The sequence below is a fragment of the Nocardia sp. NPDC051900 genome (genome assembly GCF_044452545.1).
Taxonomy (GTDB): Bacteria; Actinomycetota; Actinomycetes; order Mycobacteriales; family Mycobacteriaceae; genus Nocardia; species Nocardia sichangensis.
Map to the genome: position 1 here is coordinate 183,279 of NZ_JBITBU010000011.1, position 55,905 is coordinate 239,183.

Sequence of the window (55,905 nt, forward strand, 5' to 3'; positions counted from 1 at the left end):
TTCTTAGTTTAGCCCGGCTCGCCCTCCTTTGTCGTTCTTACCTCCAGCCCCCCCGCGCCGCGGGCCCCCCCCCCCCCCCCCCCCCCCCCCCCCCCCCCCCCACCGCGACACCTGGGGTGAGCGACGGGACTCGAACCCGCGACAGCCAGGATCACAACCTGGTGCTCTACCAACTGAACTACGCTCACCATCGCCGGTGAAGAACCAGCGGGCTAGATATTAGCGTGTCTACCCGCCCACTCCCTAATCGTTATCTGGCGAGCCGTTGACCTGCGCCGATTCGGTCCGCTGTTCGGCGGTTTCGGAGATCTCGGCGGCGACGGCGGCGATTTCGGTGGTGGAGGGACCGGGCGGCGCGACGAACGCGGTCCGCCGGTAGTACTCCAGTTCCCGGATGGACTCCTGGATGTCGGCCAGTGCGCGATGGCTCAGGCCCTTCTCCGGCTGGCCGAAGTAGATGCGCGGGTACCAGCGGCGGCACAGCTCCTTGATCGAGCTCACGTCGACCATCCGGTAGTGCAGGTGGGCATCCAGCAGCGGCATGTCCCTGGCGATGAAACCGCGGTCGGTGGCGATCGAGTTGCCGGCCAGCGGCACGGTGCGCGGGGTAGGGATGTACTGGCGGATGTAGTCGAGCACGCGCTGCTCGGCCTCTTCGAGGGTGACGGTGGAGCGGCGGACCTCGTCGGTCAGCCCGGAGCGCGCGTGCATCTCGGCGACCACGGCAGGCATCGCGGCCAGCGCGTCGTCGTCGGCGTGGATGACGATGTCCACGCCCTCGCCGAGGATGTTGAGATCGCTGTCGGTCACGAGTGCGGCCACCTCGATCAGCTTGTCGCTGTCCAAGCGCAAGCCGGTCATCTCGCAATCCATCCACACCATGTATTTGTCGGACACTCGTGCAACATTAGCCGGGCGAAGGTCCGGTGCCCGCGATACGGCTCGGCAACCCCGAAGCCGCCGATGCGGACAGGAATCCCACCGGTGGCGATACAGTTTCTTCCAGATCGTCACCCGGCGTTTTCGGTGCGGCAGCAAACATTGTGTGGAGCAGCCCGGTCGAGCCAGGACGGAGACGTGCGATGACCACCCCGCAGGAGAAGGCGGCCGCGGCGCGCAAAGCGGCCGACGAGGCGGCGCGGATCGCGGCGGAGGCGTCCGCCGCCGCGGAGGCCGCGGAACGTGAACTGGCCGAGCGGACGGCGGGTGGAGCCGGCGCTGCCGAAGGAAGAGACGAACCGTCCCCGGGCTCGACCGCCGCACAAGAGATCGCCGCGGGCTACGCGTTCGAGGGCGCTGCGCTGGACCTGGGCGCCGTGGTGGTCGACGGGAGGGTGGATTCCGGCGCGCGCGTCCGTATCCCGATGCGGATGATGAACCGGCACGGTCTGGTCGCGGGGGCGACCGGCACGGGGAAGACGAAGACCCTCCAAGGCATCGCGGAGCAACTGTCGAGCGCCGGGGTTCCGGTGGTGCTGGCCGATATCAAAGGCGACCTGTCGGGTTTGGCCGAGCCGGGCCGATCGAGCGAAAGACTCGCCACGCGGATCGCGGAGACCGGCGCCGCGGACTGGGCGGCGACCGGCTTCCCCACCGAGTTCGTGTCGCTGGGCACCACCGGGGCAGGGCTTCCGATCCGCGCCACGATCAGTTCGTTCGGCCCGGTTCTGCTGAGCAAGGTGCTCGGGCTGAACGAGACGCAGGAATCCACCCTCGGCCTGATCTTCCACTGGGCCGACCGCAACGGCCTCGCGCTGCTGGACCTGAAGGACCTGCGCGCCGTGATCACTCATCTGACCAGCTCCGAGGGAAAGGATGACCTGAAAGGCATCGGCGGTGTCTCCGCGGCCACCGCGGGCGTGATCCTGCGCGCCTTGGCGAATCTGGAGGCCGACGGCGGCGACACGTTCTTCGGCGAGCCGGAACTCGACCCGGCCGACCTGGTGCGGGTGGTGGACGGAAAAGGGGTGATCACACTCTTCGAGCTGGGTGCCGAGGCGGCGCGGCCGGTGATGTTCTCCACATTCCTGATGTGGGTGCTGGCCGACCTGTTCCAGACCCTGCCGGAGGTCGGCGACGTGGAGCGGCCCGAGCTGGTCTTCATCTTCGACGAGGCGCACCTCCTGTTCTCCGACGCCTCGAAGGCGTTCTCGGATCAGGTGGAGCAGACCGTCAAACTCATCAGGTCCAAGGGAGTGGGCGTGTTCTTCTGCACACAGCTGCCCACCGATATCCCGAATCCGGTGTTGTCCCAGCTCGGCGCGCGCATCCAGCACGCGCTGCGCGCGTTCACCCCGGACGACCAGAAGGCGTTGGCCAAGACCGTCCGCACCTACCCCAGGACCGGGGTATACGACCTGGAGCAGGCGCTGACCTCCCTCGGCACCGGCGAGGCGATCGTGACGGTGCTCTCCGAGCAGGGCGCGCCGACGCCGGTGGCCTGGACCAGGATGCGGCCGCCCCGGTCGCTGATGGACACCATCGGCGTGGACGCGATCCGGTCGCGGGCGCTGTCCAGCTCGCTGGCCTCGAAGTACGCCCGGACCATCGACCGGGAATCGGCCTACGAACTGCTGGCCGCCAAGGTGGCCGACGCGGCGCGGGAGCCGGAACCGGCACCCGTCCCCGGCCGTAACGTGAACCGCGTGGGAGAGGAGTCCGCCGCCGAGCGGATCATGCGGAATCCCGCGGTCCGCGGCTTCCTGCGCTCGGCCGCCACCGCGGCGGGACGCGAGATCACCCGCAGCCTGTTCGGCACCCGGCGCCGCTGAGCGCGCCGGTCATCCGACCTCGCGGGCGAGCAGGTCCGCCGTCGTCTCCCTGCGGATCAGTTCGCGGGCGCGGCCGTGTCGAACGGCGATGACCGGCGGCCGACCGACAGTGTTGTAGGACGAGGCAAGGCTGTGATGGTAGGCGCCGGTGCACGGCATCGCGAGCACCTCGCCGGGGCGCAGGTCGGCAGGCAGCCGGACGTCGGCGGCGAGGATGTCGCCCGCCTCGCAGAAGCGACCGGCGACCGTCGCGGTCATCTGCGGACCGCACGGGTGGCGGCTGGCGACCACGACCTCGTAGCGCGCGCCGTAGAGCGCGACGCGCGGGTTGTCGCTCATCCCGCCATCCACGGTGACGTAGGTGTGCCCGCCTTCGACGTGCTTGATCGAGAGCACTCGGTACAGCGTCACCCCGGCCCTGGCGACGACGGCGCGGCCGGGTTCCAGCGCGAGGACCGGGCGTGGGAAGTGGTGGCGGGCGCAGGCGGCGTCGAGGGCGTCTTCGAGGATGTCGGCGAGTTCGGCGAGATTCATTTCGGCGTCACCGGCGCGATAGGCCACCGCGTGACCGCCGCCGAGATCCAGTTGGGTCAGCACGACGCCGTGGTCTTGCCGCACCTGCGCCATCGCGGCGACCAAGCGCCGTACCGCCTCGCCGTAGTGATCCGGGTTGTAGAGCTGCGAGCCCAGATGGCAGTGGAAGCCGACCAGGGTGAGGTTCGGTTGGCGCAGCACACGGTCGATCGCCTCGGCGGCCGAATCGCTGCCGAGGGGGAAGCCGAACTTCTGGTCGTGCACACCGGTGCGCACCGCGGGATGACCGTGGACATCGATGCCGGGGGACAGGCGCAGCAGCACCTGCTGTGGCTTCGTGGCCAGGGCGGACAGCAGCGTGATCTCGGTGTGCGAGTCGATCACGATCCGGCCGACCCCGCTGCGCACGGCGGTGGCCAGTTCGTCGAACGACTTTCCGTTGCCGTGCAGGACGATGCGCGCGGGGTCCACACCGGCCGCCAGCGCGACGGCCAGTTCGCCCGCCGAGCACACGTCGACCGAAAGGCCTTCTTGGGTGACCCAATCCAGCACCGACCGGATCATCAGGGCCTTGCCCGCGTAGATGATCTCGGCCTCGGGAAAAGCTTTGCGATAGGCCCGGCAGCGGGACCGTACCTCCTGCTCGTCCAGGACGTAGGTGGGCGTCCCGTACTGATCGGCGACGTCGGCGAGGGCGACGCCGCCGAGGGTGATCCCGCCGTCGCCGTCGTAGTGCGTGTCCCGCGGCCAGACCGCGGCATCCAGGCGCGAAGGTGATCCCGACCGCAATGACGGGAGGATGTCGAGCAGCGTCACGATGTTCTCCTGGGTCGCCCCCGCTTTCTCGAATTGCGGGGCCGATGCCAGGACTACGCCGGGTGCGGGGCCGGTGGGCCGGTCATTTGCGGATCCTTGACCACCGGGCGTCGCTTCTTGACAGCTCGCTGACGCGGCTGGCTCAGCTGCCGAGTTTCTTGTAGAACGCGCCGGCGATGGGAGCGGTGACCGCGCGCGGGCCGTACTGTCCCGCCACACTCATTCCCTTGCTGATCAGGCCGGGGACCACGCGCATCTTGTTGCGGGCGAGCGCGTCGATGGACATCTTCGCGGTGGATTCCGAGGAGACCCACATGAAGTCGGGCACCATCCGGTCGACGATGGAGGCGTCGGCGGGATCCGGGGTCTCGGTGCGGACCGGGCCGGGCGCCAGCAGGGTGACGTGCACCCCGGAGCCTTTCAGCTCGCCGCGCAGCGATTCGGAGAAGGTGTTGGCGAACGCCTTGCTCGCGGCGTAGGTGGCGTTGTTCGGGATCGGCATGTTGCCCGCGGCCGAGCCGCTGATCAGGATGCCGCCGCTGCCGCGGGCGAGCATGCCGGGCAACACGGCCAGCGTCAGGTCGTGCACGGCGACGGCGTTGAGTTCCATCTGCGCGCGCTCGTAGGCCGGGTCGAGTTCGGCGATCGCGCCGAAGGTCGCGATGCCCGCGTTGTTGCACAAGACGGCGATCTCGCGGGTCGCCAGTTCTTTCACCAGTACAGCGCGCTGCTCGCGGTCGGCCAGGTCGACCGCGCGCACCTCGGCGGTGATGCCGTGGGCCAGGGTCAGTCGCTGCGCGAGCTCGGTGAGCAGCTCCTCGCGGCGGGCGACCAGGATCAGCGAGTAGCCGCGGGCGGCGAGTTCGGCGGCGAGCGCGGTGCCGATGCCGGAGGAGGCGCCGGTGACGACCGCGCGGTTCTCGGAAGTGGGGGAGGGCAGGCTCACCCGATGCAGCCTAGGCGACGTGACCCGGTGGTCCGCCGCACGATCCCCGGCGCGGTTCCGTGCCGCGGTGACGGCGGCCGGGCGTCCGGGCCCGGCCGCCGCCCGCTCACAGCCGTGCGGCCAGCCGGGTGCCCTGGTCGATGGCTCGTTTGGCGTCCAGCTCGGCGGCCAGTTCTGCGCCGCCGATGAGGTGCGGGCTCATCCCGGCGGCGCGCAGCGGGGCCTCCAGGTCGCGCACGGATTCCTGGCCCGCGCAGACGATGACGTTGTCGACCGGGATCAATTGCGGCCGTTGTCGCTTCTCTCCGAAGCTGATGTGCAGGCCGTTGTCGTCGATGCGCTCATAGTTCACACCGCCGATCTGCTCGACGCCCTTGGCCTTCAGCGCGGCCCGATGCACCCACCCGGAGGTCTTGCCCAGGTCCTTCCCGAACGGAGTGGTCTTGCGTTGCAACAGAACGACTTCGCGCGCCGCCGGAGCCGGCCTGGGCGTGGCGAGCTGTCCGGGGACCTGCTCGTCGTCGGAGGTGACGCCCCACTCCTCCTTCCACTCCTCCAGCTTGAGAGCGGGATGCCCTTCCACGGTGAGGAATTCGCTGACGTCGTAGCCGATGCCGCCCGCGCCGATCACGGCGACGCGCTTGCCGACCGGCTTCTCCTCCCGCACCAGCTCGGCATAGGACAGCACCATGGGGTGGTCGATACCGGGGATGTCCGGGATCCGCGGCTGTACACCGGTGGCGAGCACGACCTCGTCGTAGCCGCCCGCGATGAGTTCGGCGGCGCCGACCCGCTTGTTCAGGTGCACCGTGACGCCGGTGAGCTCGAGCATCCGGGTGTAGTACCGGATCGACTCACTGAATTCTTCCTTGCCCGGGATGCGGCGGGCGATGTCGAACTGGCCGCCGATCTTGTCGTCGGCCTCGAACAGGTCGACGCGATGGCCGCGTTCGGCGAGGCTCACCGCCGCCGAGAGCCCGGCCGGGCCCGCGCCGACCACGGCGACGCGCTTGCTGCGGCGGGTCGGCAGCAGCTTCAGCTCGGTCTCGTGCCCGGCGCGCGGATTGAGCAGGCAGGACACGGTCTTGTGCTGGAAGGCGTGATCGAGGCACGCCTGGTTGCACGCGATGCAGGTGTTGATCTCGTCGACGCGATCCTGGGCGGCCTTGTTAACCCACTCCGGATCGGTGAGGAAGGGACGGGCCAGCGAAATCAGCTGCGCGTCACCGCGGGTCAAGATCTCCTCGGCCACCTCGGGCATGTTGATCCGGTTCGACGCGCACACCGGGATGGTCACCCGCGCGGTGATCTTCGCGGTGAATTCGACGAAGGCGGCGCGGGGTACCGAGGTGACGATGGTGGGCACCCGCGCTTCGTGCCAGCCGATGTCGGTGTTGAGGACGTTCACCCCGGCGGCTTCGAGTTCCACGGCCAGCGCGACAATCTCGTCGAAGCTCTGTCCCTTCTCCACCAGCTCGGCCATGGACAGCCGGAACACGATGATGAAGTCCGGACCGACCGCGGCGCGGGTGCGGCGCACGATCTCCACCGCGATCCGGCGCCGGTTCTCCGGGGAGCCGCCCCACGCGTCCGTGCGCTTGTTGGTGCGCGGCGCGAGGAACTGGTTGATGAAATATCCTTCACCGCCCATGATCTCGCAGCCGTCGTAGCCCGCGAACTGGGCCAGCTTCGCGCAGCGGGCGTAGTCGTCGATGGTGCGCTCGATGCCTTTGGCCGACAGCGCGCGCGGCCGGAACGGGTTGATGGGCGCCTTGATGGACGACGCCGACACACTGCCCGGCATGTAGGAGTAGCGACCCGCGTGCAGGATCTGGATGGCGATCTTGCCGCCGTGCTCGTGCACCGCTTTGGTGATCGTGCGGTGCCGGTACGCTTCGGTTTTGTTGGTCAGCTTGGCGCCGAAAGGCAGCAGCCAGCCCGCGCGATTCGGCGCGTAGCCGCCGGTGATGATCAGGCCCGCGCCGCCGCGTGCTCGTTCGGCGAAGTAGGCGGCCAGTTTGTTGGTGTCCCAGGCGCGGTCCTCCAGCCCGGTGTGCATCGAACCCATCACCACGCGATTGCGCAGGGTGGTGAAGCCGAGATCGAGCGGCTCGAACAAATGGGGGAAGGAGCTCATGGGGCAGGTCGCCTTTCTCCGTCCGCGTGCGGGGCTGTCGCGCGCGGGTGTAGTGCTTGCAGAACTTCGTCGCACCATTCGACGAATCCGGCCTCCACGCGGATGCCCGCGCGCAGGACGAGGTACTGGTGCAGGGCTGTCCCGGCGAGCCGCTCGGGAGCGGGGAAGTCGTGTTTCTCGATGTGCCGGTACAGCTCGAGCCGCTGGGCGTGCTGGTCGCGGTGGCGGGCCACCTCGGCGCGCAACGCGGTGATGTCGCCGTACGCGGCGGCGCGGATCTTCACGGCGAGTTCGTTGCGCGGAGTGGCGGAATCGCTCGGTTCGGCGATCCAGCGCGCGAGTTCGGCGCGTCCGGTCTCGCTCACCGAGTAGACCTTCTTGTCCGGCCTGCCCTCCTGGATCACCGTCTCGCCGTCGACCCAGCCTGACTCCTCCATGCGCTTGAGGACGCGATAGATCTGCTGGTGGGTCGCGCTCCAGAAGTAGCCGATGGACTTGTCGAAGCGGCGCGCCAGCTCGTACCCCGAGCCGGCGCGCTCGGTCAGCGATACCAGCAACGCGTGCTCGAGTGCCATGCGGTGAGGATAGCCGTGACACTCGGTACTATGCAACTAGGTGCATAAGAATCCTTCGTGGTCGTCGCGGCCGGACCCGATTTCGGCCCGCCTCGAAACCGTCTCGCGCATTAAGCTGCGCGGCATGACCGAGGTGAACGCCCAGGCGACAGTCGGGCAGGCCGCCGGGCGCGGGCAAGTGGTGGCGTGGGGGCTGTGGGATTGGGGATCTTCGGCATTCAACGCCGTGATCCTCACCTTCGTCTTCTCGGTGTATCTCACCGACAAGGTCGGCGACGATCTGCCCGGCGGTGTCTCCGCCAGCGCGTGGCTGGGGTGGGCGCTTGGCATCGCGGGCCTGATCGTGGCGTTGACCGCGCCGGTCAGCGGACAGCGCTTCGACGCGTCCGCGAAACGCAAGGGCTCGCTCGGTGCGCTGACCGCGCTGACCGTCGCGGCGATGACGCTGATGTTCTTCGTGCACGACGACTACCACGACCTGTGGTTCGGCCTGGCGCTGCTGGCGTTCGCGTCGGCCTGCTTCGAACTGGCGGGCGTGCCGTACAACGCGATGCTGCGGCAGGTCTCCACGCCGCAGACCGTCGGCCGGGTCTCCGGATTCGGTTGGGCGATGGGTTATTTCGGCGGCATCCTGCTGCTGCTGATCTGCTATTTCGGCTTCATATCCGGCGAGGGAGACAACCGCGGGCTGCTCGGCGTGCCCACCGATCAGGGACTCAACATCCGGCTGGTCGCCGTGCTGGCCGCCGTCTGGTTCGCCGCCTTCGCGCTGCCGGTGCTGTTCGCGGTCCCCGAACTGCCACGGACGAACGCCGATCCCGGCGCCGCGAGCGCGGGGTTCCTCGGCTCGTACCGGGTGTTGTGGCGTGACCTGCGTGAGCTGTGGCGCGTCGACCGGCGCACGGTCGGCTTCCTGGTGGCCAGCGCCGTCTTCCGGGACGGCCTCGCCGGGGTGTTCACCTTCGGTGCTGTGCTCGCCGTGCGGGTCTACGGGATCGCCGACTCGGATGTGCTGCTGTTCGGCATCGCGGCCAATGTCGTTGCGGCGCTGGGTGCGATCGTCGCGGGGCGCTTCGACGACCGGGCCGGGCCGAAGATCGTCATCGTGGTGTCCCTGGCCGCGATGCTGGTGTGCGGGCTGGCGCTGCTGGTGGTGTCCGGCCCACTGATGTTCTGGATCTTCGGCTTGCTGCTCACCGTCTTCGTCGGCCCGGCACAGGCGGCGGCGCGCTCGTTCCTGACCCGCCTCGCGCCGCCGGGCCGGGAGGGTCAGCTCTTCGGCTTGTATACGACCACCGGGCGCGCGGTGTCCTTCCTCGCCCCGAGCCTGTTCGGCTTGTTCGTCTGGCTGTTCGGTTCGGACCGGGCGGGGATCGCGGGCCTGTTGGTCGTGCTCGCGGCCGGGCTCGCGGTGCTACTGCCGGTGCGATCACCGGATCCGGTCACGGCGCGCGGCGATGTCGAGGAGCCCCGGCCCGCCGAGTGAGTTCGGCGGATTCGGTCGCGGCGGGCGGCGGCGTCGAGGAGCCCCGGCCCGCCGAGTGAGTTCGGCGGATTCGGTCGCGGCGGGCGGCGGCGTCGAGGAGTCATGGCCCGCCGAGTGAGTTCGGCGGCGGATCAGCGCCGCTTCGGTGGCCGCCAGCCGCCCATGCCGAGTGCGATCAAACGCATCTGCTGGACGGTGCGGTCGATGATCGCCTGCTCGTCGCGCGGCGCGGCCGACACGTAGGCGGCGATCCCGTCGGTCACCGTGCTGACCATCAGGTCGGCGGCGATCTCCAGGTCTCGTGGCGTCCAGGAGTCCAGGGCCCGGATGCGGGAGAGGTCGGCGACGAGCTCTCGGACGATCAGTTGGATCTCCCGGGCGATGGCCGTGCGCAAGGCGGCGGACCCGCCGTGGCGCTCCCTGGTGAGGAAGCCGAACAGCTCACGTTTGGGGCCCACTTGCGCGAACACGAAGCGCACCGTGTCCGACAGGCCCGCGTCGGCATTGCGGCGGACTTCGCGCAGCGCCAGCCGCAGCGCGGTGACGCCGTCGTCGACCAGCGTCGCGCCGAGGTCCTCCAGCGACGCGAAGTGCCGGTAGAACGCCGTCGGCACGATGCCGGCCGAGCGGGCGATCTCCCGCAGGCTGAGCGCGGCGAATCCGCGTTCGGCGGCCAGCGCGAGCGTGCCGTCCAGGAGCGCCTGCCTGGTTCGCTCCTTGCGTTCGCCTCGGGTAGCCGCCTGCTCACTCATCTCGGTGAGCATACATCCGTTCACCATTCGACCTATCCCCAGATGTAGTTCGAGTCACATGTTTCGCCGGTTGACACCTAGCCCCGGTCATCGGTCACACTAGTTGAGTGTACAGACGTGCACTGAAATTCCAGCCGCACGTCGTCAGTCCGACAAGAGGTACGGAGAACAAATGGTGGATCTCATCAACTTGGTGCAGACCCTGACCTCGCCGCACCCGCTGGATCGGTACCTCGAGCTGGTCCGCCCCACCCTCACGGTGCGGGACATGCGGGCCGAGATCACTCACGTGCGCCGCTCGGCGCCCGGCTCGGTGACGCTCACGCTGCGCCCCACCCGGCACTGGCAGGGCCATGTTGCCGGACAGTACGTCCAGATCGGCGTGGTGATCGATGGCGTGCGGCACACGCGGTGCTACTCGCCGGTGAACCCGGAAGGCGGTCGGGATCGTCATATCGAGCTGACCGTGAAAGCGCATCCGGACGGTTTGGTGTCGCAGTACCTGTACCGTCACGCCGCCCCCGGTATGGTGGTCGACCTGGCGCCCGCCGACGGCGTGTTCCGGCTGCCCGAGTCGCGGCCGCGGCGCGTCCTGCTGATCAGCGGTGGCAGCGGCATCACGCCGGTGCTGTCCATGCTGCGCACGCTCGCCGCGGAGGACCATTCGGGCGAGGTCGTCTTCCTGCACTACGCCAAGTCGCCCGCTGTGCTGCCGCACCGAGCGGAACTGGACGCGATCGCTGCACGGCATCCGAACTTCCGCATCGAGCTGCGCTATCCGCATCGCATGCCGGATCTGGCGCCGCGGGCGGATTCCGGTGCGCCGTGGGTGGATCTCGCCCGGCCGAAGGGCAGCGGGTACTTCGACTACGACGAGCTGGAGCGCGTCGCGCCTTGGTTCGCCGACGCGCAGACCTTCGTCTGCGGTCCGCCGTCGCTGATGGACGCGGTGCGCACGATCTATCAGGCCGAGCAACTCGAGGACCGGCTGCACTCCGAGGAGTTCACGCTGTCGGTCGCGCCGGTGGACGCCGCCGACGCACACGGCACCGTCAGTTTCTCGGCCAGCGGCGTGAGCGCCGACAACACCGGCGCCACGTTGCTCGAGCAAGCCGAATCCGCCGGTCTCACGCCCGAGTACGGCTGCCGCATGGGGATCTGCTTCTCCTGCACAGCGGTGCGCCGCTCCGGCTGCACGCGCAATCTGCGCACCGGCGAGACCGACACCGACCCCGACCAGCCGATCCAGCTGTGCATCAGCGCGCCGGTCGGCGACGTCGACATCGACATCTGATTCACGAAGGGGAGACAACCATGACCATCCTGACCGAAACCGAGAACGGACCGCTGGTCCTGAGCCCGGACCAGATCGAGGAACTCGGCCGTGAACTCGACGAGCTGCGCGCGGCCATCGTCGCCGACCTCGGCGAGCGCGACCGGGAATACCTGTACTCGATCATCAAGGCGCAGCGGGGATTCGAGATCGCCGGGCGCGGCCTGATGTATCTCGGCTTCCTTCCGCCCTTCTGGCTGGCCGCCGTGGCGGCGCTGAGTGTGTCGAAGATCCTGGACAACATGGAGATCGGCCACAACGTCATGCACGGCCAGTACGACTGGATGCGCGAGCCCGGCCTGAATTCCCGCGTGTTCGAATGGGACACGGTCTGCCCGGCCGACCAGTGGAAGCACTCGCACAACTACCTGCACCACACCTACACCAACATTCACAACAAGGACCGCGACATCGGCTACTCCATCCTGCGCATGGACGAGGCGCAGGAGTGGAACGTGCTCCGGCTCGGCCAGCCGCTGTACGCCTTCGTGCTCATGATGCTGTTCGAGTGGGGTGTGATGGGCCACGACCTCGAGGTCGAGAACATCCTGGCGGGTAAGAAGAAGTGGCCGGAGGTCAAGAACCTGATCCTCGGTCAGTGGCGCAAGGCGGGCAAGCAGGTGCTCAAGGACTACCTGGTGTTCCCCGCGCTGACCGGACCGCTGTTCTTCCACACGCTGGCGGGTAACGTCACCGCCAACCTGGTGCGCAACGTGTGGGCCTTCGCCATCATCTTCTGCGGTCACTTCCCGGCCGGCGTACAGACGTTCACCGAGGAGGAGACCGCGGACGAGACCCGCGGCGAGTGGTACATCCGGCAGATGCTCGGCTCGGCCAACATCACCGGCAGCAAGCTGTTCCACATCATGTCCGGGAATTTGTCGCATCAGATCGAACACCATCTGTTTCCCGATCTGCCCGCGAGCCGTTATCCGGAGATGGCGCCTACGGTCCGCGCATTGTGTGAAAAGTACGGTTTGCCGTACAACACCGGCTCGCTCGGTAAGCAGATCGGCTCGGTGTGGAAGAAAATTTTCAAGCTGGCACTTCCGCCGCGCTGGGTCGAGAGCGAACCGTCCCCCGGTGTTATCGTGATGCGTCAGCGAAAGGCGAGCGAAGCGGGCGTGTGAATGATCGGGAAATTCGAGAGCAACAAGGATCTCATTCAGGAATTGACGTCTTCCGGTGCCAGGCACGTCGGCAATATCGCCAACATCATCACGGGGACGGTCGCCGAGGTCACCAGGGAGATCGGTGAGTGGATCACCGACGCCATCGAGATGAACGAGGCGGCGGCCGCGGCGCGCCGGGACGCGGAGGCACAGCGGGATCTCGATCGTGACCTCGACACCGAGACCGAGGTCACGGTCACGAAACCGCGGGCGGACGCGACGGAGGCGTTCCTCGACGCCGAGGTCGTCGAGCCGGGCGTCGACGAGCCGCGCTGATCACCAGACCGGCAGCCTGCGCCGATGCTCGATGACGTCGGTGATCAGATCCTGATAGCCGTCGACCAGCTCGGCCAGCCTGGACCACTGCAGGTGGGCCTCACCGCCCGCCTGCCCCGGGTGCGGCCCGGTCGTGATCTCGTCGTCCAAAGAGTGTCGGGCCGAAACCCATTTGGCCGCGATTCGGTCGATGACCGCGCCGAGTGTCTCGGTATGCAGCGAGGCGCCCTCTCGGTGCTGCACGTTCTCCGCCACCCATGCGTCGATCCGTCCGATCCATTCCGCGCGGCAGCCGTCGATGTCCTCCACTTGCTGGGTGCAGGCGGCGACGCGGGTGCTGGATGCCTCCGGGGCGTGTGCTCGCTCGAGTGTCCGCTGCCGTCGCTCGTGGCAGTCGACGAGCTTCCGCGCGGCGTGCAGCACGCTGTGCCGGTGCTGGTTCTCGCCGGGTTCGCGAATCGCGCGAAGCAGTGCGGCGGGCGGCGGCAGCTCTTGGGCTCCGAAACTGCGCTGAGCGTATTCGGTGGGCATGACATACCTCTGCGACACGACGAATCCTGGATGCGCCAGGGCCGAGGGGGATTTCGGGGAGGGGCGCCCCTCGGCTCCGGCGCAGTCCCGCACCCGGATGCCATCCCGAGTTCCACCAGCACGGCAGAGAAACCGGGAAATCCGCGACGATGCGGGAGAAGACGGTCCGAGAAATCAGGACACTTTCAGGAAAGCGCGGTAACCGAAGCCGCGCAATACTCTGGTCCGTGAATCCGAAAGCTGCCGGGAAATCGTTATATTCCGTTACGGATCGGTCACCCGGACCGGCGCTCGGCGGTGCGTTCTCGAAATTGTCGAGCGTATGAGCAGCAACCGATTCGGTGCGTGCGCTGCGCGCCGCCGCCGCATGGGCTAGCCTCGGTATTCGTGCCCGCCTACGTGTCATCGCCGGAGCTGACATTCGGCTTCATGTTCGCGCTGGAAGACCCTGAGCGAATCGCGGAGGTCGTGCGTGATCTGATCGTCCGCAAGACCGTGTCGGTCTTCCGTCTCGCCCGGCTGTCCGACGACGACGGCCCGCCGGAGCGCTACGTGGTCAACTGGGCGGTCATCCCGCAGATCTCGATCACCACCGCCGCGCCGGACGAGGAGGAGCTGCGCACCACCCGCACCATGCTGGTCAACGCTTTTCTCAGTGAGGGTGGCGAGGTCAGCCTGTATTCGGCGCAGTCGAGCGGACCGGCCTGAGGCGGACCGTCCCGGAGGCGCACATCCAGGACGGTCCGATCGATCACCCAACCGGTAGCGGTGCGTCGAGCCGTCCGGAGCGGGCGAGCGCCAACAGCCCCGCCGCCGCGGCTGCTCCCACGGCGACGAGCGCGGCCCACGCCAGTGCGCTCATCCCGGCCTCGCGCGTGCGGTCCAGCAGCGTTCCGATGCCCAGATTCCCGAGCAGGATGCCGATACCGACGATGGTGTTGTAGAGGCCGTAGTGCGTCGCCACCAGGCGGTTGCCCGACAACGCGACCACGGTGTCCATTTCGAACGGAAAGACCGCTGCCGCACCGATTCCCAGCGCGACCGCGGTCAGCAGCAGTGCGCCGATCGCGGGCCACACACCGAAGCCGGTGCCAGGGATCGCCATCAGCGGCACGAACGCCGACGCGAGTATCGCCATGCCGAATGCCAGGCTGTGCGCGCGGCCCCACCGCTGCCCGAACCAGCGGGTGATGCGCAGTTGCCCGGCGATCGCGATCAACCCGGACAGCACGAACACCGCCGTCATCAGCACGGTGGCCGAGTCGCCCGCGATCCGTGCGGCGTGCACCGGCAACGCCAGGTAGACCTGGAAGGCCAGGACCGAGGAACTGATCATCGCCGCGGCGAACAGCAGGAACGGGCGGTTGGCCAGCACCACACGCCAATCGTCCAGCACCGAAGTGGTTTTCGGCTCGGCGCGGTGCTGCGGCAGCGCGCGTAACTGGGCCAGCGTCAGCACGCCGAACACCACCGCGGCGCCCGTGGCGGTCGCGCGGAAGTCGACGGCCATCAGCGCGAGCCCGGCGATCGGGCCGAACAGTATGCCCGCCTGGTAGAAGACGTTGAACACGGCGAACGCCTCCACCCGGCGCTCGCCCGAGTCGACCGCCAGATACGCGCGGACCGCCGGGTTGAACAACGCGCCCGCGAAGCCGGTCGCGGCCGAGGCCACCAGCAGCGCGGGCAGCGTGTCCGCGACCGCGAGCAGCGCGAAACCGCCGGTGCGCAGCAGGCATCCGGTCACGATGAGCGGCTTGTAGCCGAGTCGATCGGCCAGCGTGCCGCCGACGAGGAACATGCCCTGCTGGGAGAAGTTGCGGATACCGAGGACGAGCCCGACCGCCCACGCGGCCAGCCCGAGCGGACCGGCCAGGTAACCGGCCAGGTAGGGCATCAGCATGTAGAAGCCGGTGTTGATGGCGAACTGATTGACCATCAGCATGCGGCTGGGGCGGTTGAAGCTGCGGAAGGTGGCGATCAGGTCGGTCATCGCGTCCGCTCCTTCCTGGCGTCACGGGGATCGACGACCGTCGTGCACCGGGTCCACGAGAGCGCGACGGCGTCGGCCGGATGCGCGATGCGTAGCGGTGCGGTGGGTGGTGCGATGTAGAGCAAGCCGTGCTCGCGGCAGTAGTCGTCGTTGTACACAGTGTCGAAGTAGCGCAGCGGTCCGTCGGGAAAGACCGCGGCGATCCGCGTGGCCGGATCGCCGGTGCGGGCGAGCCAGCCCGCGACCAGGGCGACCGCGCCGACGCTCCAGCCGCCGCTGGCGTGATGTGTCGCGGCGAGTCGACGGCACGCCCAGACCGCCTCCGCGGGCGCGACCCAGTGCACCTCGTCGAACGCCGAATAGTCGACGTTGTCCGGATGGATACTCGAACCCAGCCCGCGCATCAGCCGTGGCCCCGCGGGCTGTCCGAAGATCGTGGACGCCACGGTGTCGACGCCGACCAGACGCAGGTGCGGAAAGTACCGGCGCAGCGTGCGCGTGATGCCCGCGGAATGGCCGCCGGTGCCGACCGAGCAGACCAGGACGTCGATCCTGCCCAGCTGGGCGACCAACTCGAGCGCCAGGGTCTCGTAGGCGTCCTGGTTGTCGGGGTTGCGGTACTGGTCCGGGCACCAAGCCCGCGGATCGCGCGCCAGCAGTTCGGCGACGCGGTCGCGCCGCGCCTGCTGCCAGCCGCCGGTGGGGTGCGGCTCGGTGACCAGTTCCACCCGCGCGCCGTAGGCCGCGAGCATGCGGCGCATGAGCGGTTCCAAGTCGGGGTCGGTGACCAGCGTGACCGGGTGGCGATACGCCATTCCCGCCAGCGCCAGGCCCAGACCGAGCGTGCCGCTGGTGGATTCGATGATCGGAGCGCCAGGTGCGAGCGCACCGCGCGCGATGGCGCGCTCGACCATGTGCAGCGCGGGCCGGTCCTTCATGCCGCCCGGATTGGCGCCCTCGAGTTTGGCCCAGAAGCCGCGGCCGTCCGGTTTCGTTGTGCCGTCGAGCGGTTCGGTGATCCAGAGCACGGGCGTGTTGCCCACCATGGTCGCCGGACGCGGACAGCGCTGGGCCGCCGTGAGCAGACTCGCCGGGCTCGCGAGGGCAGGCTCCGGTTCGCGGGGAGCCGGATCGGGCACAGCCGGGTTCTGCAGCGCAGAAGTCATGAGGAATCGTCGATTCTGTGCGGTCGCTGTGGCAGCGACGGTGTGAGTGCGGACTTCGCACGAACACCGGCCGGGCCCCGGCAGGCTCCGGCCTGACGCTGACCGATCAGTTCCGATCGATGCCGAATCGAGTGAGTCTGTCTCTGCCCGGATACACCGGCAGGGTCGCGACCGGGGGTGCGCGCACGCCGCCCGCGCGGGCGGACGCGGGCGCCGCAAGCAGCACCGACACGGACGCGAGCAGTAGCAACAGCAGCAGCGTGACTTCGCGCGGCAGGGCGGCGAGCACCCCGTCGGCGGGCACGTGCCGGTCCGGTTCGGCGGCGTGCTGATGCCGGTCGGCGAGGATCGCCGGGGAGACGATGGAGGCCACGACGGGGCCGGACGCCTCGATGTGGGCGTGTGCCGCGACGGCGTGGTCGAAGACGTGGCACTGGGGCACCGCCATGGCGACCACCCAGACGGTGTACGCGAGAGCCACGATCACCCGGATCACCGGTAACCGCTGCGCGCCGAACGTCACGCTTTCCGATGGTACAAGCCCGTTCGCACGACGATTCGCGGGTGGGAATCGGTATGGGTGCGCGCTCCGGGTGATTTCGGCTGCGGCGCAACGCTCCTCGTTCGCCGAATGCGACCGTGCACCCCGATTCGTTGGCGTGTCGGTATCGAATGGTGCCGTTCACAGGTGGCCGGATACGCGACAATCAGGACACCTACTGGTTGTGGCATGGATCACAGCAACCGTAAGGAGCGTTGCTCATGGAACTCGAGAAGCCGGCCGCGCCGCCCAGCCCGATTCGGGTACGAGGCGATCTGGACCCCGCACTGTCCCGGTGGCTGTGGCTGGTCAAGTGGCTACTGGCGATTCCGCACTACGTCGTGCTGTTCTTCCTACACATCGCGTACGCCGTGCTCACGGTGGTGGCCTTCTTCGCCATTTTGATCACCGGCAAGTACCCGCGAGGACTGTTCGACTTCAACGTCGGCGTCATGCGCTGGGGATGGCGGGTGACTTTCTACGCGCTCTCGGTACTGGGCACCGACAAGTACCCGCCGTTCAGCCTGCAACCGAACGCGGACTACCCGGCCGACCTGGAGATCGACTATCCGGAGACCTTGCACCGCGGCCTGGTGCTGGTGAAGTGGTGGCTGCTCGCCATTCCGCACTATCTGATCGTCGGCGCGGTGCTCAGTGGCGGCATCGCGATCGCGGGGAGCGACGGTGACGACTGGGGCGGCGGCTCGATCTCTTTGCTGAGCATCCTGCTGATCGTCGCGTTGATCGGGTTGCTGTTCACGGCGCGCTACCCGCAAGGCATCTACGACTTCGTGATGGGCGTCAATCGCTGGATCATCCGCGTGCAGGCCTATGCCGGTTTGATGCGGGACGAGTACCCGCCCTTCCGGCTCGACCAGGGCGCCCGCGAATCCGACTGAACCGGTACCGAATCCGCCCGCCTGTTCAGCGGGCGGATTCGTATATCCGCCGGACGACGTCCTCGATCTCGGGCTCCTCGATCGACAGGTCCCGCACTTCGGCGCGCTCCGACACCGCGGCCAGCAATTGCGCGGCCGTGATCTGCTCGGGATCGAAGGCCAGCCGCTGCCGCATACCGTCGCCTTCGGTGCCGAGCAGCTGGGCGCAGCGTAGATCGTCGAGGTCGGGCGTCGGTTCGGCCAAGTCGACCACCAGTACCCGGCGCGCGCCGACGGTGGCCGCCAATCCGGTGAGCGATCCGTCGTACACCAAGCGGCCGTGGTCGACGACGAGCACACGCTCGCAAAGCCTTTCGATGTCGCCCATGTCGTGGGTGGTGAGCAGCAGGGTCGTGCCGCGCTCGGCGCGCTCGGCTCGGAGGAACTCGCGCAGCCGCTGCTTGGACAGCACGTCGAGGCCGATGGTCGGCTCGTCCAGGATCACCAGTTCGGGCGAATGCAGCAGTGCCGCGGCTACTTCCGCGCGCATGCGCTGGCCCAGCGAGAGCTGGCGCACCGGTGTGTCGAGCGTGTCGGCCATTTCCAGCTGCTCGATCAGCTCGTGCGCGCGCTTGCGCGCGGCGCCCGGCTCCAACCGGTGGATCGCGGCGAGGATCGAGAACGACTCGCGCAGGGGCAGATCCCACCACAGTTGCGAGCGCTGGCCGAACACCACGCCGATCCGCCCGGCCAGTTCGCGCCGCTGCCGCACGGGATCCAGCCCGCAGGTGCGTACAGTGCCCGCGGTGGGGACCAGGATGCCGGTGAGCATTTTGATCGTGGTGGATTTGCCCGCGCCGTTGGCGCCGATATAGCCGACGGCGGCGCCCCGGTCGATCCGGACGGTCATCCCGTCGACGGCGGTGAGCGTCTCGCGGCGCCTGCGCCAGCGGCGGCCGTTTTTGCGATACAGGATGAACTGCCTGGTGAGGCTCTCCATGTCGATGATCGCCTCCGGGCTGCCCGTGCTCATCCGCCGCCTCCCTGGTAATGCCGAGTGCCCGATCGCCACAAACCCAGCGCCAGCAGCCAGACCCACAGCGCCGCCACCGGGGTGAGCCAGGCCAGCCAGGCGGGCAGCAGCGGAGGGCCGGGCAGGCCGAGCAGCGCGAGGGTGGGCAGATAGGCCGTGAACGAGACCGGAATCGCGAACCCGAACAGCAGCCGCATGGGGGTGGGGAACACCGACGCCGGTTGCGTCGCCGCGAACGAGCCGCCGTAAGTGAAACTGTTGGTGAGCTCGGAGCCGTCGATCAGATAGAACTGCAATCCGGCGGCGCAGACGAACACCCCGCCGAACAGCGCGATACCGCCGACCAGCGTGAGTGCGAGCAGCGCGGCCGTGGTCGAACTCCAGGCGATGTCGTTGCGTGCCGCACCGGTCACCAGCGCGACGATCGAGACCGAGGCGCGAGCGAACCGGCGCAGGGAGATGTCGCTGGTGATCAATTGCAGCAGCAATGGTTGCGGCCGCAGGTGGTAGGCGTCGAGCTGGCCCATCCGGATCAGCACCGGCAGCGTGTCGAGGTGGCCGAAAAGCACCTGGGCCAGCGCGAAACTCGTGTTGCTCAACCCGAACAGAAGCAGTGCGCCGTCCAGGTCGAGGCCGCCGAGGACGCGTGCGGTGCGGAAGATGAGCCACACCTCGGCCAATTCGACCAGGCCCACCAGAAATGCGCTCAGAAGCTCACTGGCGAACGACAACCGGTAGCTGCGCTGCGCCCGGATCCTGGAGCGCAACACGGCCACGTAGGGCGTCGACCACGACTCGGTGCGCGGGGCAACGATGTCACCCACCCTGCACCTCCAGCCTGCGTCGGCCCGCGACGAGCAGCACGCGTCCGGCGATCGCGGTGACCACCACCCAGAACACTTGGATCCCGACGACCGAGAGTGCTTCCGCGCCGGTGATCCGTCCCGAGAGCACGTCGATCGGAGATTGCAGAATCGACGGGAAAGGCGTGGCCGCCGCGATGGCGCCCAGCCACGATGGGAACATGTGCACCGGCACGAACAGTCCGGCCAGGAACGTGCCCGCGGCGTAGTACAGCACCCGGATGCCGCGGGTTTCCACGACCCAGAATCCGATCAGCACCACGAGGAACCGGCACAGGAACGAGATGACCACCGCCAGCAGGACACTCACCGCTCCGAGCAGGTAGGGACCGGGCGTGACCGGCATCGCCAGCCCGAAGGTGAGCGTGCCCACCAGCACGCTCGGCACTCCGCGCGGCAGGAAAGTGCACGCCGCGCGCCCGAGATCGTCGGCGAGATAACCGCATTGGATGTCGACCGGGCGCAGGAAATCGATGGCGATATCGCCGTTCTTGACCCGATCGTCCAGCGGTCCCAGCGGTCCCATGAACTGCACCGCGCCGAGCAGCCCCTGGGAGAGCCACACGTAGGCGCCGACGCTGCCCCGGTCGTACCCGCCGAAGTCGCCCGCGGCGTCCACCGCCGCGGCGAGGACGGCCGCGCGGACGAACCCGAACACGCAGTTGGTGAACAGCCCCGCGAACATGGCCATTTTGTATTGCCACTGTCTGCGGAATCCGGCGCCCACGAGGGATGTGTAGAGGGCGACGGCGCTGCGAAATCGTTCCCTGACGGCACGCTGTCCGCCCCCCTCCGGTCTGCCGCGCACAAGGAGTTGACTCTACTGGCCGCGGCGTGGAGCGGGAAAGGCTTCGGCGCGTTTTGAAGAAAAGGCCACATCCGGGCTGCGTCGATGTTAGAAACACTCTCACTTCAGATTGTGGAGCGCTCGCGCACGACGAGTAAGGAACGCCGATGACCGTCGCCGAGATGACTGTTTTCGAGGCACTCGAATCGAACGTGCGCGGGTACTGTCGCTGCTGGCCCGCCGTCTTCGACACCGCCAGCGGAGCGTGGTTGCGCGACGAGAACGGCAAGGAGTACTTGGATTTCTTCGCGGGCGCGGGCTCGCTCAACTACGGCCACAACAACCCTGTACTCAAGCGGGCGCTGCTCGACTACATCGCCGGAGACGGCATCACCCACGGGCTGGACATGTCCACCGTCGCCAAGCGGCGGTTGCTGGAAGTGTTGCGCGACAACGTCCTCGCCCCGCGCGGGCTGGATTGGAAAGTCCAGTTCCCCGGGCCGACCGGAGCCAACGCGGTCGAGGCCGCGTTGAAGCTCGCGCGCAAGGTGACCGGGCGGCAGACCGTGCTGAGCTTCACCAACGCTTTCCACGGGATGTCGCTGGGCGCGCTGGCGGTGACCGGGAACGCCGCGAAGCGGTCGGGTGCAGGGGTGTCGCTCGGGCACGCGATGCCGATGCCATACGACGGGTATCTCGGTGTCGCCGACGATCTGCTGTGGATGCGTAAGGCGCTGGACGATCCGTCATCGGGGTTGGACAAGCCTGCGGCGGTGATCGTGGAGACGGTGCAGGGCGAAGGCGGCATCAATGTGGCCCGGGCGTCGTGGTTGCGTGGACTGGCCGAGTTGTGTTCGGCCCGCGGCATTCTGTTGATCGTCGACGACGTGCAGATGGGTTGCGGCCGTACCGGGCCGTTCTTCTCTTTCGAGGTCGCCGGGATCACGCCCGATATCGTGACGTTGTCGAAGTCGATCGGCGGCTACGGTCTGCCGATGGCGTTGGTGTTGTTCCGGCCGGAGCTCGATCAGTGGGCGCCCGGTGAGCACAATGGCACCTTCCGGGGCAACAACGCGGCGTTCGTGACGGGGCGTGTCGCGCTCGAGCACTATTGGTCGGATTCCGCACTGGAACTCGCGACCGTCGCCAAGGGGGAGCGGATCGCCCGAGCCCTGGGCGAATTCGTCTCGACCTTCCCCGGAGTCTCGACGCGGGGACGGGGTTTGGTGCACGGCGTCGTGTTCGAGGACACGTCTCTCGCGGAAAAGGTCGGCCGGGCCGCTTTCGATCGTGGCTTGCTCGTGGAGACGTCCGGTTCGATGGACGAGGTGATCAAATTGATGCCGCCCCTGACGATCGCCGACGACGAGATCGACCACGGCATCCGGCTATTGGCGGCAGCGATGGAAGCGGTGTGCGGATGAAGGCCTTCCGTACGTGTTGCAAAACTATCTCAGCGATGCCCGCGTGGCGGTGAGGAGCGAGTAATCGCGCTGCGACGAAGGCAAAAGAGTCGCGACACTGTACTAATCCGGACGCAACAGTCCGGTGATGTCCTGGTAGCCATGCGAATGCCCTCCTGGCTCGGGAAGAGCAAGACAACCAGCAGCATCTACGACCAGATCGGCGGTCACGCGGCACTCGAGGTCGTCGTGGAAGATTTCTATACCCGCGTGCTCGCCGACGGTGAACTGGCCGGATTCTTCACCGGCACGAACATGTCGCGCTTGAAGGGAAAACAGGTCGAGTTCTTCGCCGCGGCCCTCGGCGGTCCCATCCCGTACACCGGTGCTCCGATGAAGCAGGTGCACCAGGGCCGGGGTATCACCATGCATCACTTCGGCTTGGTGGCGGGGCATCTGGAGGCGTCGCTCACCGCGGCGGGCGTGCCCGCCGATCTGGTCGCCCAGATCCTGGGCGCCATCGCCCCGCTGGCCGACGACATCGCCTCGTCGACCGCGACGATCTAGCCGCCGGGTCCGGTGGCGTGCCCGCTGCCGGTGGCGGGCACGCGGGCTCGGCGACTGCGGTCCGCGCCGAACGCCGTAGTCGCGGCACTTTTCGGGTCATGGCGGCTGCGCACCGCGGTGTGATTCACGCGCGTTCGAAGGCGTCGACTATGTGGCCGACGAGGCCGGGGAACCGGGCCTCGATATCGTTGCGGCGCAGTGATGTCCAGCGCTTGGTGCCTTCGTCTCGCTGGTGGATCAGGCCGGCTTCGCGTAGGACGCGGAAGTGATGGCTGAGCGTCGAGGGCGCGACATCCACGGGAAAGGTGCCGCAAACCCGCTCCGGCCCGGTCCACAGCGTCCGCACGATCGTCATCCTGGTCCGGTCGGACAGCGCGTGCAGGATGTCGAGGAGGTCCAACTCGGCGACGTCGGGGTGCCGCGGTGGTGCCGTGTTCCGTTGCGATCGGGCCATGTGCGAACTCCTTCCCCCTTGGTGAAACCAGGCTACCGTGCTTATTCTATGTTCGACGAACATCGAACATAGAATAAGGGGTCCTCATGCGGGCAGTGCAGCTGACCGGTCCGGCGCCGGATGCCACCACGACGCGGGTCGTCACGACCGACGAGCCGCGCCCGGGTCCGGGCGAGCTGGCGATCGAGGTCGCCTACGCAGGCATCAACTTCATGGATGTCATGGCGCGACGCGGCGACGCGGGATATGCCTCCGGCTGGCCGTACACGCCCGGGCTGGAGGTGGCGGGCCGGGTGCGCGCGCTCGGCGCGGGGGTCGACCGTTTCGCCGTCGGAGACCGCGTCGCCGCGTTGACCCGCGCGGGCGGGCTGGCCGAGGTCGCACTCGCTTCCGCCGACGTGGTCACCGCGGTACCCGCCGCCGTACCGCTACCGGTCGCGGCCGCCGCGCCGCTGGTGCTGTCGACCGCCACGTTGTTGCTGCGCGACGCCGCCCGGCTGCGGCCCGGCGACTCGGTGCTCATGCACTCGGCCAGCGGGGGAGTCGGCCACGCGGTCGCGCGACTGGCGGCCGCCGAGGGCGCGGGCCCGCGGTTGGGCACGGTGGGCAGGCCGGACAAGATCGCAGACGGGCTCGCGGCGGGGTGGGATGTCGTCACCGCGCGCGGCGAGGATGTCGTCGCCGCGGTGCGGGCCGCGGCCCCGGGCGGGGTGGACGTCATCCTCGATCCGACCGGTACCGCGAATCTCGAGCTCGACCTGGAACTGGCCGCGCCCGGTGCGCGAATCGTGCTGTTCGGCAACGCGGCCGGTGGCGCGCCCACGCCGTTGCCGCCGTTGGCCCGGCTCATCGGCGGCAACGTCGCCCTGATCGGGTTCAGCATCAGCCGGCTGCGGGACACGGTGCCGCACAGAGTCGCCGCGGCCCTCGCCGACGGTCTGGACAAGGTCGGTGACGGCGGACTGGAACTGCCGGTGACGGTGGTCGACTCGCTGGACCGGGTCGCTGAAATACACGATCTGCTTGCCGCTGGACGAGGTTCCGGCAAGTACGTCGTCGCGATCGGCGGCGAGTGAGGCTTCGGTGGCCTCGGCTCGGGACACGGACCTAGACGAAGTGCTCGATGTGCGGGAACCCGGCCCAGCCGGGATCACCGGTGTGCACGAACGCAGCGCAGGCCTGCTGCACTTTCATGGTCAGTCGCCGCAGGTCGGCCGGGTCCGCGCCGGCCAGCATCGGCGCCGTGCGCCAGGCCTCGAGACGGCCGAACACGAAGGGTAGGTCGATGCAGTGGCAGGCTCGGAACAGGCTGCCCGGCGGAGACCAGTCGAACCGGAAGGCGAAGGCCGATCGGGTCGGCAGGCCGTCGAGGCCGAAGAACCGTTCGGTCAGCTCCGCAGGCCCGTCGGGGAAGAACGCGCGGGCTTCGTCGCGGGTCGTGCCGACCAGCATCGGCAGGTCATGGGGCAGTCCGCCCACCAGGTCGGCGGACACCCCACCCGCGGCGACCAGTTGGAACGGCGGTGTCACGTCCAGCGGTACGGCCCGCCGCCGGGCCAGCTCTCCCTGCGCGGACAGCAATCGGCCGATCGACACGGCCCGTAGCCGATCCGCCTTCTCGGGGTGCAGGCCGAGTACCTCTAGGAATTGCCGCCCGATCCCGGCGGCCGCGGCCGGGGCGTACGGCCGCGTCCCTGTCGGCGTGCTCTGCAGGATGACCTGCCGGAACAGTCCTACGCCGGCCGGGTGGCGGAGCAGTGCGAGCGCCGACAGCGCCCCGGCCGACTGACCTGCCAGCGTGACGCGTCTCGGGTCGCCGCCGAACGCCGCGATGTTCTCCCGCACCCAGCGCAACGCCGCGACTTGGTCCAGCAAGCCCACATTGGGCGGGCCGTATTCCGGCGCCAAGTACAGGTATCCCAATGCGCCGAGCCGGTAGTTGACCGTGACGACCACCATCCGCCCACGCTCGGCCAACAGGGAGCCGTCGTACCAGGCTTCGGCGCCCGAACCGCTGGAGAACCCGCCGCCGTGCAGCCAGACCAGCACCGGCAGCCCGGTGCCGCCCGGTGTCCAGACATTCAGCGACAGGCAGTCCTCGCTTCTGTCGAGAGCACTGCCCGGCCCCATCACCCGTTCCAGCCGCGAGCGTGGCTGCGGAGACGCCCGACCCGGCCGCCGAGCATCGCGTACCCCGGTCCAGGCGGCAGCGGGCCCCGGCGCGGCGAACCGCGCGGCCCGGCCGAACGGGATGCCGCGAAACGCGGTCACCGACCCGCTGGTGACACCGCGCAATGCCCCGGCGGGGGCGTGTACCAGTTCGTTCATCGCTCAGGCCGCCAGGAAGGCGACCGCCCCGCCACGGGCCTCGGCAGCCCCGACAAAGAATCCACCGGGCAGCTCGCGCACGGTGAAACCGTTGCCGACCACCAGTTTCCGCGCGGCGTCGAGATCGGCGACGGCGACGGCCTGGCCCGCGAGGTAGGGCAGTGCGGGCACCGGCTCCCCGGGCAGGACCGCCTCGAAGTCGGAGACCGCGACGATCTCCATCCGGCCCACTGTCAGCGGCAGGACCGTCAGCGGCGGCTCGGCCAGCGGCTGGACGTCGAGGATGCGGGCGTAGCGGTCGACGGTCGCCGCCCGTTCCGTGTCGTCCACGACGAGCAGCACGCTGTGCAAGTGGGTGGCGCCGTTGGCATGGTCCAAGTAGCGGGGCTGATGGATCAGTTCGGGCGTCAGATGCCGGGCGATGTGGATCAGTCCCTCGGGGGTCAGCGCGCGGTCGAGGTGCACCGCCTCGAACCGCGCGGTCGCCGGGCCGTCGGGGGTGTCAACGTCGCGTTGCAGCGGCAGCACCCCGGACGAGGACAGATCGGCCGCGCGCAGCCGGCGCTCGACCGCTTCGGCGTCCGCGCAGCCGAACGAGCAGCCGTGCAGACCCTCGTATTGTGCGATCAGGGGCCGGATCTGCCACGGATCGACCGAACCGTCCCCGAACAGCCCGAGCAGTTCCAGGTAGGTCGAGCCGAACAGCGCGCACCGGTTGCCCGCACCCATCGGTTTGCGCTCACCACCGGGCCGATCCGAGCCCATGTGCATGGACAGCGGCGTGAGGGTGAAGCCGAGCGCCTCGTATGTTCCGGCGGTGGCATCCATGTCGGTGGTGTAGAGGACGGAGTGGTCGATGCGATCGATGTCGGTCATGCTCAAAGGCTGAGCCGCCGTGGCGCACCGGTTCCAGTCACCGTCGGTCGATTGCGGGATTTCGACATATTGCCGTCAGTAATGGTGGAATCGCTCACCCGGCCACGCAACGGCTCCCGCCCAGACCGAGCACTGAATAGGGCGGAAGTATGTGTCGCGCTCAGCGGCGTGTTCTGGTCAGGGCTGCGCCGACTCGCTTGCTGTTACGGATGACCGGGGCGCTTTCCACGCCGCGGATGCCCGGCAGGTTGCCGATGCCCTGTTCGAGAAAGTCGTAGAGGGCGTCCACATCGCGGCAGGCGGCGAACAGGAGCAGGTTGGTGGGTCCGGTGGTGGCGGCGGCGAAGGCGACGTCGGGATGCGTGGCGATCGCCTCGGCGGCCTGCCGCACCCGTGCCGGGTCGACGGTCAGCCACAGGATCGCCAGCGTCTCGAATCCCAGCAGTACCGGATCGATATCCACGTCGAAGAACAACGCACCGCACTCGCGTAACTGGGCAAGGCGGCGTTTGGCGGTCATCTCGGACCACCCGGTCGCCCGGGCGATGTCGGAGTAACCGACGCGACCGTCCTGCGCGAGGATGGCGAACAATTCCTCGTCGCCCTCCGCAGGCACTGTCGACGCCTGTTGAGACGGGGCCAGGGCGGCGATCTGCTCGGCGGTGAGCGAGTCGGCCCGGCCGTGCCAGCCGGCCGGACCGCCCGCGAAGACGCGCAGCAGGCAGTGCGCGGTGACGCCGGTGACCCGCGGCGTCTTCGGCAACTGCCCGAGCAGCAGGGCATCGCTCTCCCGAGAACTGCGGGTGCGGGTGACGCAGACGATCTGCGTGCCGCCCGAGGTGAGGCAGACCCACGAGGTATCCGGCCGCCGGGCCAGCGCATCGGCGACAGCCACCGCCGCGTCGGGGGTCACCTGGACCCGGACGAACCACTCCACCCACCCCAGTCGCCGGGCGTTCGGCAGGCCGACCACCCGCAGTTGCCCGGTGGCGCGCAGCCTGCGGTACCGCCGTGCGACCGTCTGATCGGACACGCCGAGCACCGCTGCGATGCGGCTGAACGGTGCGCGCCCGTCGATGTGCAGCGCGTGCACGATCGCGCGATCGATGTGGTCCAGGACCGGAGAACTCACCGGCGACAGCGTACTGCGGCCCTCCGCGACCGAATCCTCATCGTGGGCGCGCTCACCCACGGCGATCTTCCGGGCCACCTTCGGCGTGCCGCCGTACTTCCTGGCCGGCTGCTCCGAAGCGGTGCCGCAACTCGGTCGCGAAGTCGTCGGCGAACTCGGCCGGATCGTCGAAATTACGCTCCGGATAGGAAGCCGACCGGGCAATGTTCTTTGGTGTTTGAGCGACGCGCTCGGTGGGTACTACCCCTGTGACCCGTTGTATGTACAGGTCACAGGGGTTGTTGCGCCCCCGGCAGGAATCGAACCTGCGACCTAGGGATTAGAAGGCCCTTGCTCTATCCAACTGAGCTACGGAGGCAGCGGGTTCTACGATGGCCGACATTGGCCGTGCTGTCCAGCGAGTCGATTATAGCGAGCGTCCAGGTGGCCGGATTCTTAGCGTTAGCAACGTTTCAGCCATCCCGAACAATAGGTGACGCGCCGTGGTGATCGGGGCCAAGGATATCGGTACAAACCCGACCGGGCCACGGAATACTCGCCGAACTACGCTCAGTCGTATGTCCTCCGCCCCCACCTCGTCCGCCGCTCCCCGAGTCGAGGCCGCTCGGTCGGGGGCGACGTTCGGCACGATCACCGCGCTGGCCGGCGCCACCGCGGCCGTGGTCGCGGCGCTGGTGGTGGGGTTGTCGGCGGCGCAGGCACTGAGCCTGCTCGGCATCCCCGACCCGGGTGCGGCGACCACCTACGGACTGCCCGCGGTCCGGGCGCTCGCCGACCTGTCGGCCGCGCTGACAGTCGGCTCGCTGTTGTTCGCGGCCTTCCTGGTGCCGCCGCAGTCGAACGGGCTGCTGGACGTCGGCGGGTATCGCGCGGTGCGCAGGGCGTCGAATTTCGCGGTGGTCTGGGCGTGTTGCGCGGCGCTGCTGGTGCCGCTGACGGTTTCGGACACCACCGGACGGCCGGTGGGGGATGTTCTGCGCCCGCAGGAACTGTGGCAGGCGATCGATCGGGTCGAGTTGGCCGGAGCTTGGCGGACGACCGTCGTTTTCGCCCTGATCGTCGCCGTGGGCTGCCGCCTCGCGTTGCGCTGGGGCTGGACTCCGGTCCTGCTCGGGGCCGCGATCGCCACCATGATGCCGCTGGCGTTGACCGGCCATTCCTCCTCGGGCGGGTCGCACGACGTGGCGACCAACAGCCTGATCCTGCATCTGATCTCGTCCGCCGTCTGGGTCGGCGGCCTGTTCGCGGTGCTCGCGCATGCCCTGCGCGGCGGTGCGCACACCGACGTCGCGGCCCGGCGTTTCTCGTCGACCGCCACAGTCGCCTTCGCCGTGATCGCGGTCAGCGGCGTGATCAACTCCTGGGTCCGCGTGCCGGTGGACGAACTGCTCTCCAGCACCTACGGCAGGCTGGTGCTGGCCAAGGCCGCCGCGCTGGCGGTGCTCGGTGTGTTCGGTTACCTGCAGCGCCGCGCCTCGTTGCCCGCCTTGGCGGCCGATCCCGGCGACCGGTCGGCCCTGGTGCGGTACGCGGGCGTCGAAGTATTGATCTTCGCCGCGACCATCGGCCTCGCGGTCGGGCTCGGCCGTACGCCGCCGCCACCGCCGGATTCCGTTCCGACGCCGGTCGAAGTGGAGCTGGGCTACAACCTGGCCGGGCCGCCCACATTCGCCCGCCTGGTGTTCGACTGGCGGTTCGATCTGATCTTCGGAACGCTGTCCATCGTGCTCGCGGTGCTGTACCTGCTCGGCGTGCGGCGGCTGCGAGCGCGGGGTGACGCGTGGCCGGCCGGGCGGACGTTCGCCTGGCTGTCCGGTTGTGTGGTGCTGCTCGTCGCCACCTCTTCCGGCGTCGGCCGGTACTCCCCCGCGATGTTCAGCGTGCATATGGGAGCCCATATGGCGCTGTCCATGCTCGCGCCGATCCTGTTGGCGCTCGGTGGCGCGGTGACGCTGGCGCTGCGCGCGCTGCCCCCGGCAGGCCGCGGTGGCGTGCCGGGGCCGCGGGAATGGCTACTGGCCGCGGTGCACAACCCGGTCTCGCGTTTCCTGACTCACCCGATCGTGGCGTCGGCGATCTTCGTCGGCGGCTTCTACGCGCTGTACCTGGGCGGCATCTTCGACGCCTACGCCGACTCGCACGCGGCGCACCTGCTGATGAACGTGCACTTCCTGCTCAGCGGTTACCTGTTCTACTGGGTGGTGATCGGCATCGATCCCAAGCCGAGGCAGGTGGAGCCGTTGACCAAGCTCGCCATGGTGTTCGGCTCGCTGCCGTTCCACGCCTTCTTCGGCATCGCGCTGATGAGCATGACCACGGTGCTCGGCGGCTGGTTCTACCACGGCCTCGGTCTCGGCTGGAACGGCGATCTGCTCGGCGACCAGCGCACCGGCGGCAGCCTCGCGTGGGCGAGCGGTGAGGTCCCCCTGGTGGTGGTGATGCTGGCTTTGCTGATCCAATGGTCGCGCAGCGATCAGCGACTCGCGCAGCGCACCGATCGAGCCGCCGAACGCGACAACGACGCCGCACTCGCCGCACACAACGCGATGTTCGCCGAACTGGCCAAGCGAGATGGAGAAGTGCGTAAGTGAGTGAACGCGCCACCACGGTCTCCCCACACAGACCGGCCGGGCGGGTGGAACGGTCGGACGTGCGATCCGCACGCAAGCGGCTGGCGGGGCAGATCCGTAAGACGCCGGTCTTCCACACCTCCATCGCGAGCCCGTCCGGTCCCGTCCCGGTGACGATCAAGCTCGAGCACCTCCAGCACGGCGGGACGTTCAAAGTACGCGGCAGCCTCAACGCGCTGCTCGAGTCGGGCACCGGGGTCGATCAGGTGGTGATCGCCTCCGGCGGCAACGCGGGTATCGCGGCGGCGCTGGCCGCGGCGCGGCTCGGAAAATCCTGCACCGTCGTCGTCCCGGAGACGGCGCCGCACACCAAGGTCGCTGCGATGTGGTCGCACGGCGCGGAGGTGCTCTGGCACGGCACCTGCTACGCCGAGGCCTTGCAGCACGCGACCGAGCTGGCCACCGAACGGGGCGCGCTGCTGCTGCACGGCTACGACCTGCCCGCGGTGGTCGCGGGCATCGGTGTGGTGGGGCTGGAACTCGAGGAGCAGGTACGTGGTCGGCCGCCGGTGCTGGCCGCGGTGGGCGGTGGCGGACTGGTCGCGGGCATCGCGGCCGCGGTCGGGCGGCGTCAGCGGGTGATCGGGGTGGAACCCGACGGCGCCGCGATCCTGCGCGCGGCGTTGGCGGCCGAGCGTCCGGTGGACATTGTCGGGTCCGGGATCACCGTCGACTCGCTGGGGCCGACCCGTATCGGTGACATCGCACTCGACGTCGCCCGCCGCCACGGCGTGCGCTCGGTGCTGGTCAGCGACGACGCGATCAGCGCGGCGCGGGAATATCTGTGGCGCGAGTTCCGCATCCTGGTGGAAGTGTCCGGCGCCACGGCGCTGGCCGCCGTGCACAGCGGCGTCTACGTTCCCGCGCCGGACGAGCGACCGGTGGTGGTCCTCTGCGGCGCCAATACCGACGTGGCGGTGTTCTGACCACGCGGGCGTGAAAGCTCGGTCTTCACATTTCGGGAAGTTGTGCACATTCCTGGATCGGATCGCTCGGGTCCGCGAAATCGGCGCACGCTGGAAGTGCCTCCTGGAGGGGGAGGACATTCCGGGCGGTTCCGGATCCGAATGTGAAGGGGCGTAGCTATGTACGAGGCGAATGCGACCGTGATCGGAACGATCGCCACCCATCCGGTCAAGCGTGATCTGACCAATGGCGAGCAGGTGGTCACCTTCCGGTTGGCGAGCAATTCCCGCCGATTGGACCAGACGTCGGGGCAATGGGTGGACAACGGCACCCTCTATCTCACCGTCAGCTGCTGGCGCAGGCTGGTGGCAGGTGTCGACGCGTCACTGCGGCGCGGCGATCCGATCATCGCCTACGGCCAGCTGCGCTCCCACGAGTACCGGAGCAAGGACGGTGTGGAGCGACGGGATCTGGAGATGCGCGCCACCGCGGTCGGACCGGACCTGTCCCGCTGTGTCGCGCACCTGACGCGGCTGTCCGACCTGCCGCCACGGAATACTTCCGCGATCGCGAACGCTGAAGGTCAGGTGCCGGTGGGCGACGCGCCGGGGGAGAATATCGTTGCCGCCGATTCGGCACCGCCGCGCGGCAGCGCGCCCGAGCCGGTCGACGCTTGATCGCATGGCCGGTTTTCGTCCCGGCGGCAGGTAGCTCTGCTTCGTCCCCCCATCTCTCGCACCGATAGGCTTCACACTTATGGCTGAGTTCATCTACCAAATGAAGAAGGTTCGCAAGGCGCACGGCGACAAAGTCGTGCTCGACGATGTCACCTTGAACTTCCTTCCCGGCGCCAAGATCGGCGTCGTCGGCCCGAACGGCGCGGGTAAATCCAGCGTGCTGAAGATCATGGCCGGACTGGACCAGCCGAACAACGGTGACGCGTTCCTCGCCGCAGGCGCCACCGTCGGGATCCTCCAGCAGGAGCCGCCGCTCAACGAGGAGAAGACCGTCCGCGGCAACGTCGAGGAGGGCATGGGCGAGATCAAGGTGAAGCTGGATCGCTTCAACGAGATCGCCGAGCTGATGGCCACCGACTACTCCGACGAGCTCATGGAGGAGATGGGCAAGCTGCAGGAGGACCTGGATCACGCCGACGCGTGGGACCTGGACTCCCAGCTCGAGCAGGCGATGGACGCGCTGCGCTGCCCGCCGCCGGACGAGCCGGTCACCAACCTCTCCGGTGGTGAGCGCCGCCGCGTGGCGCTGTGCAAGTTGCTGCTGAGCAAGCCCGACCTGCTGCTGCTCGACGAGCCGACCAACCACCTGGACGCCGAGAGCGTGAACTGGCTCGAACAGCACCTGGCGCAGTACCAGGGCGCCGTGCTCGCGGTCACCCACGACCGGTACTTCCTGGACAACGTCGCCCAGTGGATTCTGGAGCTGGACCGCGGCCGCGCCTACCCGTACGAGGGCAACTACTCCACCTACCTCGAGAAGAAGGCCGAGCGGCTCGAGGTGCAGGGCAAGAAGGACCAGAAGCTGCAGAAGCGGCTCAAGGAAGAACTCGCCTGGGTCCGTTCCGGCGCCAAGGCCAGGCAGGCCAAGAACAAGGCTCGCCTCGGCCGGTACGAGGAGATGGCGGCCGAGGCCGAGAAGATGCGGAAGCTCGACTTCGAGGAGATCCAGATTCCCGCGGGCCCGCGCCTGGGCAACGTGGTGGTCGAGGTCGAGCACTTGGACAAGGGCTTCGGCGACCGTCAGCTGATCAAGGACCTGTCGTTCACCCTGCCGCGTAACGGCATCGTCGGCGTGATCGGGCCCAACGGCGTCGGTAAGACCACGTTGTTCAAGACCATCGTCGGGCTCGAGTCGCCGGACAGCGGCGAGGTGAAGGTCGGCGAGACGGTCAAGCTGAGCTACGTCGACCAGAATCGCGCGGGCATCGACCCCAAGAAGACGGTTTGGCAGGTGGTCTCCGACGGCCTCGACTACATCGAGGTCGGCCAGCAGGAGATGCCGTCGCGCGCCTACGTGAGCGCGTTCGGCTTCAAGGGCCCCGACCAGCAGAAGCCCGCGGGCGTTCTGTCCGGCGGTGAACGCAACCGGCTGAACCTGGCGATGACGCTCAAACAGGGCGGCAACCTGATCCTGCTGGACGAGCCGACCAACGACCTCGACGTCGAGACCCTCGGCTCGCTGGAGAACGCGCTGGAGAAGTTCCCCGGCTGCGCCGTGGTCATCTCGCACGACCGCTGGTTCCTGGACCGCACCTGTACCCACATCCTCGCGTGGGAGGGCGACTCCGACAACGAGGCCAAGTGGTTCTGGTTCGAGGGCAACTTCGAAGCGTACGAAGCCAACAAGGTCGAGCGGCTCGGCCCGGAAGCGGCCCGCCCGCACCGGGTTACGCACCGCAAACTCACCCGCGGCTGAGTTCGTCGGCGTAGGGCGGGTGCACGGTGCGGCCGCACCCGCCCTACGTGCCGCACTGCCTGGATGCTGTGGCCGGGCGAGGACGACACCGTCGCGAAAGCCCGGATTTCGGCGGACCCCACGGTTCGGCTTCGGGCGGCGCAGGACCTCGCCTGTGGAAGGCCCCGGTTGGCGGTGGTTGCTAGGAGCGCTGGGGGCCATAGGGGGCAAGACAGGGACATGGGACGCATATGTTCCCGGGGTGGGTCACTCGGACGCAGTTCGCACTGCGCTGCGTAAACCTTGTTCGGCCTGGCCGGTGAGCGGGGAAGGGCTCCGACTGTTCGATATACGTCCGGGGCACTTTCACCGCCGCTGGATCTGGTGTCGGCGAGGTTTCTCCTTGCCAGGGTGCTCGCCTGCCGGGTACGGGCGCGTGCGCGCTGCCTGGCGTTTGCTGGTGTGCCATGCGGGGGCGGTTGAGCCGGAGTTCGGGTCGAGAGCGGGGGGCGACGGCCGCGGTGGGGTGGCGCGAAAAGTCTTTCCGGGGAACGCGGAACAGGAGTGACACCTACCCGCGCGTAGCTCGCTAGGGTGGGAGTCGTGAATGCGCAGGCGCAGTTCGAGCAATCGGTGGCTTCGACCGCCGACGCGGTGGTCGAGCTGACCCGAGGTACCGGTGCGGCGTCGCTGCCGCCACGGATACGACCTGTCGCGCTCACCTGACGTTCGCGGGTCCGACTTCTGTGCTGTGCCCGAGGTTGTCGCGTGTGATCTCGGCACACGAGCGGCGAACTCCGCCGTCGTGGTGAACCACCGGATGTGAAAAGGGAATTCACCCACGCGTCATCGGCGCACAGTTACTCTCGGACCGGCGTCACTTTGTTACGGAACCGATATCCGAGGGAGTTGGCGAAAAATGACCGTCTCGTCCGAATTGTCCAGCGCGGCGTGGGCCGCGGGTTTGCCGCAGTCACTGCGCGGCGAACTCGCGACGCTCGAGGAGGCGTACTTCCGCCACGTCGACGCGGGCGATGTGGACTGTGCGATCACCGGCATCACCCAGATCTTCCGAAGGCACTTGGAGTTGGCGGTGACGCGCCGCCCCGGTCGCGCACTGGTGCGGGTGTACCACCCGGACGACGGCTCCGGAATCGGTGCGGCGGTGCAGATCGTCACCGATGACATGGCGCTGCTGGTCGAGTCGATCAGCTCGTCGCTGAGCCGGATCGGCGTCAGTGTCAGCGAGATCATCCACCCGATCTTCGAGGTCGAGCGGGACGAGGAGGGGCGGCTGACGCACGCCGCCGCGCACGAGGTGGACGGCACCGGCGGGGCGGGACTGCGGGAGTCCTGGATGCACGTGCAATTGCACCCGTCGACCAGTGCGGCGCTGCTGGCCAAGGTCGAATCCGCGGTGCCGGACGTGGTGGACGACGTGCGTCAGGTGATCGGCGATACCGAGGCCATCGAAGACGTGCAGAGCAGACTGGCCGACGATCTCGAATCGGCCGCGCAATCCGGGTCCGCGCCGTTCCAGCCGACCGAACTGACCGACACCGCTCACTTGCTGCGCTGGCTGGCCGGGGGGAACTTCACCCTGCTCGGCTACGCGCGCTACCGACTGAGCACCGACCAGGGCCGCGAGATGTCCACCGTCGTGCCCGACACCTGCCTCGGCGTGCTGCGGCCCGACGTGGGCACCGACTTCCACGTGCCGGTCAACGGCGGTGACCGTCCGCTGCTCACGCTGACCCAGGGGCTGGTCCCCGCCACCGTGCATCGTGCGGTGTATCCCTATTTCGTCGGTGTCGCCGATTTCGACGCCGACGGAACCATCGTCGGTGAACACTTGTTCATCGGCGTCTTCACCGTCACCGCCGTGCACGAGAACGTTCTGGACATCCCGGTGATCGAACGCCGGGTCCGTTCGGCGATCGAGGAGAGCGGATTCGACCTGGACTCGTTCTCCGGTCAGGCCATGCTCGAGGTCATCCAGTCCTTCCCCCGCACCGAGCTGTTCTCCGCCGACAGCGAGACGCTGCGCCGCACCGCCACCGCCGTGCTGAGCGTCGGCCTGCGGCGCCAGGTGCGTCTGTTCCTGCGCGCGGACACCTACGGTCGCTATGTCGCCTGCCTGGTCTACCTGCCGCGGGACCGGTACACCACCAGCGCTCGGCTCGAGATGCAGGAGATCCTGGTCCGCGAACTGGGTGGCGTGTCCATCGACTACTCCGCGCGGGTGGGCGAAAGCGAGTTGGCGCGAGTGTATTTCACCGTGCGCATGCCGGAGGCCGAGCTCGGTGTCCCGCGTCGTACGCCGCCCGGCGCCGATACCTCCGAGCCCACCAGGCTGCGCTTGCAGAACATGCTCGCCGAGGCCACCCGCACCTGGGAGGACCGGCTGAACGACGAGGTGAGCACGTCGACGGTGCTCGATCCCGCGGTGGTGCAGCGATACGCGGAGGCCTTCCCCGAGGGTTACAAACAGGATTTCGCCGCGGCCCGCGCGCTGCGGGACATCGTGCGCCTGGAACATTTGCGAGACGGCGTCATCGATCAATATCTGTACCGGAAGCCGGATTCGGCGCCGGGCTCGTGGCGTTTCACGCTCTACGTCGGTGGTAGCGGCATCTCCTTGAGCCAAGTGCTTCCGCTGTTGCAGAGCCTCGGTGTGGAGGTGGTCGACGAGCGGCCGTACCAGATCGCGCTGGAGGCGGCGGCGGACGGCACCGGCGGTGAGCGGTGGATCTACGACTTCGGCCTGCTGGCCCGCCCGGAGCTGCTGCGCAGTTCGCTCGATCGCGATCTGGACGCCGAACTGCTCGAGTCCTCCAAACGCGCCGACGTGCTGGAGGCGGAGGTGCGCGGGCTGCGGGAACGGTTCGTGGAAGCCTTCGCGGCCATGTGGTACGGCCGCGCGGAGGCGGACGGGATGAACGAGCTCGTGCTGCGTGCCCGGTTGCCCTGGCGGGCCGTGTCGATCCTGCGCACCTACGCGAAGTACTTGCAGCAGGCGGGTTTTCCGTATAGTCAGGCCAACATCTGCCGTGTGCTGCTCACCTATCCGGATATCGCGCGCCTGTTCGTCGACCTGTTCGCCGCGCGCTTCGACCCCGACACCGTCTCCGCCGAGCACGCCGCGGAACTGGAGACCCAGGTGCGCGGGCGGATCGACGAGGTGGTCAGCCTGGACGCGGACCGCATCCTGCGCGCGATCCTCGGCCTGGTCAAAGCGACGCTGCGGACGAACTTCTACGTGACCGACGCGGAAGGCAAACCGCGCGACTTCGTGTCGGTGAAGGTCGAGCCACGGGAGATCGCCGAATTGCCCAAGCCGAAGCCGCAGTTCGAGATCTTCGTGTACTCGCCGCGGGTGGAAGGCGTGCACCTGCGCTTCGGCTCGGTCGCGCGTGGCGGTTTGCGGTGGTCGGATCGTTTGGAGGATTTCCGCACGGAGATCTTGGGCCTGGTGAAGGCGCAGGCGGTGAAGAACGCGGTCATCGTGCCGGTCGGCGCGAAGGGCGGTTTCGTGGTCAAGCAACCGCCCGCGGCCACCGGCGATCCGGTAGCGGACCGGCAGGCGCTGGGCGCCGAGGGCGTGGCTTGCTATCGCACGTTCATCTCGGGCCTGCTGGATGTCACCGACAACGTGGATCGCGCGAGCGGGGAGGTGCTTCCGCCCGCTCGGGTCGTGCGGCGTGACGGTGACGACACCTATCTGGTCGTTGCGGCCGACAAGGGCACCGCGACGTTCTCGGATATCGCCAACGACGTGGCTCAGAGCTACGGCTTTTGGTTGGGTGATGCGTTCGCTTCCGGTGGTTCGGCGGGTTATGACCACAAGGCGATGGGCATCACCGCCAAGGGTGCGTGGGAGAGTGTGAAGCGGCATTTCCGTGAGATGGAGATCGATACCCAGACCCAGGATTTCACGGTGGTCGGTGTCGGTGACATGAGTGGTGATGTGTTCGGCAATGGCATGTTGTTGTCCGAGCACATTCGTCTGGTGGCCGCGTTCGACCACCGCCACATCTTCCTCGACCCCGACCCGGACGCGGCGCGTTCGTACCGGGAGCGGCAGCGGATGTTCGCGTTGCCCAGGTCGTCGTGGGCGGATTACGACACGTCGCTGATCAGTCCCGGTGGCGGTGTGTGGGATCGCACCGTGAAGGCCGTGCCGATCAGCCCGCAGGCCAGGGCGGCTCTCGGCCTGGGCGACGACGTCGTATCGCTGTCGCCGCCGGATCTGGTTCGCGCGATCCTGCTCGCTCCGGTGGATCTGTTGTGGAACGGCGGTATCGGCACCTACATCAAGGCGAGCACCGAGACCAACGCCGAGGTGGGCGACAAGTCCAACGACGCGGTCCGGGTCAACGGGGATCAGTTGCGGGTCAAGGTGATCGGCGAGGGCGGCAATCTCGGCGCCACGGCCCTCGGCCGCATCGAGTTCAACCGCAACGGCGGCAAGATCAACACCGACGCGCTGGACAACTCGGCGGGCGTGGACTGCTCCGACCACGAGGTCAACATCAAGATCCTGCTCGACGCCGTGGTCTCCGGCGGTCAGCTGCCGCCGGACGAGCGCAACCCGCTACTGGCCTCCATGACCGACGAGGTCGCCCAGATGGTTCTGCAGGACAATGTGGCGCAGAACTTCCTCATGGGCATCTCGCGCACCGAGGCGCCGCAGATGCTCAGCGTGCAGACGCGGCTCATCGAGGAACTCGAACAGCGTCGCGGCCTGGACCGCGAACTCGAGGCGCTGCCCTCGGACCAGGAGATGAAGCACAGGCTGGAGGAGAACGCCGCACTGGCCTCGCCCGAGCTGGCCAATCTCATGGCGCACGTGAAGCTCTCGCTCAAGGCCGATCTGCTCGATTCCGACCTGCCCGACAGTCAATACTTCGCCGCGCGGCTGCCGGAGTACTTCCCCACGCCGCTGCGCGACCGGTTCGGAGCGGCGATCAAACGCCACCGGCTGCGCCGGGAGATCGTCACCACCATGATCGTCAACGAGATGGTGGACTACGGCGGCATCACCTACGCGCACCGGTTGAACGAAGAGGTCGGCGCCACCACCACCGACGCGGTGCGCGCCTTCGCCGCGGCGAGCGGAATCTTCGACCTGGACGAACGATGGGCGCGAATCCGCGCCTGTGACGCGCCGACCCCGGTGCGCGACCTGCTCGAACTGGAGACGAAGCGGACCCTCGACCGGGCGTCCCGGTGGCTGCTGAGCAATCGCCCGCAGCCGATCGCGGTGGGCTCCGAGATCAGCCGGTACCGGGCCGACGTGCGGGAACTCGCCCCCAAGGTGCCGGGATGGCTGCGCGGGCACCACGTGTTCTCGCTCACCGACCGGTCCGCCGAGTTGATCGCTCGCGGTGCGCCGACCGACCTCGCCACCGAGGTGTTCGGTCTGCTCCACCTCTTCCCGCTGCTGGACATCGTGGACATCGCCGACATCACCGACCGGGACGGTGACGAGGTCGGGTCGCTGTACTACGCGCTCAACGACCATCTCAAGATCGACTGGCTGCTGCAGGCGGTCAGCCACCTCGAACGCGGCGACCGCTGGCACGCGCTGGCGCGGCTCGCGCTGCGCGACGACATGTACGGGTCGCTGCGCTCGCTCACACTCGACGTGCTCTCCGGCGGCGACCCCGAGGAGACGGCGGACGAGAAGATTGCATACTGGGAGTCGAAGAATCAGTCCCGCCTCGGCAGAGCCAGGGCGGCGCTGTCGGAATTGTTCGAGTCCGGAACCCACGATCTCGCCACGTTGTCGGTTGCAGCGCGGCAAGTGCGGAGCATGGTGAGCGGGGTGGGCGCTCAATCGGAGGTACCACGTTGACGAGTTCGGTGAGCGGCAGCGGGAAGGCCGCGGGCAGCCTGGTGCTGCCCAAGCGGTTCCACGCCAAGGTGGATGTCAGGTGGTCGGACATGGACGTGTTCCAGCACGTCAACCATGCCCGGATGGTGACGCTGCTGGAAGAGGCGCGCATTCCGTGGCTGTTCGAGGACGGCCGCCCGACCGCACCGCTGCGCGAGGGGTGCGTCCTCGCCGATCTGCGTGTCCGCTATCGCGGTCAATTGCGGCACGAGGACACGCCGCTGGACATCGCCATGTGGATCGAGCAGCTGCGCGCGGTCGACTTCACCATCGGCTACGAGGTGCGGGCGGCGGGCGCGCTGCCCGACTCGCCCGCGGCCGTGGTGGCGTCCACGCAGATCGCGGCGTTCGACATGCGGGCGCAGCGGTTGCGCAGGCTCACCGACGCCGAGCGTGATTACCTGTCCGAATGGATGGACTGAGCGACCGCGACTGTGGTGGCGGAGTGCTGACGGCGGAGCGGCCGTGATGGCGGAACAACGAGTGCTGCATGTGCCCGATCCGGCGGAGCGGGAGAATCTCGCGACGTTCCTGACCAGGGCCGTGCGGCTGGACCCCGGGGCGGTGGTGCGCCTGCGCCGCCGCGGGGAGAAATACGTTTCGGCCTGGGTGGCGACGGGTTTCGAAGCGCTGGCGATGCGCACCGTGGTCGCCGAACTCGGCGTCGACGACGTGACGGTCGGCGCCGATCTCGTGCTGGCCGGTTCGGCCGGTGGCGGTCCGATCGACCTCGGATATTCGATGGACTCCGCGTGGCGCGGCGCGCTGCCACCCATCGACGGTTTCGTACACGTCGACGACGTGCCCGCACGCACCCTGGTCGAGCTCGCCGAGCAGGGTGCGCAGCTGGCGAAGGAACACGGCAGCGGCCACGGTCCGCCCGCCTCGTTGCTGGATCAGGCGGTGCTGACCGTGTCCGGCGCGGGCACCCGGGTGCAGGTGCCGATGCGTGTCGTCTTCGCGCTCACGGCGATGGATTTCATCCCGCACTCGGGGGAGAAGGCCGACCCACGCCGTATCCCAGCCGCCGAGATCGTCCGTGTCCGCGCGACCAGAACCTGGCTGCGGCTCGACGCTCGCTACGGCTCGGTCGCGCGTCGGCTCGGCGGTGGAATTCCTCTGCTACCGCGTTGATCGCGTCGTTCGATGGTCGTCGCCGGGTGACGATGACGGCCTACCGGGGGGCGGCATCGAAAATACGCACATCTCTAGTTCTTTCGCTGCCGCTGGATCGATGCCAACGCGGGCTGCGGACTGTAAACCCGAGTAGCACAGGAGCGCTCGGATGCGATCGATGGGACAGGCGGCGCCGTCGGCAGGAGGGGACGGCGCCGCCTCCTGCTGCGGGCACGGTGCCGCTCAAGAGACGCCGATGTAGCGGAGGACTGCCGTTGTCGCGGCTGCGGCGAGAATGACCAGCAGAATGGGGCGTCGGAACCACGCGACCAGTCCACCCGCGAAAACGCCTGCGGGCACGGCGAATCCGAGGTCTGCGGTGCCCAGCGGCAAGGTGGTGACGGCCACGAGCGCGGTGAGCAATACGACGGCGCCGATCTCCAGCAGCCACACCACACGTTCGGGAAGGCGCACTCGGTCGCGGAGTGCGGGTCCGGCCCAGCGGAACGCATAGGTGCCCGCGGCGAGAGCGACGACTCCGGCGGCCAGCATCACGCCGCTCCCCGCGCGGTCGCTGATAGAGGCTTTTGCCGCGCCGCGACCAGCACCCCGGACAGGGCGAGCAGCACCGGCAGCCCCGTGGGCAGGAAAGGAGCGCTGACCAGGGCGATCGCGGTGCCGACACCCACCGCGGCGAGGGTGGTCCGGTCACGCAGCGCGGGCAACACCAGCGCTAGCAGGACCGCGGGGAACACCGCATCGAGTCCGAGCGCTGAGGTGTCGGTGACCACCGATCCGATCAGCGCTCCGACGGCGGCGCCGCCGGGCCAGGCGAGCAGCACCCCAGCGCCGGTGATCCAGTAGGCCGCCCGTCTGCGTGGCGCGTCGGGCTGCGCGATGGTCATCGCGACGGACTCGTCGTTCATCAGATGAACGCCGAGCGAGCGGCGCCAGCCCGTGCCGACCGCGTCGGGAACCGACAGCCCGTACGGAACATGCCGCGCGTTCACCAGCAGTCCCGCCAGCACCGCCGCGATCGGGTTGCCGCCGGCGGCAACGATCCCGAGAAACAGGAACTCCGAGCTCCCCGCCAGCACCACGCACCCGAGTAGCACCGGCAGCCAGACCGGAAAGCCCGCCGCGACCGCGGTCGCCCCGTAGGAAATCCCGATCACACCGACGGCGAGGCACACCGCACCGATCCCGAGCAGCGCATTCCGATCGAGTGTTCGCCATATCGAACGCATGTAGTTTATAGTGAACATAACGCCGCACTTCGTCAACATGGTTTCCCGGCGAGAGCTCCGAAGGACACGCGCTGCGAACATGTCCGCACCGCAACCATCCAGCACTCCAGCGCAACCACAACACCACGACCCCACGGCATAATCGCGGCACACGCGGCGCCGAAGGCGCTGCAAAACAAGCAGAGGTGGGAATGACGCAGCAGGACGCGACGACAACACCACAGGCGGTGATCGCCGCCGCGCTGCGCCGCGAGCGCACCAGGGCCGGACTCTCGCTGAGTGAGGTCGCCGGCCGGGCGGGTATCGCGAAATCCACTCTGTCGCAATTGGAATCGGGAACCGGGAATCCGAGCCTGGAGACTTTGTGGGCGTTGTGCGTCGCCCTGGACATGCCGTTCTCCCGATTGCTCGACCCGCCGCGCCCGAACGTGCACGTCATTCGCGCCGGTGAGGGGCCGGTGGTGGCGGCTGAGCAGTCGGAGTACCGGGCGACGCTGCTGGCGGCCGGGCCCGCCAATTCCCGCCGCGACCTGTTCCGCATCACCGCGGAACCGGGGCATGCGCGGCGATCGGATCCGCATAGCGTCGGTGTGGTCGAGCACGTCCTGCTCGCCGAAGGGCGCGCACTGGTCGGCCCCGTCGACGCGCCCGTCGAACTACACCCGGGCGACTACATCGCGTACCCGGGTGACCAACCGCACGTGTTCGAGGCACTGGCGTCGCCGACCTGGGCGACGCTGGTGGTGGAGTACACCTGATCGGTCAGGCGGCGCCTTCGTCGAGATACTGCAACCACACGGGGTCGAGTTCGGCGGTAGTGGACAGCAGGCGCCAGTGCGGGCCCTTCGGGGAGACCAGCGGGGCACGCAGCGTCCAGCCCAGCTCGCTGAGCAGTTTGTCGGCTTTGCGATGGTTGCACGGCGCGCAGCTGGCGACGCAGTTCTCCCAGGAATGTTCCCCGCCGCGGCTGCGCGGGATGACGTGGTCGATGGTCTCGGCCTTGCCGCCGCAATAGCCGCAGCGGTAGCGATCCCGGTGCATGAGCGCGGCGCGGGTCATCGGCACCCTGGCGCGATACGGAACGTGCACGTAGGTGCGCAGGCGGATCACCGAGGGAATCGCCACCGACGTATCGGCGGAGTGCACTACCGGCCCTTCGTCGTTGTGGTGAACGGCGTCGGCCTTATCGCAGATGAGGAGGACGATCGCGCGGCGCGCGGACAATGCGGTGAGCGGCTCGTAGGTGGCGTTCAACAGCAACACCCTGGTCTTGAGCCAGTTCGTGCCCTCGGCGGGCGGGGCGGTCGGGCGGGGGCCGTGGTCGTGATGGCCACGATGTCCACCCGGATATCGTTCGGACAAGATGTGCAGCGGAGTAGCCCCCGACCCACAATTGTGGACGTCGGCGGGCTGGAGTTGTCGGTGCGCTCGCGCCTCATGTGATCGGGCGCCGTGCCGCTGCTTCATCTCGACCTCGATTTCATGATTGGCAGGATCATGTGGTATCTGCAAAGCAGAGACTGTCCCCCAGTTGACCATGGAATGTCGGGCATTGCACGGTGATTTTCAACAATGTCCGGTTAACTGTGGCTGAAGTGCCATTCCGGCGCGATGTTCCGGTTGCCGATCGGCGGCGCAAGGGCGGTACGGCGGCGGTGCCCGGGCGCGGGCACAATGGACAGCGGCGCATCCGGTGAAGCGAGAGGGTCTATGACTTCGGGCGAGCAAACGGCGACGTCGTTCTACGAGGCGGTCGGTGGGGCGGAGACGTTCCGGCGGCTCGTCGCGACGTTCTATCGCGAGGTGGCCGCCGACGAGGTGCTGCGCCCGCTGTATCCGGAGGAGGATCTCGGTCCGGCGGAGCGTCGTTTGCGGATGTTCCTGGAGCAGTATTGGGGCGGTCCGCGCACTTACTCCGACGAGCGCGGCCATCCTCGCTTGCGCATGCGGCACATGCCGTTCACCATCGGACCGATCGAGCGGGACGCGTGGCTGCGGTGCATGCGTATCGCGGTCGCCGAGATCGAGCCGGAAACGCTCGACGACGAGCACCGTAAGGCGCTGCTCGACTACCTGGAAATGGCTGCCAACTCGTTGGTGAACGCCCCGTTCTGACCACGGCGCAGCACCGCGGCGTTGGTGTGTTTTCTACCGCGTTGTGGTGGCGAAACATTCGCTGGTGAACAGCGGGTGACGTGACGGTTGCGCGCGAGAGGCGGAGCGGAGCAGCCTTTTTCGCCTGTGCGGGTGGCAGTGCTGGGCATTTGCCCGCCATTCGAAACTGTGTGCCGGGAGAAGGCTTTCGCCTCGAAACTTTGGCACTATTGCGGATGTGAGTGATGCACCAGCCTTAACGGCGCCGGTGGATCGCACCACGCAGTCGTGGTGGCGGTCGGCCGTGTTCTACCAGGTTTATCCGAGATCTTTCGCGGACTCGAGCGGAGACGGGGTCGGCGATCTCGGGGGAGTCCGGGACAAACTGGGCTACCTCGAACTGCTCGGCGTCGACGCGCTGTGGATCTGCCCCGTGATGCGTTCGCCGATGGCCGATGGTGGCTACGACGTTGCCGATCCCCGCGACATCGATCAGCTCTTCGGCGGTCTCGCCGCGATGGACGCGCTGATCGCCGAGGCGCATGCCCGCCGGATCAAGGTCACCATGGATTTGGTGCCCAATCACACCAGCGACCAGCATCCGTGGTTCCGCGCGGCGCTGGCGGCGGCTCCCGGCAGCCCGGAGCGCGATCGATACATCTTCCGCGACGGCCGCGGCCCCGGCGGCGCCGAGCCGCCGAACAACTGGCCGAGCATCTTCGGCGGCCCCGCTTGGACCAGGATCACCGAACCCGACGGCACCCCCGGCCAGTGGTACCTGCACATCTTCGCCCGTGAGCAGCCCGACCTGAATTGGGCCGACCCCGAGGTCGCCGCCGATTTCGAGCAGACGCTGCGGTTCTGGCTCGACCGCGGGGTGGACGGATTCCGGATCGACGTCGCACACGGCATGGCCAAACCCGACGGTCTGCCCGACATGCCCGAGCTGTCCGTCTCGGCCCTGCTCGCGCACGACGACAGCGACCCGCGGTTCAACAATCCCGCCGTGCACGACATCCACCGCCGGATCCGCAAGGTGGTCGACGAGTACCCGGACGCGGTCACCATCGGTGAAGTGTGGGTGAACGACAACACCCGCTTCGGCGAGTACGTGCGTGCCGACGAACTGCACCTGGCGTTCAACTTCCGCCTCGCGGAATCGGCGTTCGACGCCGACGCGGTGCGTGACGCGATCGACAACTCGCTGTCCGCCGTCGCACCGGTCTTCGCCGTGCCCACCTGGACGTTGTCGAACCACGACATCGAGCGCGAGGTCACCCGCTACGGCGGCGGTGCGCTCGGCGTCGCGCGGGCGCGGGCGATGATCCTGCTGGAACTGGCGCTGCCGGGCGCGGTGTTCATCTACAACGGCGCCGAGCTGGGGCTGCCCAACGTCGACGACCTGCCGGACGACGTCTTGCAGGATCCGGTGTGGGAGCGCTCCGGCCACACCCAGCGCGGCCGCGACGGCTGCCGAGTGCCGCTGCCCTGGGAGGGTGCCGCGCCGCCGTACGGGTTCACCACCGGGACACCGTGGCTGCCGATTCCGGGCGACTGGGCGTCGCTGACCGTCGAAGCGCAACTCGAGGAGTTGGGGTCGACTTTGTCGCTGTATCGCCTGGCACTCGAACTGCGCGCGCTGCGGCCGGAGTTCGCCGGGGATCGGATCGAGTGGTACGGCAGCCCGGCGGGTTGTCTCGCCTTCCGCAGGCCGGGGGGACTGGTCTGCGTGCTCAACGCCTCGGACGCGCCCATCCAGCTACCGCCGGGAGACGTGCTGCTGGCCAGCGCGCCGACCGACGGAGGCCAGCTGGCGCCGAACGCGACCGCCTGGTTGGTCTGAGGCGCGTCGGAAAGTCCCAGCTCGGAGCCGATGCAATCGACACGGAGGGCGATCCGGCTCGACCGGACGGAGAACTACTACAGAGGATCGTCTACCTTTGATCCGTGAGCATTCTCGAGACAGTGCTGATCTTCGCCGGCATACCGCTGGTGATCTACGGCATCATCGCCGGATTGTCGTTCCTCGGTAAGCCGCTGCCTGGCGAGAAGCCGGTCCACTTCGCCCTCGGCCAGAAGTGGACCGCGTCGCCGGTGCTGTGGAGTGCCACCGAAGAGGTGATCGGCTCGGGTCACCATTTCGCGGAAACGCCGCATGAGCAGCATGCGGCCATCGAGTCCACCGCGGTGGAGCTGATCGGAGGACGGGCAAGTGGCAGGTTCTAAGTGGCCCGCGGTGGTCGAAGCCGATTTGCCGCACGGATACGCGATCACCAGCAGCGGACGCGTCTCCGGCGTGCACGAGGCAGGCGACGTGTTCAAGGAGGCGCCGTTCAACGACGTAGAGCGGCTCACCATGGACAACGTGCTCACCGAGGCGACCCGCGCGACGAAGGTGCGCTTCAACGTCTACATCGGCGATCTGGGCGAGGACCCGGCCGCGTCCGCGGACGCGATCTTCCCTGGCACGCCCGAGGCGGCGCACTCGGTGCTCATCGCCGTCTCGCCCAACGAGAAGGCGATCGAGGTGCGCTCGGGCCGGGCGGTCGCCGACCGTGCGAACGATCGCGTCTGCCAGCTCGGCGTCACCGCCGCGTTGAGCTCGTTCCGGCAGGGCCAGTTGATCGACGGCGTGGTCTCCGCCGTCCGCGTGATGGCCGCCGCCATCGGCAGGTAGCTGTCACATTTGCAGCGCCTGCGGCGCCGCGAACGGCACATGCTCGGTCTCGCTCCGCTCGAAAGACGGGGTGTGCCGCAGTGGTTGCGATAAGTCCGGCGCGTCCACCCGACCAAGGGGTGGACGCGCCGGTTTCGTCTACGGCTGTGCGTCGAAGGCGCGGGCCCGCAGCGAGCGTTCGATCCCCGCCTTGCCCTCGCTGACCAGCCGGCGCAGCGCCGGGGGATGATCGCCGGCCAGGAACTTGTCGGCGACGGCCACAGCGTCCTCGCTGATCGCCCAGTGCGGGTAGAGGCCGACCACCACGGTCTGGGCGACCTCGCTGGAACGACGCTCCCAGACGCCGGGCACCTCGGCGAAATACCGCTCCACGTAGGAGGCGAGCAGCTCACCCTGCCCGGCGGGCGCGAAGCCGCCGACGATCGAGCGGGCGGTGATGTTGGGTACCGAATCGTCGCCCATCACCGTCGCCCACGCCTGCTCCTTCACCTCGGCGATCGGACGCGCCGTCGCTGCGGCGGCCGCCTGCCGCTTGCCCGCGGCTGTGGGGTCGTTGGCCAGCTCCTCATCGATGACCGGAGTGTGCAGCCCCTCGGCATCGATCTCGCCCGCCGCCGCGAGCGCCGACACGATCCGCCAGCGCAGGTCGGTATCGACCACCAGGCCGGGCAACCCGACCTTCGCCGGGTCGCCGTCGCGCAGCTCGCTCAGCACCTCGGTGTGCCAGGCCGACAACTTCGCGCCGGTCAGCGCGTTGACGAAGGCCAGCTGGTGGTCGGAGCCGGGTTCTGCTTCGCGCGCCAGCTCCAGCAGCCTGTTCGCGTATTCCGGCCAGCCGGTGGTCGCGGCCCATTCCGGCTCGGCGTAGCTGCCCAGCGCGGTGTTGGCCTGCATCAACAGCCGTTGCACCACACCGATCTCGCTCTCGGCGCCGACTCCACGCTCGACCAGCGCGACGAAATCACGGGCGCGGAACTCGGCCTGGCGCGTCATCTCCCAGGCCGCCGACCAGGCGAGCGTGCGCGGCAGCGGCTCCGCGATGTCGGCGATGCGGTTGACCAGCACGTCGAGCGAACCGGCGTCGAGGCGGATCGAGCAGTAGGTGAGGTCGTCGTCGTTGACCAGCACGAACTGGCCGCGCGGCACGCCGGCCAGCTCGGGTACCTCGGTGCGTTCGGCGGCGTCGAGGTCGAGCTCGACGCGCTTGGTGCGCACCAGTTTTCCGTTCTGGTCGTCGTAGACGCCGACCGCGAGACGGTGCACGCGCCGCTCGCCCGCGCCCGGCTGTGCCCCCTCCTGCACGACCGCGAACGAGGTGAACCTGCCCTCGGCGTCCACCTCGAAGTCGGGGCGCAGGATGTTCAATCCGGTGGTCTTGAGCCACTGCGCACCCCAGGTGGACAGGTCGCGGCCGGACGACTTCTCCAGCGCCGACAGCAGATCGTCGAAGGTGGCGTTGCCGTAGGCGTGGTCGGCGAAGTACGCGCGCAGGCCCGCCAGGAACGGCTCCAGCCCGACATACGCGACGAGCTGCTTGAGGACGCTGGCGCCCTTGGCGTAGGTGATGCCGTCGAAGTTGACCTCGACCGCGGCGAGATCGGGGATGTCGGCGGCGATCGGGTGGGTGGAGGGCAGCTGGTCCTGCCGGTAGGCCCAGGACTTCTCCACGTTCGCGAAGGTGGTCCAGGCGTTGGTGTACTCGGTGGCCTCGGACTGGCACAGCACCGACGCGAACGTGGCGAACGACTCGTTCAACCACAGGTCGTCCCACCATTTCATGGTGACCAGGTCGCCGAACCACATGTGCGCCATCTCGTGCAGCACGGTCTCGGCGCGACGCTCGTAGGACGCCCGGGTGACCTTGGACCGGAAGACGTAGTCCTCCAGGAAGGTCACCGCGCCCGCGTTCTCCATCGCGCCCGCGTTGAATTCGGGGACGAACAGCTGGTCGTACTTGCCGAACGCGTACGGCACGCCGAAGTTGCGGTGGTAGAAGCCGAAACCTTGCTTGGTCTCGGTGAACAGCCGCTCGGCGTCCATGTGCTCGGCGAGCGAGGCGCGGCAGTAGATGCCGAGGGGGATATCGCCGTGGTCGTCGGTGTAGACGTCGGTCCACTGCGCGTACGGGCCCGCGATGAGCGCGACCAGGTAGGTGCTCATCTTCGGGGTGGTGCGGAAGACGTGCTTGCCCGGCTCCGCCACGAGCGTCTGCACCACGGCCGCGTTGGAGACGACCTGCCAGTCCTCCGGTGCGGTGACGGCGATGTCGAAGGTGGCTTTCAGATCCGGCTGATCGAAGCAGGCGAACATCCGCTTGGCGTCGGCGGTTTCGAACTGCGAGTACAGGTAGACGGCGTCGTCGGCGGGGTCGACGAACCGGTGCAGACCCTCGCCGGTGTGCGAGTACTCGCAGTCGGCCTCGACCACCAGCTCGTTGTGCTCGGCCAGGTCGGTCAGCGTGATCCCGGTCGACTCGTCGTAACCGGAGACGTCCAGCGCGGTCCCGTTGAGCACCGCCGAGCGCACGCCGCGCGCCACGATGTCGACGAATGTGCTCGCGCCCGGTGTCGCGCCGAAGGTCACGGTGCTGCGGGAGAAGAAGGTCTGCTCGCCCGGTTTGCCCGCGCCGTCGGTCAGATCCAGCTCGACGCGGTAGTTCTCGACCGACACCGTCGCGGCGCGTTCGATCGCCTGGTCGCGAGTGAGGTTGGGTGCGGACATAAGGCTCCTTCGTGGTCGAAGAACTGGCACGGGCAAAACCCACAATGCCACCTCGGGGTGGCAGGCCGCGCGGGACTTTCCCGATCAACCCTAATGTTCGCGGCACTTACCCACCGGTCCGCTGTGTGCGGCGGACGGCGCGGCGGCGGTGCTCGGGGGCGGCGGTATTGTGCCTGGTACAGCGCAGGTTCACCCCAGGGATTCGGAGGCTCGACGTTGAAGCATGTGCACGCCGGGAAGGTGCGTGACCTGTACGAGGACGGCGACACGCTGGTGCTGGTCGCGTCCGACCGGGTTTCGGTGTACGACGTGGTGCTGCCGACGCCGATCCCGGACAAGGGCGCCCTGCTCACGCAGTTGTCCAACTGGTGGTTCGAGTACTTCACCGATGTGCCCAACCATGTGGTCTCGGCCACCGACGTGCCCGCCGAGTTCGCCGGTCGCGGCATTCGGGTGAAGCCGCTGAAGATGGTGCAGGTGGAATGCATCGCGCGCGGTTACCTGACCGGGTCCGGGCTGGTGGAATACCGGCAGACGGGCTCGGTGTGCGGGATCGCGCTGCCGCCCGGTCTGCGCGAGGGCGACAAGCTGCCGGAGCCGATCTTCACACCGACCACCAAGGCGTCCGAGGGGCACGACGAGGCGATCACCTTCGCGGACGTGGTGAACCAGGAGGGACGCGAGGTCGCCGAGCGGCTGCGCGAACTCACCTTGCACATCTACGCCAGGGGCGCCGCGCACGCCGCCGAACGCGGTGTCATCGTCGCGGACACCAAGGTCGAATTCGGCTGGGACGGCGATGTGCTCACCCTCGGCGACGAAGTGCTCACCTCCGATTCGTCGCGTTTCTGGCCCGCCGACGAGTGGGAGCCGGGCCGCGCGCAGCGCTCGTTCGACAAGCAGTTCGTCCGCGACTGGTCCACCTCCACGGGCTGGAACAAGGAGGCGCCCGGCCCGGAGATCCCGGCCGATGTCGTCGCGGCGACCCGCCAGAAGTACGTGGAGGCCTACGAACTCATCACCGGCCGGACCTGGGCGGGCGTGCCGCGATAGCGGTCAGTCCGCGAGCAGCTCGGTCAGCCGGTCCAGGCAGGGCCGCTGCCCCGCGACGAGCTTGTCTCGCGCGGTGGGTGCGTCGAACCAGTCCGCGCGGTCGATCTCGGGGAACTCCGCGAGGCGGCCGGAGCGCGGCGGCCATTCGAGCTGGAAGGTTCCCGGTACCACGGCGGCGGGATCGAGGTCGCCTTCGACGGCCCAGACGGTGAGCACCTTCTTGCCGCTGCTGTAACGCACCTCGCCCAACGGCAGCCACGTGCCGTCCGGGACCGGCAGCCCGAGTTCCTCGGCGAACTCCCGGCTCGCCGCGACCTCGGCGTCCTCCGTCTCCGGCTCGTACTCGCCCTTCGGAATCGACCACGCGCCCAGGTCTTTTCGCGCCCAGAACGGCCCGCCCATGTGTCCGAGCAATACCTCGACGGCGCCGTCGGAGTTCCGGCGGAAGAGAAGGACTCCCGCACTGTGTTTGCCTGCCACACCGGGTAGTCTGCCCCGTCGCGATCGGCCGAGTGCCCTCGCATGCCGGTGCCCGGCGCGTCGCCGGAGCGACCGCTTTCGGCCGCCACGCCCGCCGCTCGAAGTGCCACGCAGTGCGAAGGGCTCCACTTGCCGGGTCCGGTGTGGTGCGGCGGCGCCACCCGGCATCCCGAGCGGCCGTGCCGGGTCGAACCACGATCACGTCCGGCGATCCCGGCTGTCGGCGGACGTGCTCGCATTCGCCGATCCGGCGCTGCCACCGCGACCATTCGTGCACCCGCTCAGTCGGGGAGGTTCACTCGTGCCCCGTGGCGCAGCTGTGCCGCACGGATGGTCAGATAGTCGCGCTCGGGGACGCTCGTCGTGCGGGCGGCGGCCTTGGTGTAGCAGGCGATGGCCGCGTCGATCGCACCGGCCATCTCGTGCAGATGGCCGCGCACGGCGTCGAGCCGGTGGGAACCCGACAGGTGTTCGTCGAGGGTCTCGGCCAGCGCGAGACCGGCTTCGGGCCCCGCCACCATCGCCTTCGCCACCGCCCGGTTCAGCGTCACCATCGGATTGTCCGAGAGCCGTTCGAGCCGGTCGTACAGCGCGAGGATCTTGGTCCACTCGGTGTCCTCGGCACGCGGAGCCTGCGCGTGCAGGACCGCGATGGCCGCCTGGATCTGATAGGGCCCGCGCAAGCCGCCGGAGAGCGTGCCGGTGACCAAGGTCGTCCCTTCGGTGATCAGCGCACGATCCCACAGCGCGCGATCCTGTTCGGCCAGTGGGACGAGTTCGCCGTGCGCGCCGGTGCGTGCGGCCCGGCGGGCGTCGGTGAGCAGCATCAACGCGAGCAACCCGGTGACCTCGTTGTCGCCGGGCAGCAGCCGGTGCACCGCCCTGGTGAGCCGGATCGCCTCATCGGACAGGTCCGTTCGCTGCAACGTGTGCCCTGAACTGCTGGTGTGACCTTCGTTGAAGATGAGGTACAACACGTGCAGTACCGCGCCCAGCCGCTCGCGCCACCGCTGATCGCCCGGCTGCGCGAAGGGCCGCTCGACGGTGGCCAGCTTCTTCTTCGCTCGTGTGATCCGTTGCGCCATGGTCGCTTCCGGTAACAGGAAGGCGCGGGCGATCTGTTCGGTGCCGAGTCCGCCCACCGCGCGCAGCGTCAGTGCGATGGCGGCGGCGGGCGTCAGCGCCGGGTGGCAGCACAGGAACAGCATGGTCAGCGTGTCGTCGTGGTCCACCGGGACGGCGTCGGGCACCTCGCGGTCGAAAGCCGTGGTCTCCCTGCGCCGCCGGGCCACCTCCGCGCGCACGGCGTCGGCCATGCGGCGCTGCGCGACCTGGATCAGCCAAGCCCGCGGATTGTCCGGCAGGCCCTCCGTCGGCCACTGGGTCGCGGCCGCGAGCAGCGCTTCCTGCAGCGCGTCCTCTGCGGTGTCGAAATCACCGAAGCGGCGGACGAGCGTTCCGAGGACCTGCGGCGCCAGTGCGCGCAGCAGGTCCTCGGTGCTCGCCGGGAGCGGTGTGTCGTCGGGCACCGCACTCCGGTCGCTCATTGCTCGGTGGCGGGGCGCCCATCACCGCGCGAACTTCGATGTACTCGCCGATCGGTTTGCCGCCGGGGCCGGGGGCGGCGGAGGCCTGCGCCGCGATCTCGTAGGCCCGCTCGGGGCTGTCCACGTCGACGATCCAGTACCCCGCCAAGAACTCTTTGGTCTCCGGGAAAGGCCCGTCCGTGACCACCGGCGCCGACCGGCCGTCCGAACTGACGATCCGCGCCTCCTCCGGCCCGGCCAATCCCTGCGCGTCCACCAACTCGCCCGCCTCGGCCAGTTGCGCACCCAGCGCGCGCTGGAAGTCTATGTGCGCTCGGATCTCTTCCGGGGACCATTCGTTGATCGGTGTGTCGCAGTACTTGGTGGGTGCGTAGGTCTTCAGCAGCATGTATTTCACGGTCGATTTCCTCTCCGGCGTTCGGTCGCTGGGAGCGCTCCGGTGGCGCCCGAGAGGAGGTCGGAGCACGCCGCGCGCGTTCGACACATCTGTGCAGTGATCCACATCACAGCTCGGCCGAGGTGTCGGCCAGCCGATCCGGATCGACCGGTTCGCCCGCCAGGATCAGTTCCTTGATCCGGTCGGTCACGTCCCAGACGTTCACGTTCATCCCGGCGAGCACGCGGTTGTCCCCGTCCAGCCAGAACGCCACGAACTCGCGTGCCGCCGTGTCGCCGCGCACGACGACCCTGGCGTGTTCGCCCGGCGCGGCGTACCCGGTGTACTCCATGCCCAGGTCGTACTGGTCGGTGAAGAAATAGGGCAGCCGGTCGTAGGAAGCCTGCTTGCCGAGCATGGTCGCGGCGGCGACCGCGGGTTGGTTGAGCGCGTTGGCCCAGTGCTCCACCCGGACCCGCCTGCCGAGCACAGGGTGCTGCTGGGCGGCGATGTCACCGACCGCGACGATGTCCGGATCGCTGGTGGCCAGGCGTTCGTCGACCAGCACGCCGTCGTCCACGGCGAGACCGGCGTCGGCGGCCAGTTCCACGTTCGGGCGCGCGCCGACGGCGACCAGCACCGCGTCGGCTTCGATCGTGCTGCCGTCGGCGAGCCGGACGCCGTTGGCGACCGCGGTCGCGATCGCGTCCTCGGTGGTGATCGCCTCGACCTGCGCGCCGAACCGGAAGTCGACGCCGTTGGCCCGGTGCAGATCGGCGAACACCTCGCCCATCTCCGGTCCGAGCACCGCGAGCAGCGGCAGGTCGGCGCGTTCGACGATGGTCACCTCGACGCCCGCCGCCCTGGCCGCGGCGGCGACCTCGAGGCCGATCCAGCCGGCGCCGATGATGACGAGGCGCCGCGTCGCGCTGCCGAACAGCTCGATCAACGTGTCGGAGTCCTCGATGGTGCGCAACGTGTACACGTTCGGCGCGTCGGCGCCGGGAACGGGCAATGTCCGCGGCGTGGAGCCGGTGGCGAGCGCGAGCTTGTCGTAGGACAGTGTGGAACCGTCGGGCAGGGTGACCGTCTTGGCCGCGGGGTCCAGCCCGGTGACGGTGGTGCCGAGGCGGATGTCGATGTGGTGGTCGCGATACCACTGCGCGGGATCGACGATGAATTCCGGCAGCGCCTTCTTCCCGAGCAGATGCTCCTTCGACAGCGGCGGCCGGTCGTAGGGCAGGTGCTCCTCGGCGCCGATCAGTGTCACGCTTCCCTCGAAGTCCTTCTCGCGCAGAGCTTCTGCTGTCTTGGCCGCGCCCAGTCCGCCGCCGACTATGACGAAATGCTGGTCAGAACTCATCGCGGACTCCTTCTCCGAAGGGAACCAAGCACCTGCCGGTCAACCCTACTGGCAGCCGTGCGCGCCGCTCGGGAAAACGGATGCCGCGAGTGGGAACGAATCGCGCGCCGGCGTGGTTGCTCGGTAGGGCGGCGCAGTGCGCGGCCGCCCGTCCGCTTGCGATCGAGAGGAAGCCGCCCGTGACCGACGAAGCCACCAAGGACGTCGCCGATTTCTGGTTCGACCCGCTGTGCCCGTGGTGTTGGATCACGTCCCGCTGGATCCTCGAGGTCGAGCAGGTGCGCGACATCGAAGCCCGGTTCCACGTGATGAGCCTGTCGGTGCTGAACGAGGGCAGAGATGTGCCGCCGCAGTACAAGGAACTGCTCGACACGGGGTGGGGCCCGGTCCGCGTCGCGATCGCCGCGGCGCAGGAGCACGGCGACAAGGTGCTGTCGCCGCTGTACACCGCGATGGGCACGCGCATCCACAACCGGCGGGCCGAGTACGAACGCGAGAGCCGCAAGGAGACCCTCGCCGCGGTGATCGCCGACGCGCTGGCGGAGGTCGGTCTGCCCGCCGAGCTGGCCGCGGCCGCCGAGAGCACCGACTACGACGAGGCGCTGCGCGAGAGCCACCACGCGGGCATGGACAAGGTGGGACCGGACGTCGGCACCCCGACCATCCACATCAACGGGACCGCGTTCTTCGGTCCGGTGCTGTCCCGTATTCCCCGCGGCGAGGAAGCGGGCAAGGTCTGGGACGGCGCGGTGGCACTGGCGTCCTACCCGCACTTCTTCGAGCTGAAGCGCACGCGGACCGAAGATCCGTCGTTCGACTGAGCACCCGCGCCCGGGTGCCGTCGCGCGGCACCCGGCCCGGTCAGAACGCGGACTTCGGCGGGCTCGCGGGCACCTGGCCGTAGGAACTCGCGTACCCGCCTTCGGGCACACCGGCGCCCGCGGGCGGGGCAGGGCGCAGGAACAGCTTCCCGTGCCTGCTGCGATCGCGCAGCGCCCACATCCGCCAGGTGAGCACGGGGTGGCTGGACAGAGCGTTCACCATCCAGACGAAGAAGCCCTTCTCGACGGCCGCCCGGTCGGCCATCTCGTCGAAGCCGACCAGCCGGTTCATGTACTTGCCCGCGGCCAGGGTGCCCATGGCGGCGGACGCGCCGGTGTGCCGATTGCAGAAGCCGTGGTTGTCGGCGGTGTACTCCTGCGCGCGGATCAAGCTGTTGCCGACGACCGGCAGGAACGGCACCAGGAACATGCCCAGCTGCCGCCAGTACGACGTGTGCCCCGCCGCGATGTGACCGACCTCGTGGCCGATGATGAACGCCAGCGCGTCGGGTTCGCGTGCGGCGCCGCCGATCTCGAACAGATCGCTGTAGACCACTACGTAGCGCCGGAACCCGTGCCCGCTGGCGAACGCGTTGATCTGGCCGTTGCCGAGCACCACGTACGCGTCCGGCACCTTCGCCATGCCGAAGCGAGCGGCGGCGTCCACCACCATCTGATAGCCCTCGGGGAACTGGGTCGGCGACATCTTCACGCCGTTCACCCGCTGGCCCGCGTAGTTGATGCCGCGACCGAACCACAGCAGCAGCGGGGCAGCCGCGAACGCGAGGACGTACTGGTCGAAGTTCCCGGTGGCGAGCAGCACCAGCGCGATCAGATACGCGAACACGGTGAACACCACCACGACGACGAGCATCGGTATCTCCCAGCTGTGCCGTGCGGGCATGCCGAACGGCGACAGACCGCGGGGCTGCCGCTGCGGCGGAGCTCCGGGGGGCACCGGGGCGCCGGGGTAGGAGCCATAGGGCGCCGGATACGCAGCCGGGGGCGCGGACGGATAGGAGCCCGAGGTGTACTGCTGGCCGTACGACGCGGCAGGCGTGCTCCGATCCGAGACCCACCCGCCCTGCTGGGCGTACGGGTCGGCCTGTCGGCCCGCCTGGTCGGACGGCTGGGGTTCGAACGGCTGCATGGAATGAACTCTATTCAGTTGCCGGGAACGGGGTCGGCGCGTCGGCCGTGTCATCGGGCACTGTGGCCG

Annotated in this window: 50 protein-coding genes, 2 tRNA genes and 1 pseudogene; 25 read left to right on the forward strand and 28 right to left on the reverse strand. The window is 68.5% G+C overall.

Going from position 1 to position 55,905, the window contains the following annotated elements:
• Positions 1 to 112: 112 nt before the first annotated feature.
• Positions 113 to 188: transfer RNA gene (locus ACIA5H_RS20850), tRNA-His, on the reverse strand.
• A 55-nt stretch (positions 189 to 243) separates the two neighbouring features.
• Positions 244 to 882, reverse strand: a complete 639-nt coding sequence (orn, locus tag ACIA5H_RS20855) for an oligoribonuclease (protein WP_379254320.1) — start codon at positions 880 to 882, stop codon at positions 244 to 246.
• A 200-nt stretch (positions 883 to 1,082) separates the two neighbouring features.
• On the opposite strand from orn, the gene ACIA5H_RS20860 reads away from it, so the two are divergent.
• Entirely contained in the window at positions 1,083 to 2,771 is a 1,689-nt protein-coding gene (locus tag ACIA5H_RS20860; RefSeq protein ID WP_397077104.1) for a helicase HerA-like domain-containing protein, read from the forward strand.
• A gap of 9 nt (positions 2,772 to 2,780) precedes the next feature.
• Here the strand turns inward: ACIA5H_RS20860 and lysA are convergent, their stop codons facing one another.
• The 4 genes from lysA to ACIA5H_RS20880 all read right to left on the reverse strand — a co-directional run bounded on the left by lysA (position 2,781) and on the right by ACIA5H_RS20880 (position 7,779).
• Positions 2,781 to 4,121 carry a diaminopimelate decarboxylase gene (gene lysA, locus ACIA5H_RS20865; protein ID WP_397077105.1) on the reverse strand — a complete coding sequence of 447 codons (1,341 nt, stop codon included), beginning with the start codon at positions 4,119 to 4,121 and terminating at the stop codon, positions 2,781 to 2,783.
• A gap of 142 nt (positions 4,122 to 4,263) precedes the next feature.
• Entirely contained in the window at positions 4,264 to 5,067 is an 804-nt protein-coding gene (gene cmrA / locus ACIA5H_RS20870; RefSeq protein ID WP_379254238.1) for a mycolate reductase, read from the reverse strand.
• A gap of 106 nt (positions 5,068 to 5,173) precedes the next feature.
• Positions 5,174 to 7,204, reverse strand: a complete 2,031-nt coding sequence (locus tag ACIA5H_RS20875; protein ID WP_397077106.1) for an FAD-dependent oxidoreductase — start codon at positions 7,202 to 7,204, stop codon at positions 5,174 to 5,176.
• Positions 7,201 to 7,779 (reverse strand): PadR family transcriptional regulator, encoded by a 579-nt coding sequence (locus ACIA5H_RS20880; protein ID WP_355075869.1) that lies wholly within the window; start codon positions 7,777 to 7,779, stop codon positions 7,201 to 7,203. The genes ACIA5H_RS20875 and ACIA5H_RS20880 overlap by 4 nt, the downstream gene beginning before the upstream one ends.
• Positions 7,780 to 7,903: 124 nt before the next feature.
• On the opposite strand from ACIA5H_RS20880, the gene ACIA5H_RS20885 reads away from it, so the two are divergent.
• Complete coding sequence (locus ACIA5H_RS20885) at positions 7,904 to 9,265, forward strand: MFS transporter (protein ID WP_379254243.1); 1,362 nt, start codon at positions 7,904 to 7,906, stop codon at positions 9,263 to 9,265.
• A 131-nt stretch (positions 9,266 to 9,396) separates the two neighbouring features.
• On the opposite strand, the gene ACIA5H_RS20890 is transcribed toward ACIA5H_RS20885, so the two are convergent.
• Positions 9,397 to 10,017, reverse strand: a complete 621-nt coding sequence (locus tag ACIA5H_RS20890; protein WP_355075873.1) for a TetR family transcriptional regulator — start codon at positions 10,015 to 10,017, stop codon at positions 9,397 to 9,399.
• Positions 10,018 to 10,189: 172 nt separating this feature from the next.
• Between ACIA5H_RS20890 and ACIA5H_RS20895 the strand changes: the two genes are divergently transcribed.
• From ACIA5H_RS20895 to ACIA5H_RS20905, 3 genes are read left to right on the forward strand one after another with little or no spacing between them, the layout of a single operon-like run.
• A complete protein-coding gene (locus ACIA5H_RS20895) occupies positions 10,190 to 11,311 on the forward strand; it encodes a ferredoxin reductase (RefSeq protein WP_379254244.1) in 1,122 nt (373 codons plus the stop codon).
• Positions 11,312 to 11,331: 20 nt separating this feature from the next.
• The gene (locus ACIA5H_RS20900) at positions 11,332 to 12,480 is read left to right on the forward strand and encodes a fatty acid desaturase family protein (protein WP_397077107.1); all 1,149 of its coding nucleotides are present in this window, start codon (positions 11,332 to 11,334) and stop codon (positions 12,478 to 12,480) included.
• Positions 12,481 to 12,798, forward strand: coding sequence for a hypothetical protein (locus ACIA5H_RS20905; protein WP_379254247.1), 318 nt, complete (start codon positions 12,481 to 12,483; stop codon positions 12,796 to 12,798).
• On the opposite strand, the gene ACIA5H_RS20910 is transcribed toward ACIA5H_RS20905, so the two are convergent.
• A complete protein-coding gene (locus ACIA5H_RS20910; RefSeq protein ID WP_397077108.1) occupies positions 12,799 to 13,347 on the reverse strand; it encodes a DUF4254 domain-containing protein in 549 nt (182 codons plus the stop codon).
• A 369-nt stretch (positions 13,348 to 13,716) separates the two neighbouring features.
• On the opposite strand from ACIA5H_RS20910, the gene ACIA5H_RS20915 reads away from it, so the two are divergent.
• Positions 13,717 to 14,037, forward strand: a complete 321-nt coding sequence (locus ACIA5H_RS20915; RefSeq protein WP_355075883.1) for a hypothetical protein — start codon at positions 13,717 to 13,719, stop codon at positions 14,035 to 14,037.
• A gap of 43 nt (positions 14,038 to 14,080) precedes the next feature.
• On the opposite strand, the gene ACIA5H_RS20920 is transcribed toward ACIA5H_RS20915, so the two are convergent.
• The 3 genes from ACIA5H_RS20920 to ACIA5H_RS20930 form a co-directional block, all read right to left on the reverse strand.
• Entirely contained in the window at positions 14,081 to 15,319 is a 1,239-nt protein-coding gene (locus tag ACIA5H_RS20920; protein WP_397077109.1) for an MFS transporter, read from the reverse strand.
• Positions 15,316 to 16,485 (reverse strand): PLP-dependent cysteine synthase family protein, encoded by a 1,170-nt coding sequence (locus ACIA5H_RS20925; RefSeq protein ID WP_397077110.1) that lies wholly within the window; start codon positions 16,483 to 16,485, stop codon positions 15,316 to 15,318. The genes ACIA5H_RS20920 and ACIA5H_RS20925 overlap by 4 nt, the downstream gene beginning before the upstream one ends.
• 106 nt (positions 16,486 to 16,591) lie before the next feature.
• Positions 16,592 to 17,008 (reverse strand): hypothetical protein, encoded by a 417-nt coding sequence (locus ACIA5H_RS20930; RefSeq protein ID WP_397077111.1) that lies wholly within the window; start codon positions 17,006 to 17,008, stop codon positions 16,592 to 16,594.
• A gap of 239 nt (positions 17,009 to 17,247) precedes the next feature.
• Between ACIA5H_RS20930 and ACIA5H_RS20935 the strand changes: the two genes are divergently transcribed.
• Complete coding sequence (locus ACIA5H_RS20935) at positions 17,248 to 17,925, forward strand: DUF4389 domain-containing protein (protein ID WP_379254251.1); 678 nt, start codon at positions 17,248 to 17,250, stop codon at positions 17,923 to 17,925.
• A gap of 25 nt (positions 17,926 to 17,950) precedes the next feature.
• On the opposite strand, the gene ACIA5H_RS20940 is transcribed toward ACIA5H_RS20935, so the two are convergent.
• The 3 genes from ACIA5H_RS20940 to ACIA5H_RS20950 are packed head-to-tail and all read right to left on the reverse strand — an operon-like array spanning position 17,951 to position 20,527.
• Positions 17,951 to 18,937, reverse strand: coding sequence for an ATP-binding cassette domain-containing protein (locus ACIA5H_RS20940; RefSeq protein ID WP_379254253.1), 987 nt, complete (start codon positions 18,935 to 18,937; stop codon positions 17,951 to 17,953).
• Positions 18,934 to 19,761 carry an ABC transporter permease gene (locus tag ACIA5H_RS20945; RefSeq protein WP_379254254.1) on the reverse strand — a complete coding sequence of 276 codons (828 nt, stop codon included), beginning with the start codon at positions 19,759 to 19,761 and terminating at the stop codon, positions 18,934 to 18,936. Before ACIA5H_RS20945 ends, ACIA5H_RS20940 begins: the two co-directional genes overlap by 4 nt.
• Positions 19,754 to 20,527 carry an ABC-2 family transporter protein gene (locus ACIA5H_RS20950; protein WP_355075897.1) on the reverse strand — a complete coding sequence of 258 codons (774 nt, stop codon included), beginning with the start codon at positions 20,525 to 20,527 and terminating at the stop codon, positions 19,754 to 19,756. The genes ACIA5H_RS20945 and ACIA5H_RS20950 overlap by 8 nt, the downstream gene beginning before the upstream one ends.
• Before the next feature lie 227 nt (positions 20,528 to 20,754).
• Between ACIA5H_RS20950 and ectB the strand changes: the two genes are divergently transcribed.
• Together ectB and ACIA5H_RS20960 are read left to right on the forward strand one after the other, a co-directional pair.
• Positions 20,755 to 22,011, forward strand: coding sequence for a diaminobutyrate--2-oxoglutarate transaminase (gene ectB, locus ACIA5H_RS20955; RefSeq protein WP_397077112.1), 1,257 nt, complete (start codon positions 20,755 to 20,757; stop codon positions 22,009 to 22,011).
• A gap of 147 nt (positions 22,012 to 22,158) precedes the next feature.
• A complete protein-coding gene (locus ACIA5H_RS20960; protein WP_397077131.1) occupies positions 22,159 to 22,557 on the forward strand; it encodes a group 1 truncated hemoglobin in 399 nt (132 codons plus the stop codon).
• A gap of 124 nt (positions 22,558 to 22,681) precedes the next feature.
• Here ACIA5H_RS20960 and ACIA5H_RS20965 read toward each other — a convergent pair whose 3' ends face one another.
• Positions 22,682 to 23,011 carry a metalloregulator ArsR/SmtB family transcription factor gene (locus ACIA5H_RS20965; protein WP_356968276.1) on the reverse strand — a complete coding sequence of 110 codons (330 nt, stop codon included), beginning with the start codon at positions 23,009 to 23,011 and terminating at the stop codon, positions 22,682 to 22,684.
• 86 nt (positions 23,012 to 23,097) lie between these two features.
• Between ACIA5H_RS20965 and ACIA5H_RS20970 the strand changes: the two genes are divergently transcribed.
• Entirely contained in the window at positions 23,098 to 24,087 is a 990-nt protein-coding gene (locus tag ACIA5H_RS20970) for a zinc-binding alcohol dehydrogenase family protein (protein WP_397077113.1), read from the forward strand.
• Positions 24,088 to 24,118: 31 nt separating this feature from the next.
• On the opposite strand, the gene ACIA5H_RS20975 is transcribed toward ACIA5H_RS20970, so the two are convergent.
• The 4 genes from ACIA5H_RS20975 to ACIA5H_RS20990 form a co-directional block, all read right to left on the reverse strand.
• On the reverse strand, positions 24,119 to 25,339 hold the full coding sequence (locus ACIA5H_RS20975) for a carboxylesterase family protein (protein ID WP_397077114.1): 1,221 nt from the start codon (positions 25,337 to 25,339) through the stop codon (positions 24,119 to 24,121).
• Between the two features lie 3 nt (positions 25,340 to 25,342).
• A complete protein-coding gene (locus ACIA5H_RS20980) occupies positions 25,343 to 26,215 on the reverse strand; it encodes a VOC family protein (RefSeq protein ID WP_379254261.1) in 873 nt (290 codons plus the stop codon).
• Positions 26,216 to 26,375: 160 nt separating this feature from the next.
• Positions 26,376 to 27,347, reverse strand: coding sequence for an Lrp/AsnC family transcriptional regulator (locus ACIA5H_RS20985; RefSeq protein ID WP_397077115.1), 972 nt, complete (start codon positions 27,345 to 27,347; stop codon positions 26,376 to 26,378).
• A 284-nt stretch (positions 27,348 to 27,631) separates the two neighbouring features.
• Positions 27,632 to 27,705, reverse strand: a tRNA-Arg gene (locus tag ACIA5H_RS20990).
• Positions 27,706 to 27,904: 199 nt separating this feature from the next.
• On the opposite strand from ACIA5H_RS20990, the gene ACIA5H_RS20995 reads away from it, so the two are divergent.
• From ACIA5H_RS20995 to ACIA5H_RS21030, 8 genes are all read left to right on the forward strand, one after another.
• Positions 27,905 to 29,938, forward strand: coding sequence for a cytochrome c oxidase assembly protein (locus tag ACIA5H_RS20995; RefSeq protein WP_397077116.1), 2,034 nt, complete (start codon positions 27,905 to 27,907; stop codon positions 29,936 to 29,938).
• The gene (locus ACIA5H_RS21000) at positions 29,935 to 30,903 is read left to right on the forward strand and encodes a serine/threonine dehydratase (protein WP_379254267.1); all 969 of its coding nucleotides are present in this window, start codon (positions 29,935 to 29,937) and stop codon (positions 30,901 to 30,903) included. Before ACIA5H_RS20995 ends, ACIA5H_RS21000 begins: the two co-directional genes overlap by 4 nt.
• Before the next feature lie 159 nt (positions 30,904 to 31,062).
• Entirely contained in the window at positions 31,063 to 31,560 is a 498-nt protein-coding gene (locus ACIA5H_RS21005; RefSeq protein ID WP_379254269.1) for a single-stranded DNA-binding protein, read from the forward strand.
• Between the two features lie 79 nt (positions 31,561 to 31,639).
• Positions 31,640 to 33,316 (forward strand): energy-dependent translational throttle protein EttA, encoded by a 1,677-nt coding sequence (gene ettA, locus ACIA5H_RS21010; protein WP_039796561.1) that lies wholly within the window; start codon positions 31,640 to 31,642, stop codon positions 33,314 to 33,316.
• A gap of 582 nt (positions 33,317 to 33,898) precedes the next feature.
• Positions 33,899 to 34,021, forward strand: a complete 123-nt coding sequence (locus ACIA5H_RS21015) for a hypothetical protein (RefSeq protein ID WP_379254271.1) — start codon at positions 33,899 to 33,901, stop codon at positions 34,019 to 34,021.
• A gap of 193 nt (positions 34,022 to 34,214) precedes the next feature.
• Positions 34,215 to 39,152 (forward strand): NAD-glutamate dehydrogenase, encoded by a 4,938-nt coding sequence (locus ACIA5H_RS21020; RefSeq protein WP_397077117.1) that lies wholly within the window; start codon positions 34,215 to 34,217, stop codon positions 39,150 to 39,152.
• An 89-nt stretch (positions 39,153 to 39,241) separates the two neighbouring features.
• Positions 39,242 to 39,613 carry an acyl-CoA thioesterase gene (locus ACIA5H_RS21025; protein ID WP_379254323.1) on the forward strand — a complete coding sequence of 124 codons (372 nt, stop codon included), beginning with the start codon at positions 39,242 to 39,244 and terminating at the stop codon, positions 39,611 to 39,613.
• A gap of 46 nt (positions 39,614 to 39,659) precedes the next feature.
• A complete protein-coding gene (locus ACIA5H_RS21030) occupies positions 39,660 to 40,325 on the forward strand; it encodes a hypothetical protein (protein WP_379254275.1) in 666 nt (221 codons plus the stop codon).
• 225 nt (positions 40,326 to 40,550) lie between these two features.
• On the opposite strand, the gene ACIA5H_RS21035 is transcribed toward ACIA5H_RS21030, so the two are convergent.
• Positions 40,551 to 40,859: an AzlD domain-containing protein gene (locus tag ACIA5H_RS21035; protein ID WP_355075921.1), complete on the reverse strand. Its 309-nt coding sequence runs from the start codon at positions 40,857 to 40,859 to the stop codon at positions 40,551 to 40,553.
• Positions 40,859 to 41,554 carry an AzlC family ABC transporter permease gene (locus ACIA5H_RS21040; RefSeq protein WP_379254277.1) on the reverse strand — a complete coding sequence of 232 codons (696 nt, stop codon included), beginning with the start codon at positions 41,552 to 41,554 and terminating at the stop codon, positions 40,859 to 40,861. Before ACIA5H_RS21040 ends, ACIA5H_RS21035 begins: the two co-directional genes overlap by 1 nt.
• 191 nt (positions 41,555 to 41,745) lie before the next feature.
• Between ACIA5H_RS21040 and ACIA5H_RS21045 the strand changes: the two genes are divergently transcribed.
• The gene (locus ACIA5H_RS21045) at positions 41,746 to 42,312 is read left to right on the forward strand and encodes a helix-turn-helix domain-containing protein (RefSeq protein WP_379254279.1); all 567 of its coding nucleotides are present in this window, start codon (positions 41,746 to 41,748) and stop codon (positions 42,310 to 42,312) included.
• A 4-nt stretch (positions 42,313 to 42,316) separates the two neighbouring features.
• Here the strand turns inward: ACIA5H_RS21045 and ACIA5H_RS21050 are convergent, their stop codons facing one another.
• Positions 42,317 to 43,021 (reverse strand): HNH endonuclease, encoded by a 705-nt coding sequence (locus ACIA5H_RS21050; RefSeq protein WP_355075927.1) that lies wholly within the window; start codon positions 43,019 to 43,021, stop codon positions 42,317 to 42,319.
• Positions 43,022 to 43,264: 243 nt separating this feature from the next.
• Here ACIA5H_RS21050 and ACIA5H_RS21055 point away from each other — a divergent pair, with 243 nt between their 5' ends.
• The 4 genes from ACIA5H_RS21055 to ACIA5H_RS21070 all read left to right on the forward strand — a co-directional run bounded on the left by ACIA5H_RS21055 (position 43,265) and on the right by ACIA5H_RS21070 (position 46,325).
• Positions 43,265 to 43,669, forward strand: a complete 405-nt coding sequence (locus ACIA5H_RS21055) for a globin (RefSeq protein WP_195043276.1) — start codon at positions 43,265 to 43,267, stop codon at positions 43,667 to 43,669.
• A gap of 217 nt (positions 43,670 to 43,886) precedes the next feature.
• Complete coding sequence (locus ACIA5H_RS21060; RefSeq protein ID WP_379254282.1) at positions 43,887 to 45,491, forward strand: alpha-amylase family glycosyl hydrolase; 1,605 nt, start codon at positions 43,887 to 43,889, stop codon at positions 45,489 to 45,491.
• Positions 45,492 to 45,595: 104 nt separating this feature from the next.
• Entirely contained in the window at positions 45,596 to 45,874 is a 279-nt protein-coding gene (locus ACIA5H_RS21065) for a hypothetical protein (protein ID WP_355075930.1), read from the forward strand.
• A complete protein-coding gene (locus tag ACIA5H_RS21070) occupies positions 45,861 to 46,325 on the forward strand; it encodes a DUF5130 domain-containing protein (RefSeq protein ID WP_355075932.1) in 465 nt (154 codons plus the stop codon). The genes ACIA5H_RS21065 and ACIA5H_RS21070 overlap by 14 nt, the downstream gene beginning before the upstream one ends.
• A 138-nt stretch (positions 46,326 to 46,463) precedes the next feature.
• On the opposite strand, the gene pepN is transcribed toward ACIA5H_RS21070, so the two are convergent.
• Positions 46,464 to 49,046, reverse strand: coding sequence for an aminopeptidase N (gene pepN, locus ACIA5H_RS21075; protein ID WP_379254284.1), 2,583 nt, complete (start codon positions 49,044 to 49,046; stop codon positions 46,464 to 46,466).
• Between the two features lie 216 nt (positions 49,047 to 49,262).
• Here pepN and ACIA5H_RS21080 point away from each other — a divergent pair, with 216 nt between their 5' ends.
• Positions 49,263 to 50,099: a phosphoribosylaminoimidazolesuccinocarboxamide synthase gene (locus ACIA5H_RS21080; RefSeq protein ID WP_355075936.1), complete on the forward strand. Its 837-nt coding sequence runs from the start codon at positions 49,263 to 49,265 to the stop codon at positions 50,097 to 50,099.
• A gap of 3 nt (positions 50,100 to 50,102) precedes the next feature.
• Here ACIA5H_RS21080 and ACIA5H_RS21085 read toward each other — a convergent pair whose 3' ends face one another.
• The 4 genes and pseudogenes from ACIA5H_RS21085 to ACIA5H_RS21100 all read right to left on the reverse strand — a co-directional run bounded on the left by ACIA5H_RS21085 (position 50,103) and on the right by ACIA5H_RS21100 (position 53,865).
• Positions 50,103 to 50,579 carry an NUDIX domain-containing protein gene (locus ACIA5H_RS21085; protein ID WP_397077118.1) on the reverse strand — a complete coding sequence of 159 codons (477 nt, stop codon included), beginning with the start codon at positions 50,577 to 50,579 and terminating at the stop codon, positions 50,103 to 50,105.
• 281 nt (positions 50,580 to 50,860) lie between these two features.
• A complete protein-coding gene (locus tag ACIA5H_RS21090) occupies positions 50,861 to 52,126 on the reverse strand; it encodes an RNA polymerase sigma factor (RefSeq protein WP_397077119.1) in 1,266 nt (421 codons plus the stop codon).
• 10 nt (positions 52,127 to 52,136) lie between these two features.
• A pseudogene (locus tag ACIA5H_RS21095) lies at positions 52,137 to 52,523 on the reverse strand (YciI family protein); the annotation flags it as partial.
• 106 nt (positions 52,524 to 52,629) lie between these two features.
• Positions 52,630 to 53,865, reverse strand: coding sequence for an NAD(P)/FAD-dependent oxidoreductase (locus ACIA5H_RS21100; RefSeq protein ID WP_379254290.1), 1,236 nt, complete (start codon positions 53,863 to 53,865; stop codon positions 52,630 to 52,632).
• 179 nt (positions 53,866 to 54,044) lie between these two features.
• Here ACIA5H_RS21100 and ACIA5H_RS21105 point away from each other — a divergent pair, with 179 nt between their 5' ends.
• A complete protein-coding gene (locus ACIA5H_RS21105) occupies positions 54,045 to 54,686 on the forward strand; it encodes a disulfide bond formation protein DsbA (RefSeq protein ID WP_355075946.1) in 642 nt (213 codons plus the stop codon).
• Positions 54,687 to 54,726: 40 nt separating this feature from the next.
• Here the strand turns inward: ACIA5H_RS21105 and ACIA5H_RS21110 are convergent, their stop codons facing one another.
• Complete coding sequence (locus ACIA5H_RS21110; RefSeq protein ID WP_379254294.1) at positions 54,727 to 55,836, reverse strand: M48 family metallopeptidase; 1,110 nt, start codon at positions 55,834 to 55,836, stop codon at positions 54,727 to 54,729.
• Between the last annotated feature and the right edge of the window lie 69 nt (positions 55,837 to 55,905).

Coding starts and splice junctions, on each gene's coding strand:
- ACIA5H_RS20920 (WP_397077109.1), bottom strand. CDS start 15,319: ATGACCGACCTGATCGCCACCTTCCGCAGCTTCAACCGCCCCAGCCGC.
- ACIA5H_RS20875 (WP_397077106.1), bottom strand. CDS start 7,204: ATGAGCTCCTTCCCCCATTTGTTCGAGCCGCTCGATCTCGGCTTCACC.
- ACIA5H_RS20900 (WP_397077107.1), top strand. CDS start 11,332: ATGACCATCCTGACCGAAACCGAGAACGGACCGCTGGTCCTGAGCCCG.
- ACIA5H_RS20905 (WP_379254247.1), top strand. CDS start 12,481: ATGATCGGGAAATTCGAGAGCAACAAGGATCTCATTCAGGAATTGACG.
- ACIA5H_RS20980 (WP_379254261.1), bottom strand. CDS start 26,215: ATGACCGACATCGATCGCATCGACCACTCCGTCCTCTACACCACCGAC.
- ectB (WP_397077112.1), top strand. CDS start 20,755: ATGACCGTCGCCGAGATGACTGTTTTCGAGGCACTCGAATCGAACGTG.
- ACIA5H_RS21020 (WP_397077117.1), top strand. CDS start 34,215: ATGACCGTCTCGTCCGAATTGTCCAGCGCGGCGTGGGCCGCGGGTTTG.
- ACIA5H_RS20925 (WP_397077110.1), bottom strand. CDS start 16,485: ATGACTTCTGCGCTGCAGAACCCGGCTGTGCCCGATCCGGCTCCCCGC.
- ACIA5H_RS21100 (WP_379254290.1), bottom strand. CDS start 53,865: ATGAGTTCTGACCAGCATTTCGTCATAGTCGGCGGCGGACTGGGCGCG.
- ACIA5H_RS20965 (WP_356968276.1), bottom strand. CDS start 23,011: ATGGCCCGATCGCAACGGAACACGGCACCACCGCGGCACCCCGACGTC.
- ettA (WP_039796561.1), top strand. CDS start 31,640: ATGGCTGAGTTCATCTACCAAATGAAGAAGGTTCGCAAGGCGCACGGC.
- ACIA5H_RS21040 (WP_379254277.1), bottom strand. CDS start 41,554: ATGCGTTCGATATGGCGAACACTCGATCGGAATGCGCTGCTCGGGATC.
- ACIA5H_RS21035 (WP_355075921.1), bottom strand. CDS start 40,859: ATGCTGGCCGCCGGAGTCGTCGCTCTCGCCGCGGGCACCTATGCGTTC.
- ACIA5H_RS21005 (WP_379254269.1), top strand. CDS start 31,063: ATGTACGAGGCGAATGCGACCGTGATCGGAACGATCGCCACCCATCCG.
- pepN (WP_379254284.1), bottom strand. CDS start 49,046: ATGTCCGCACCCAACCTCACTCGCGACCAGGCGATCGAACGCGCCGCG.
- ACIA5H_RS20995 (WP_397077116.1), top strand. CDS start 27,905: ATGTCCTCCGCCCCCACCTCGTCCGCCGCTCCCCGAGTCGAGGCCGCT.
- orn (WP_379254320.1), bottom strand. CDS start 882: ATGGTGTGGATGGATTGCGAGATGACCGGCTTGCGCTTGGACAGCGAC.
- ACIA5H_RS20885 (WP_379254243.1), top strand. CDS start 7,904: ATGACCGAGGTGAACGCCCAGGCGACAGTCGGGCAGGCCGCCGGGCGC.
- ACIA5H_RS21030 (WP_379254275.1), top strand. CDS start 39,660: ATGGCGGAACAACGAGTGCTGCATGTGCCCGATCCGGCGGAGCGGGAG.
- ACIA5H_RS21090 (WP_397077119.1), bottom strand. CDS start 52,126: ATGAGCGACCGGAGTGCGGTGCCCGACGACACACCGCTCCCGGCGAGC.
- ACIA5H_RS21055 (WP_195043276.1), top strand. CDS start 43,265: ATGACTTCGGGCGAGCAAACGGCGACGTCGTTCTACGAGGCGGTCGGT.
- ACIA5H_RS20975 (WP_397077114.1), bottom strand. CDS start 25,339: ATGAACGAACTGGTACACGCCCCCGCCGGGGCATTGCGCGGTGTCACC.
- ACIA5H_RS20970 (WP_397077113.1), top strand. CDS start 23,098: ATGCGGGCAGTGCAGCTGACCGGTCCGGCGCCGGATGCCACCACGACG.
- ACIA5H_RS20940 (WP_379254253.1), bottom strand. CDS start 18,937: ATGAGCACGGGCAGCCCGGAGGCGATCATCGACATGGAGAGCCTCACC.
- ACIA5H_RS20960 (WP_397077131.1), top strand. CDS start 22,159: ATGCCCTCCTGGCTCGGGAAGAGCAAGACAACCAGCAGCATCTACGAC.
- ACIA5H_RS21110 (WP_379254294.1), bottom strand. CDS start 55,836: ATGCAGCCGTTCGAACCCCAGCCGTCCGACCAGGCGGGCCGACAGGCC.
- ACIA5H_RS20935 (WP_379254251.1), top strand. CDS start 17,248: ATGGAACTCGAGAAGCCGGCCGCGCCGCCCAGCCCGATTCGGGTACGA.
- ACIA5H_RS20895 (WP_379254244.1), top strand. CDS start 10,190: ATGGTGGATCTCATCAACTTGGTGCAGACCCTGACCTCGCCGCACCCG.
- ACIA5H_RS21025 (WP_379254323.1), top strand. CDS start 39,242: ATGGACGTGTTCCAGCACGTCAACCATGCCCGGATGGTGACGCTGCTG.
- ACIA5H_RS20860 (WP_397077104.1), top strand. CDS start 1,083: ATGACCACCCCGCAGGAGAAGGCGGCCGCGGCGCGCAAAGCGGCCGAC.
- ACIA5H_RS20880 (WP_355075869.1), bottom strand. CDS start 7,779: ATGGCACTCGAGCACGCGTTGCTGGTATCGCTGACCGAGCGCGCCGGC.
- ACIA5H_RS20890 (WP_355075873.1), bottom strand. CDS start 10,017: ATGAGTGAGCAGGCGGCTACCCGAGGCGAACGCAAGGAGCGAACCAGG.
- ACIA5H_RS21045 (WP_379254279.1), top strand. CDS start 41,746: ATGACGCAGCAGGACGCGACGACAACACCACAGGCGGTGATCGCCGCC.
- ACIA5H_RS21050 (WP_355075927.1), bottom strand. CDS start 43,021: ATGAAGCAGCGGCACGGCGCCCGATCACATGAGGCGCGAGCGCACCGA.